We start from the raw sequence: 52,896 nt of genomic DNA on the forward strand, positions 1-52,896 counted from the left end.
TGTCGGGGTCGGCGGGTATGTGGGGCAGGGGGGTGATGCCGTGGTCGGGGTTGCCGTCTTGGTCGCCGTCGCGGTGGCCTCTGCGGCACAGTTCGAATGGGCCGTCGACGGCCATCAATCTGCTCATGTGGGGGTCTGCGTGGTGCAGCCACCAGGTCGACAGGCCGGTTCCGGTGTCGTCGCGGCGCAGTGCCTCGTATGCGCGCCACAGCGCGTACAGGCGCAGGACGGCTTCGTCGTGTTTCCACCATTGGGGGCACCAGCGGCGGTTCGCGGTATCGGGCACGCGCCGATACACGTACACCAGCCGGTTCTCCACGAAGTCCACCACGTCCGCGAACACCGCCTCCGGCGGCTGCACCACCGAATCTATTGCGCCGGGCCGGAACTCGCTGTCGGCGTCGAAGATCGAATCGTCGTCTTCTGTCACCGCGGAATCACGTCTTCTCGGCTGGGCTCGTTCTTCGCGGGCTGGGTGGTGGGGCCGTAGGTGTGGCGGGAGGCGGTGATCTGGTCGGCGTAGGGGCGGCGCATCCAGGGGATGGTTTCGATGACCACGGGTGGTATTCCGGCCGACCAGATTACCGCTCGCCCGGCGGGCATGGCGGTCAGGTCGGCGGCGGTCAGGATGGTTTTGTCGACCAGTGCCAGGGAGCGGCTCGTTGATCCGGTGCTGTGGGTGAGGGTGCCGCGTAATTGTTCTCGGGTGCCGATGCTCTCGGAGCGGTCTTTCAGGAACGAGATATCGTCCACGCCGGAGCCGAGCATGCGGACTCCGGCCGCCGACCACAGGGCATCCATTCCGTCGGCGCCCCAGCATCGGACGCCCTGGGCGTGGGATTGCAGGATGGTCAGCACGATGATCCCGCGAGATCCGAAGTGGCTGTAGCGTTTCGGGAGGTCGCGCCAGCGGACCACGTTCGCTGCCTCGTCCAGGACACAGGTCAGCGGTACCGGCAGGCGGCCCATCGGTGACTGCGTGCCGATGTGTGTGGCGGCTTCCAGGACGGACGCGGTCAGAGCGTTGACCAACGGCCCGCACGAGCCCGCGCCCTCCAAGGACAGCAGATACAGGGTGTCACTCGAGATCGCCAGCGCGGCCGGATCCAGTTGCGGGCGTGTGTCGTTCGCGCCAGTGCTGGTCACCCAGGGGCGGATGGATTCCATGCGCAGGCTGGCGGCCATCTTGCGGCCGGTGGCGAACACTCCGGAGCGGGTGCGGCGGTCCAGCTCGTACTGGGCGCGCAGGCCGGTCGCGATCAACGGCCACGGGGATTCCAGGATTCTCACCGGTTCCAGGTCGTCGGGGTCGGATATCCATTCGTACACGCGGGTGATCGGCGCGTTCGCGACCGCAGCGGCCAAAAACAATGCCGCCAAAAGGGATTCGCCCTCGGGTTCGAAGAACGAGTCTTTCTTCGCGTATTGGCCGTCGTCGCCGTCGGCGAAGTGCGAGGCCAGTTGGGCGGCGTCGACCTCGGTGCGTACCGAGGCGAGGGGGTTCCACCACCAGCGGGGTTCGGTGGTGCCTGCGACGGCTTGCGGGTCGAAAATCCAGCAGTGCCCGCGCTTGTCCCGCACACCGCGGGTGTCGTCCACGACATCGCGTTTGTTCGAGGTCACCAGCGCCGCGCCGGGGGCTTCGCAGATCGCGGGTACTGCCCGTGAGGTGCTTTTGCCCTGGCGCGGACCCCAGATGTCGACGTGCAGGGTCTCGTAATCGGCGTAGAGGTGCTGGCGGTCGGCGACCGCGATCCCCAGCGACAACCCCGGCACCACGTCGTCGGGGACCTGCACATTGAGCATGGCGGCTTTGGCCCGCACCGCGGATTCGGTCAACCGCGCCAGCTGGGGGCCGGTGGCCAGGAATTTCGCCTTGCGGTCGATCCACGGCCGCGCGGGTGTGCGCGATGTCCACCACCGCACAGCCCCCATCCCGATCAGGGCCAGGAGCACGATTTCGCCGATCAGGACCGCCCACACCGTCCACGGCCATCCGTGCGTCAGCACGGTCAGTACTAGTGCGAGGGGATTGATCGGCAGCCGGGTGGTGGAGCGGCCTGCCAGGTGGTAGCCCAGATGGGCGGCGAGGGTGACCAGCACCCCGCCGCCCGCCACGACACTGCCGATGATCAGCAGGCCGAGGGTTTCGCGCTGGCTGAGCGCGGGGTCTTTATCGCCTGTCATGCTGGGGGCCTTTCTGTTCGCGCCGATGCTCGGCGTGGTGGTGGGTGAGGGTTTCGGTGGCGCGCAGGAGTTCGGAGAGCACTTCCAGGGCGGCGGCGGCCTGCCAGGGCATGCCGTGGGTGATCTCGACGGCGAGCATCACGGGCAGAGGCATGCGTGGTCCGAACCAGCGGGTCAGCTGCCACCACACCCGCACCCGCGCCCCGGCGGCGTCGGCCGGCGCGGGGTCGGTGTTCAAGACCTCGGTGACCGCGAGGTGGTCGATCGCGAGGGCGGCGGCCAGGTCCGCCTGCCGCAGACGGGTGCTGTAGTTGTTGTGGTGCCGGTTGGTGTGGTGGTGGTTCATGGGTGGGTCTCCTCGCCGTGGGGCGGCTGGCCGCCGGGTGGTGGTGCCGTGAGTGGCGAGGACCGGACGGGCCGCGGAGATCGGGCGATCGGCCAATCCGGTTGCGGCGGGGCCGGAAAAGTTCCCGGCGAGTCTGGGAGCGTCTTCGGGAAGTTTTCCGGCGTCGGCGCCGAACCCGATAGTGGTGAGTCCGGATTTGCCGAGGACACGGCCCGTGGCCATGCTGGGCCTGCCACTCGCGCCCCGCCACCGGTAGTCGGCCGCACCGGCGAGCAGACCGTCCCCATGAATCACTGCCGCAACCGGTTCCGTGCTCACGATGCGGTTCATCGCGGCGCGATCAGGCTCACCCGCCACCCCGCCGGGGTGTCGCTCGCGGTCACGTACACCGTCACATGGCGATCCGGTTCGGTGGCGGTGGCTGCTGGTGTGGTGATGTGCTGGGTGACCGCGACCACGCGCTGCCGGGTGTCCGGGGTGTCGGTGGGGTGATCGTCCGGGGTGATCACTGCTGTCGCGGTGACGGTCGCGTCCTCGGTGACCCACTGTGCCCACGTCGCGGCGGTCACCTCCGCCAGCCCCGAGCCACTCGCCCCGACCTCCCGCATATAGGTCGGGTCCACAAGGTCAGTGGCACGGGCGAATCCCGCGCCAGCGTCCGGATCTGTGCCCGGCTGCCAGCTGTAGACCCTGGCGAGGGCGGTGGTGATGACCGGGTCCGCTTCGCGGGTGTCGATTCCGTCGACCACCTCCGGGCCACTGCCGGTTCGAACCGGGGCGTGCGCGCCCGGGTGCGCGCACCCGCTCAACACCGCGCCGAGGCAGGCCGCCAGAACGACGCTGCCGAGCCCGACGTTGATCTTTTGCGAATGTCTGAACCGGTGATGTGTGTCGTGCGGAAGATGGTGGGCTGCTTTGCGCTTCGGGGAATGTGTGGTCATCGTAGGGGCCACCAGCTGCCCGCGAAGGGCTCGCCGAACATGGCTGTCATCTCGGCTTCGGCGGCCGGTGACAGGCCACCGGCGGGTTCGTCGATGGCCTCGATGTACACCGCCGCGCGGCCAGGCACCCAGTGCCGCGCCACCGCGGCGTCGGCGGGAGCCAGGACCGCGTAGGTCACCACGTGGCGGGCGTGGTCGCGCAGGATCGCCCACGCCCGCTCCAGGTCCGCGCGTCCGGGCTCGAGCAGTGCCGTGCTGGCGCTGACGTTCAAGAACGCGGGCCAGTCCAGGTGTGAGCGGACCGTGAGCACGAACCCATCCCGCGAATGGGTCTCCGGGACAAAGGCATCGCATTCCAGGGATGTCCCCAGTGCCGTGGTCAAGTCCAGCGGCAACAGCTGGCGCGCGCGCCGCGCGAGATCGGACTGTGTTGTGGGGTAGATGGATTCGAACATTGATTGATGTCCTCTCATTCGGTGTGGGAGTTGTTGATGTGTGATTGCCGTGACGGTCGTGGCAAAGGGGGGCGGGCGTGAATAGCGTTGATGCGGTGAGCTTGTCCCGCCCTGCTATCGCATCGGCAGGGACGTCGGAGGCGCCGGACCGAGCGGGTGTCTCGGGAGCCCATCACGTTCGATGGTCCGTATCCTGTTGTTGGACACCGAATCTGCGGGCCTGCGCGTGGTCTGACGCGAAATCCGACATCGGTTGCACGCGCACTGGTATGCCGCTGTCGGGTGCGTTGAGGATCAGTGGGTGGCCGGTGCTGTCGGTTCCGGCGTACAGGCCGACGTGATGGGAGTCGGTGTCGCCGGGGGAGGTGAAGTAGACCGCGTCCCCGGGTTGCAGCTGATCCAGCGGTACGGGTATCCCGCGCGGGTCGCGTTGCTGGCTTCCGGTGTAGTGGTCCAGCACGATCCGCCCGCCCGAGGCTTGCGCGACGCCATACAGGACCAGGCCGGAGCAGTCGAATCCACCGCCGGTGGGTCCGCTCGCGTTCCCGCCGCCCCACACATACGGCAAGCCACGTTCGGCCATGGCCGCCGCGAGCACGCGAGCACCGAAACCTGAACCCGTGCCACCGGTTTCGGGTTCGCTCGCGCAGGATGTGCCGTCGTCGGCAGCGGGCGCGGTGCCCGCGCCCGCTCCACGGAACGCGCGATACAACGCCTCGGCGACGTCCCGTTTTCCCGCGTAGGCGTCCGGGTACGCCGAGCGTTCCACGGCTTGGGCCAGTGCAGCTGGAGCGCGGGTCTGCCAGCTCGGCACGGTGTCGAGCTGATCGTAGAACCAGCCGATCTGCCGGGCCGGGGTCATCAATCCGGCCATGCCGCCGAGCCGCTCGGACCACACCGAGGCCCGCAGCTGGAACGGCCCCACCGAGTCGTGATCGGTGCCGGTCGCGTCGTGCGGGTACGACAGCGATTCCGGCACACCGGAATTGGCGTAGTTCCGTAGCTCGGATTCAGTGGTAGCGGCCATCAACGCCGCGGTGATCCCGGACTCCGGGATGCCGCGCCGCTCGCCCACGGCCACGATCTCGCGCGCCAGATCCAGCTGGGCCGTGTCGTATCCGGCCAGACTGACCGGCGTCGAACTACCCGGTGTTCCGGTCATTCCTTGCCCCATCGGGGCCGCGACCGCGCACCCGGCGATAGGGTCGCCGGAGATCATGATCACGATCAGCAGCACGACCGTCAGCAGCAGCCCGCCAACCGCGCTCAGGGCCTTCACGACCCCCGCACTCATCGCTGCCCCCGCGAGACGCGATCGATCAGCAGCGCTGTCAGCGCTCGGTTCATCCCGAGCACGGCGCGAACCGTTATCAGCGCGGCGGCCGGTTGTGGGCCCGCGACCGCATGCGCGTGCATCAGGCGGTATCGGCGAGTCATGCGGCCCGCCCTTGCGGTGTGCTCTGGCCGAATTGCCGGAAACGCTCACTTGTGGCGTGAATCCCGAAGGACTGCTCGGCCTGCGTCAGCAGGAGCTGGAATCCGAGTCCAGGTGTGCGGTCTTCGGAGACTTTCAACAGGAACTTGCCGACTCCGGCGGCGGTGGGTCGGGGCATGCCCGCGCGTAGGGGTTCGCCGGTGAGGGCTTGGGGCGCCGACCAGCTGGTTACCATGTCGGTTTCGGCGTCGGTGAGTTTGACGATGCCGTCCAGCAGTGCGATTTCCTCGGCGGGTAGCGCGCCGAGGATTTTCGCGCGGGAGCGTTCGAGGAAGCCGAGGGCGCGGGCTCCGGCGGTGCCGCCGATGTTGTGCAGGTCGCGTACCGAGTGGCTGATCATGATCAGTGCCACGCCGAGGGAGCGTTGCAGGCGGGTCAGCTCGTCGACCCGGGTGACCATGAACTCCCCGAGCCCCAGGACTTGCCACAGCTCGTCCATCACGACCTGGAACACCCTTTGGTGTTCCAGGCCCGCTTCGGCCAGCATGTTCAACGCCTCGACCGATCCGAAGCCGATCGCCCAGCAAGCCAGCATGACCGCCGCCTTGAGCTTCGTGTCACCGCTGGGGATGTGCGAGACATCCACGCAGATCGCCGGTGCATCCAAATCTAATCCGACCGTCGTGGGGCCGTTGAACACCTGCCCGAACGGCCCTCGTGTCAACGCGCGTAGCGAACGCCGCAGGGGGACAACGGCTTCGGCGTACCGTTCGGGTGTCGCGGCGGCGGCATCGAGCATCAGTTCCTCACTGCCGCAGGTGATCACCTCCAGAAGGTCGTCCAGGATCGGCGGAGCATCGGGAGTGAAGCCGCGCCCGCCGCTGGCAGCCGGGGCATACAGCAGACGCAGTGCCGTGGAGATGAGGGTGTCTTCGAAATCGGCGATGCGTTCACCGCGGATCAACTCGACCAGCCCGGCCAGCAGGTTGGTTTGGCGCGCACGCAATTCCGCGTCCACACTGGCGGCGGCCTCGTCCAGTCCGGCTGCCTGGAGCCGGTGCATGGCGTGGCCGAGCAAGCCGGGGTCCAGGGGGTTGAGTTGCCCGTGGCCGTAGCCGACGTCGACGACCTGGCCGCCGCAGGCGGTCACGGTGGCGCGGTAGTCGGGTTTGACGTCGGCCAACACCAGCGGTGTCACGCCTTGGGCGATGCCGCCCAGGACGATCCGGCGTACCAGGGAGGATTTACCGAATCCGTTGAGTCCCAGCACGAACAGGCTCGGCGCGGTCAGGTAGTTGCCTCGCGAGAACCAGTTGAGAGGGTCGAAACACACCGGCGCGCCGGTCGACAGGTGCGAGCCCAGCGGCGTGCCCAGCAACGGCGCCCCCGCCCCGACACACCACGGCCACAAACCGGCGAGTTGCGCGGTGGTACCGCGCCACTCGGGCGGGCGCGCGATGCTGCGCCACCGTCCGCCACCAGCTCCGGCCACCCCCGATCCGGTGACCCGCACACCGTTCGCTCCACCGCTTGGGTGTTCGGTGTGGTTGGCGCGGCGATTGGCGTCGGCCTGTAGCCGCATCCGCGCCCACGACGCGGACGCCAATCCGCCGGTCGCGGCACGCCGTTCGAGCCGTTCGCGCTCGGCGGCCCCGAGCAGGCGAGGCCCCCGCGCGTTCGCGCCGGATGTGCTGCGGCGTTGCTGTCGTGTGCCGGTCATGCGGCCATCACCCTCGGCAGGGTCGCCATCCCCGGGAGCAGCACGCCGATGCCCAGGGAGGCGGCGAAGGCGGCGGCCTGGTAGTAGTACGACCGCCGGATGCGCAGCCGGGCCTGTCGTGACAGGTCCTTGGTCAGCGCGTCGATACGCGGCAGGTCGGTTCCGGCCGCCGTGGTGACCGTGACCAGCACCCCGAACCGCGAGACTCCGTGCCCGCGGGCTTGTTCCTCGCGGGCCTGCTCGGTCGCGCCCACGCGCAGCATCGCGTGCGCGGACACGACACCTTTCCCGGATTGCCCTGCGACCAGGGCGTTCTTGTAGTCGTCGTCCACGATGTGCGCGGCATCGGCCGCCGCGTGGGGCCGCAACACCAGCGCCACGCGTTTACGCGGCACGTCCGGGGTGGGTTGCAGAAGGCGTTCGAGCACGCGTTCACCGACCGTGCCCGACGGCGGGTCGTCCATTTCCCAGGACGTCGAGACCACGCCGTCGTGGTCGAGGCGGCCGGTGTGCTCGAGGTAGGAGATCGGACCGGCATCGTCCCAGCCCAGGCCATGGCTTTCGCCGTTGGTGGCGAGGGTCTCCAGGTCGGCTTCGGCGGCGGGATCGTAACTGCGACGCACGGTCGCGGTGACCTCATCGCTGGTCATCGGACGCGTGCGTACCCCGGTCTCGGCGAGCGCGGCCATGATCCCGGGCAGTCGCCGCCCGACCTCCACGGCCTGCTCGGCGGGATGGCGCCGCCGCTCGGGCGTGGTGGCCCGGAAGGTGATGCCGCACCACGCATCTAACTGCACGGTGTGCGAGGGCAGCGTGGCCGCCAGCTCGGCCATCATCGCCCGCGCCAATTCCGGTGCGTCCGGGCGGGTCAGCTCGGCGACCTCCCCGGCGAGGCGGTGTCCGGTCTCGGGCACGGTACTCAGGACCGGGGTGATCGCGACGATGTCCTCCGCGCCGCCGAGGGAGGCGACGAATCCGCCCCACGCGGCCACCCATTGATCGACGGTGTGCTGATCGACGTTCTCCGAGCCGGCAGGCCACACCCGCAACAACACCGTGTACAGGTGCTGTTTGGGCATGTGCACCAAACCGAATCGGTAACCGCCCGAGTCGATCCCCTCGTACAGCTGCGAAACTGCCAGCAAGCCGGGAAGTTTCGCGGTCCCCAACTTCGAGAACACCCCGGACCGGTACAGGTTCTCTTTGCGTTTCCAGGTGCGCAACCACTGCGCCATGACCATGGCCCTCTCATATCCGGTGCGCCCGTTGACCCGAAAAGCCAACGGAGCCCACATAATCGCCTCACCCGCCGCGACCACGACGGCGGCGGTGAAGCTCACGACAACCGCGGTGATCATCGCGATCACCACGAACACGAACCCGAGAACTGTTGCTTCCCAGGCCAATCCGTACATTCCTTCCGACCGAGGCCGGGACCACCCGCCATAGGTGCGACGCTGCTGCTGCGGGGCGCTCATCGGCGCCCCCGATCACTGGAGGTGGCTCGACCCGCCAGGGCGGCCCGCAGCCAGCGCTCCAGCGCGATGGCCCAGCACGCCGAGGCGGCTCCTTGCTCGATCCACACCGAGGACGCGACCGCGTCGAAATGCGCCAGCTTGGCCCGCTCCCCGGCCCCGTCGCCGGTCGCTCGCGCGTGCCACACACTGGTCGCGGCATCGGCCATATCGGCCAGCACCTCATCGACCGTGCGTAGCCGGTCGCGTTCGGCGTGCGCGGCGGCCAGCTCACGCCCCTGCCGGATTCCGGTGCTCATCGCGGAACCTCCGTCCCGGACGGCCCCGTGTACGGACGCGTCGGCGGGGGCGCGGACCCGGCCGCGGACTGCTCGACGGTGCTGTTGACCGTCTGAATCCCCTTGGCCGCCAACCCCACACCCGCCGCAGCAGCGGCACCGACCGGACCACCCGCCTTCCCGGCCATAGCTACCGCGCCATTCGCGCCGCCGCTCCCCCCGGATGCAGCACGCGGCGCAGCCGAGACCGGGCCGGGGGAGCTGCCGCCGCTGTGGCCGGTGGCCGTGGTCGCGATGCTGCCCGCTCCGGCTTTCGCGCTGGAAGCGCCGCTGCCGCGCACCGAACCGGACATCGAGACTCCGGCGGCCACCGCGGTCGCGGCTCCGGCCGCTGCCGCAGCGCCGGACCCGCCGCCCAGTCCGGCGATCGGGGACACCAGCCGCATCAACGCGGGCAAGGTCAGCCCGGCCGAGCACACCAGCACCAGGCCGACCAGCGCCCGCTGCGCGGACTCCGCATCGACCTTCGCGCCACTACTGGCGCTCAAGGCGGTCTGTCCGATGGTGGTGAACGCGATCAGATACACCAGCGCGGCAAGGGGTTTGTAGAGCAGGAAGGCGACCGACCAGCCGATCAGCCGGTCGTACAGGCTGCGTCCGGAGGTGGTGGCCGAGCTGGCGGCGGCCAGCGGCAGCACCCCGGCCACGACCACCAGCAGGCCCTGGCGCACCACCGCGAGCACGACCTGCGCGAGTGCGCCCAGGATGCCCACGCAGGCCAGCAGCAGCACCAGGCCGGGGGAGAACACCGACAGCCCGGCGGTTTCGGCCAGGGCTTTGGCGGCGGTCTTCGGGTCACCGCCGGTGGCGTCGTCGAGTATCCAGTTCGCCAGCGCGTCCGAGGCGTGGGTGCCCGCGACCAGGACCGCGGTCCACATGGTGGAGGCGAAGATCGTGCGCGCGAGCACCTTGAATGTGTCGTGCGCGGCCTCGGCCATGGCGTGACGGCGTGCTTGGGCCAGCCGGACCCCGCACACGAGCACGCTGGCGGCCAGCAGGTACCACTGCAACTGATAGGTGTACTCGGCGATCTTGGTGAACAGGTCCGGGCTGTCGGTGATCGCTGTGGGCAATCTGGCCCAGAACGACAGCGACAACACGATCGCCTGTGACAACCCGGAGACCAGCGATTGCACCGCCTTGCCAAACGCGGTGCCCCAGGCCGCATCCGCCACCGACGAGGCCGCCTTGCCCGGATGGGTGGCCACGTTCGCGCCCTTACACGCCCCGGCCACCACATTGCCCAAATTCAACGGCGTCCCGGAGATCCCGACACCCGAGAGCGCATCGTGCGCGGAGTTACACATCCGATCGAACCCGTACGAACCCCCGGACGACGGGGCAGTGCTGGCAGGGTCCGCCGCAGCCGGCCCGGCAGCCGCCACACCGACCAGCGCCGCGCACACCGCCACAACCACGGCATGGATAATGTTCCTGTACAGCGGATTTCGTGCCATTCGCCGTGGTAGTGCGGTGATGGCTACCATGCGGTCCACCCCCCGGTCAGGGAGGACTCCACATGCTGGGGTGGTGTCGCGCCGGGTGGGGGTTGCAGCCGCCAGTCCCCGCCGTCCCACACCATCACAATCTGTGTGGCCGTCCACGCCGGTGTCCCGTCCTCGTCTGCGGTGCGGGTGGCGATCTCCAGGACGGCCATATCGTCGGCGTAGCTGTCGACCCGGAACGCGTCCGGTGCCACGAGATACCGAGTGACGTTCTGCGGCAACAGGGTCGGAATCCGTCCCGCTGCCTTGTCGGCGTCGAACGCCGACAGCGCGCCGGGGGCGTTCTCGAGCAGGCGGGTGTGCACGGCGCGGTCGCCGGGGCGGGCGTTGAGCTGATAGGCGGCGTAGACGCCCGCGAGCGCGGCTCCCTGCGGGGTGTGCGACCACCCGGCCGCTACTCCGTCGGTGAGGCGGGTCGGGCCATCGGAGATCGAGAACGGCACCGAGGCTCCCGCCACCTGCTGCCAGCCACCCTGCTGCGGCAGTACCGGCGCGGCCGTCAGCCATCCCGGATCAGCCGGGCTGTGCTGTGGCGCGGTCTGCGGCAACGGCTGCCCGGCCGGGTTGCGGGGCACGTTCACCCGCCGACCGAACACATCGGTGACCGGCACAGCGAAACCCGTTGCCGTGGAATCCCTCCCACCCGCATCGGGGGTCGTACCCGCCACGCCCGATGCGGCTCGGTGCGGGCTGGCGTGCCGTACCGCGACGGCGGCTACGGCACCCACGGCGATCAGCGCGACCACGATCAGCGCGGCGATCAACCCGGCCTGCCCGCCGCGCCGCTTGCTGCCTGCCGTGTCCTGTTCGCTGCCGGTGGGCTCGGTGTCCGCGGCGCTCATCGCGCGCCCTCCAGCCGGACCAGGCCCGTGGTCGGCACGCCGCGGATCGCGGTGACCGTGGGCGTGGTGCTGGCGGGGTCCGGCAGGGACAGCCGCCAGTCCCCGCCGGACCAGATCACTCCGATCGCGGTCGCGGCCAGGCTCTTGTCCGGATACACGCTGTACGCGGTGACCGACGCCTTGTCGGGCTGGTAGCTGGTGATCCGGTACCCGATGATCCGGGGTGCGAGGGCGGGGTTCGCCGGTCCGCTGATTCTCAGCCGTGCCCGCGCGAGCTTCCAGGCATCCGCGCCCGGACTCGAGGCGACCTCGGCCGCCGCGATCGGTCCCCAACTGCTGTTGTCCGCGGTCGAGATCCGCACCGTGTGGTCGAGCGCGGCCAACGCGGCACCCTGCGGGGTCTGGGCGTAGCCGGTGTCGGTCACACCGGTGGACGCCGGGCCGTCGTCACCGGCCGGGATCGCGATCCCGGCGAAGGTGTCCCAGTGCAATCCCGCCGGGACACGCGTCAGATCCGCACCGACGCTCGGATGTGCGCTGTGCGTCCCGCATCCGGCCAGCGCGCCCGCTACCGCGATCCCGGCGGCCAAGGCCAGGGCAGCCCGTGTCCGGGCATGCGAAAGTAAACCCATGGAGGGCCTCCTGTGAAAAATGTTGTGGCGCAGGGATAAATGTGCGCCGGGAGAAGGGTGCTAGAAGGGTGTCAGGATCGCGGTCGCGACGGCGGCGGCGCTGCTGCACACGATGGCGCCGAACAGGCTCGCCACGATGCTGTGCGAGGCGTCGGACCAGACCGGCTCGCCGTGGCGGTGTGCGGCCCATAGACGTCCGGCCGCCGCGATCAGCCAAGCCAGGCAGATCGTCAGCGCGAACCAGGCCGCCCACCCGCACAGCTGGTCCAACGGCCCGGTCACCGACGCGGGCAGGTGCTGGTATCCACCGCCGGTCAGCGCATCCTGGACCAGCGCGGGCAGTGTCAGCGCGGTGAGGATCGGGGTAGCGATGATCGTGATGTTCATGAGGTCAGCACGACAGCGTTCATGATGGACGAGGCGCTGGTGGCGATGATCCCGCCGATCGCGGCGGCGGCCACGATCTTCGGGGACTCGAGGGTCGAGCCGTTCCACTTCTCCCACCCGAACTTCCCGCCCGCGTACACCATGGCCGCGACCCCGGCCAGCATGACGAACCACATCAGGTACCGGACCAGCCGCAAGACTTGCGATGATCCCGGCGGGGCCTCGGGCTGGATGGAATCGACCGCCAAGACCGCGGTATGGCAGAGCGTGTGGATGATCATGCTGCTTCTCCAGAGTGTTGATCGAGGAAAGATCCGGTCACGGCGGCGGCGACCGCGCCGAGTACCTGGTGCCCCAGCTCCCGCACGGCGGCCAGCGGGTCGCTGCCTCGGGTCGGATGAGGGCTTGCCGGTGTCCACACCGGCAGATCCGCGCGTGGGGTCAGCGGCCAGGCCGATTGCCACCGCATGCGCCAGCGCCCCTCGGGGGGGACGAGTTCATCGATCACCCGCCGGTAGCGGCGGATCTCGGGCGGTACCCGGCCGGGACGGTCCGCGCAGGTGATCAACCCCAGCACCTGGCAGCGGCCCGCCTGCCCGCCGTGGTGCTGGCGCAGCAGTTCGTGTGCCCGGCCCAGCCCGTCCACCGTTTCCCGGGCCACCACCGCTACGAAGGGGGATTCGTTGTCGAACGCGCCGGGCCAGCGGCCCTGTGCGTCGGCGGCCAGCGCCAGGACCTGTTCCAGGGTGCTCACGCCCGCACCGCCGTGCGCGCCCAGCAACCACACCAACGGAGCCCGCCCGCCGGTGTGAGGGACCGGGCGGTCCCACACCGGCAACCAGCGCCCGGACTGCGGCGCGGCGATACTGCCATTCATCACGCGGCATCCTGTCTGGGCACACTGTGCAGGCGCGGGCGAGAGGATCCCCGCTGTTGTTCGCCGATGACGCTCGCCCACGCGCCGACCCGGCGCGCCGCGCTCACGAAATCCTCGACCTCGCCAGGAGGCAGGTTGTAGATCAGGTGCGCGCCGCCGGGATACCAGACGTGCACGGATATCGTTGTCGTAGAGGACATTACGGATACTCCAAGAGATGAATTGGGCACAGCTCCGCCACGAGAGGGGTATGCCCGGGTGTCAGGGGGTTCAGGAATCGGCGGCGTGGATACCGGTGATCCGCACGCCGCTGCCGTCTTGGGCGGTGGTGGTGATCAGCTGGGTGAAGCTGTGCACCGCACCGCCCGCCGCGTTCTCGCTGATCGTTACCAGGTAGCGGCCGGGGGTCTGCGGCATGATCACCACGCACGCCGTCGTGCCCGGCGTAATCGTGCTGATTCCGGCGTCGATCGTGTCCGCGGACGGCACGTCCGCGTCCGTGGTCGTCACCGCCCGCGCGGCCGTGCCCGACCGCGCCGTGTAATACGCGTGCTCGAACGCCAAGATCGCATCCGGGCCATCAGCCAGTGACCCGGTACCGTTGCCGCGGACCAGATTCGGGCTGCGAACCGGATCACAGCCCAGCCCACCACCCAACGTGACATCACGCTGGACAGGGGACACGGTGGTGCTGCGTGGCGAGGCCGCCGGGCCGGTGACCGCCGGATGGCTCCACCCCGGCCACCACCAGGCGCACCCGCCGACCGCCGCCGCCAGGGCCAGACTCGCCCCGGCCAGTGCCGCGTGCCGCCGCACCGCCGCCGACAACGACGGCGCGCGCCCGCCACGTCCGATCCGGCCGATACCAGTTGCCGCCGAACCGATCTCCGCGCGCGCAGACCTCTCCTCGGCCTGGTCGTCCGATCCGCTGACAGAGGGCGGCAGCGGCGGGAGCCAATCGCGCCAATGCTCGTTCTCGCCGCTGTTGCGTGTGGACAATATTCTCACCTCCTTCGATAACTGTTCTCGCAGTCGGGATTCCGGGGTGGTGGCGCGCACCGCGCTCTCACACGGGTGCGCCACCACCCCACCGGAGATACCGGTGTCAGGAGCCGGCGCCGACGGCTCCGCCGATCGCTGCGCCGACCAGGCCGCCGACGGCGGCCCCGGCTGCGCCGGTGACCGCGCCACCGGCCAGGGCTCCCAGGCCCGCTCCGGCCACACCGCCGATGATCGCGCCCGCGCCGATCGCGGTACCGACCGTTCCTCCGGCAACAATCGGGATCGCCGCCACCGCGGGAATCGCGGCCACACCACCGGTCGCCAGCGCAGCGCCGACCCCGGCCGCGCCGCCGGTGATCAGCGCGCCACCAACACCGACCGCCGCGCCCGCGACCGCACCGACTCCCGCCCCGACCACGGCTCCGGCCGCGCCACCGGCCACCGCGCCCGGCACCGCCGCCGCGACACCACCGATCGCGGCCCCGGCGACCGCGCCCGCGACCGTCCCGGCCGCGACCCGGTCCGAGCGCCGCCGGGGCACCCCGACCGCGTTCCACCCATCAGCGATATGCGCTTCGGTCACGGCCGCATCGGAATTGATGCGATCAGCGATCGGGTGGGGCAACCAGTGCGGCCGGGGCGCGGCGAGGCTGCCCACCCGCACCGTGTCCGGTGCAGGACGGATCGGCAGCACCGGAGCCACCCGCCGCGGAGCGTGCAACTGCGACGGGGCGACCACCGGGGCGGGAGTGTCCGGATCGGGGTCCGCACGCGTCTCGTACGGCTGCGCCTGCGTCGGGCCTTCCACCCCCGCATCCCCGTCATCACCGTTCATCACCGGAGCCGCAGGGGCGGGCGGTGCCGGGGCCGGGGACGTCACCCCGGCCTGCCCGCCACCGGACTGTCCGGCTGTGACTCCGGCCTGCCCGCCCGTGGCGGCCGTCGCCGGGGCGAGGGAACCACACACGATCGCCGCGCTGACCGGTACTGCGGCTATCGCGAGCAGCCAGGGACGGCTGCGCCTGCCAGGGGTGTGTATTACTGCTGATCTCAACGCTTTTCGTGTCCTCTCGTACTGAACAAATGGGGAGTCCTGGCACACAGCCGTTCAGCTCCCGGCTCACGACCGGGCCTGGTCTCCGTTCCGGGGGCGTATGGGGGTGGGGTTACGCCCCCAGGGCGCCGACTTCCGCGCCCACAGCGGCACCGGACACCGCGCCCGCGCCCGCGCCGATCGCGGACCAGGCCGCCGCCCCGACGCCCGCGCCGATCACGCCGCCGATGATCGCTCCGGGCACCGTGCCCGCACCGAGCGTGGTCACCGCGCCGACCGCGCCACCGATCGCAGCGCCGATCGCCGCGCCCGCGACACCGCCACCCACCGCTCCGCCCACACCGCCCGCGATCGCGCCCGCCGCACCGGCCAGAGCCCCGCCGCCCACCGCGCCGAGCACCATCCGATCAACCCCCCGCGGTACCCCTGCCACATCGAACGCATTCCGGAACGGGCTCGTCGCCGCGTCCGTGAACTCGTTGACCTGCACAGCCGTGGCCCGAGGCATCCATTCCGGTCGCGGACCGCGCAGCAGCCCGCCTACCCCGACCGTGTCCGTTCCCCGGCGCGACACGTCGAACGGCACCGTGCGCGCCACCGGGCGCACCGCGTCTGTACGATCCGGCACCTCAACGATCCGGGCGTCCGACCCAGCGGTGATCGCGGCCGTGTGCATGCCCGCGAGATCCCCGCTGGGCGCTGCGGCCATCGCCGGTGCGGCCACCAGCCACCCCTGACTGGTCCGGGTTTTGTTCGTGTTAACCATCTTTCGACATTTCCTCTCGATTTTTCAACGCCCACATCAGGGCCGTTTCGGTGTGAATACCGCCTCGATCACCAGGGACAGGCGGATGCGTGATGCTGCCGACACGTCGGTCAGGGAGCAGGCGTTCCGGCCGAGGTTGTCGGCGCTGTGGTTGGCCCCGGGACCGGTAAGTTCTCCAGTCCGCTGGTCCCTGCGTCCCACGGGTATTGCGGACTGCCCGACGGGGCCGCGCCACCGCTCGGCGCTGCCGTCGAGGTGCCCGGCCCGGTGCTGCCGCCGCCGGTCGCGGAAGCGCTCGGGCTGGGCTCCGCCGTCGTGGTGGTGGTGCTGGCTGCTGGCAGTGCCGGTGTTGCTGCTGCGTCACGGGCGGCAGCGGCGAACCAGTCCGCCGCGTATCGCGTGCCCGAATGCCCGTTCGCGGTGATCGGGGTCTGCCCGTACGAGTCGTGTTTGGTGATCGCGTCGGAGTACTTCGCCCACACCGCCGTGTTCACCAAATCCCGGTTGTCGCTGATATTGCCGACGACCACCTGAAACGCGCTTTTCACCAAACCGATCGCGGTCTCCGGCGGCATCAGCTGCGGCAACGCCCCGAGCAGCTTCTCCCCGAAAACAGCCAATCCCGCCACAGGATTCGTCAATCCCGCTGTGGCGACCTGCGCGATCGTGTCCGGGGTCAGCAGCGACTCTGCCACTGCCGCAACAGAATTGAACCCGATCGTGGCGACCCTGAGCGCCGCTTGCACCACGTCGCCCGGGTCCAGTGCAGTCCGCGGATCGGAGGCATCCGCCACCCGTTGCGACAGACTCTCACCCGGAGTGATCGACAGATCCGACAGCGAATCACCCTGCACGTCCTGATTGATCGTGGCCGTCGCGGTCTTGATCGTGGTGAACGCCAGCGCCTGCGTGACGCTCCACAACGCCCGCAACGGATCACCGCCGCTGTCGGCCTGACCCGCGATATTCGCGACCGCCTTCAGGATCGGCGCGTGATCCGGGGCAGCGCACGCCAGGTCACCCGACGCACACTCGATGAACACCCGTCCGTTCAGTGCGCCGAAATCATCGACCTGATCACGATCAGGCCCGATCCCTTCACCGCTCGTCGATGCCGGAAGCAGTTGCTCCAACCCGTGTACCGCCGAGCCCGACGTCCCCGGAACCGCGTCCGGCCTGTTCTGCCCGGGACGGCCGGGAAACGGCGGCGAGTCCGGCGCCCGCACCGGGTCACCGAACAACGCGACCCCCGCCACCTGCGCCGCGGGCACCGAACCGGACCCCGTCCCGACCTGCTTGGCCCACATACTCACCACATGCGCGCCCTGGCTGTACCCGGCCACCGCGATCCGCGTCGCCGGACACGCCGCCATGATCCGGCCGACCATCGTGTTCAGCGTGTCCAGCCCGCCCTGCACCGACTGCGCATACGACTGCGAATCCGGATTCGACGGCCCATCCAACCCGCCGAACGACGCCTCATACGGCACGTACGCGCGGGCAACCTTCACATGCGCCGCATCAGCCTCGGCCTGCAAAGGGCCGAAAACCTCCGAGAGCATCCCGGTATCGGTCGACACCGGCGCGTTCGGGGACGACTGGCCGGTGCCCTGCACCCCCAGCGCGTACAGGACCGGACACCCGTCCTTCGTCAAATCCCCCACTGGATCAGCCGCCGCCGTCCCGATACAACCCAGCACCAGCACCGCCGTCACGACCACCGCTCCACCCAAAGGCAAGTAGCGGGCAACCGGTCTACGCCGTGTCCTCATCCGTACTCCTCACAGCCGATCCATGAACCCGTCGCCAGGCTCGCACTGACCGTAAGGCGCTCGAAGAAAACACACAAAGTGCAGATCAGATGCTATATCCAACTAACGGCAAGTATTTGGCACGATTGACTACGACCAAGTAGGACGGAGCCGGATTAACTAGGATTGAGTGATTTACGTCACCTCATCTGGTGTGAATGCTTGGATATGACGCGCGATGCACGGTCATCCAGCGGCTGTACGGCAAACTGATCTCGGCCGTGAATGCTGCCGAGTTTCGTTGCGTGGCAACGATTGGCATATCGCGGCAAGGCGCATAGGTTTCGCTTCCGCCCGTAGAGGCTGTACGTTACCGCTTCCGCCAATACGGGCGCATTTGCCAGGAGATGCAGAATCTATTGAGACACATCGGATCTCGCCGCAGAGTTCCAGCGGGACATCGCGGGATCTTCAAGTCAACCCATGCCGATTCCGCCGTCCACATTGAGTTACCAATGTGCACGCCAAATGATAGCCGCAGGTCACGGGGTGACAGTGCCGTGTGACCTGCGGCTATTTGCCATCTATTTGTCAAGATTCCGACTGACGTGCATCAGGAGGTGTACCGCGCTGGTGGTGGCCTTACCTTCGGGCCGAGTGGACGTGTATCAGTCGCCGTCGCAGTCTTCAGGATGCGCGATTCGTAATCGCTTGTCCCAGGCAAACCCGAGTGCTCCGCTGGCAGCCCCGCCGAATAGCGCGATCAACCCAACAACCCATACCGTTGGCCCGGCCAACGTCGGGCTCACGAAGAGAGTGATCCCAATGATGACAATCCATTGCGGGATAGAGATGACCGCCAACATCTTCACTCGGCGGTACTTCCCCGAGACGATTCGGGCCTGCCAGGACAGCGACGGCCTGCCTGCTCGCACCGTTTGGCCGATGCGGCCCAGCAAACTAGTCGAGTAGCGTAGACCTTTGCACAACCGTGTGATTGGACGTGCCTGCTCGCACTCCTGGATGTGGTAAAGCTCCGGTACCCACTCCTCATCGTGGATGGGCACACGCATATCTTCGGGAAGTTGACGCCGCGCGAGCCGTAGCACCGCAAACGGTACTTGGTCCAACCAACCTTCAACTTCCTTGCCGACCAGGCTCGACACCACCTTGGTCAGCGCCAGGGCGATGAATGCGCCGATCACCCCTAGGATCCCGAGAGCAGCATTCACGCAACGCCCCCTGCGAGCCCGCGCCGGTAGATGGCATGACGCGTGGGTGGGCGCAGTCGAGCGCTGAGCTTCTCGAGCTCGCGGCTCGCCGACACCGCGCCTTCGGGTGTCAGCTTGTAGTACTTCCGTGCGGGTCGGCCCTCCTTGCTCGGGTCAATCTCTTCGTGCTGTCCGACGATCCAGCCGGCGCGCTCGAGGCGGATCAGGATTGGATACAGCGATCCGCTAGAGATCTTGCAGCGTTCCATCAGCTCGAACCCGTACTGGCGCTCGCTGGGGTCTTCTAGGAACTCACGTAGGACGCTAGCGACGGTAGTCGTCATGCGGAACTCAGTCATGACGAAATTCTACATAGCCCTCAGGCGCTATACTACATAGGGTTTGAACTGCATAAATGACTACCCAGTACGTCTGGACGGTACCCGTATCGATCATGGAGACGTCTGACCGATAACGGACCGACAGAGCCGTAGATGATTGATTGCGCTGTTCGTCGGTAGGGCTACGACATCGGCATTGGCGCGGATAGGGCCTTGCGCACGCGCGGGTCGGGATCCGCCGCGAGTGTGGCGCGAATCGGTTCGGGAAGCAGATTTTGTCGGCTGGCCAGACGAGCCCGGACGTTCGGTGCGTCGTCCGCGGCGAGGGCGGCGGCTATCTCGGGTGTGAGGTCGGCGATGGTGGTCGCGGCGGCCCGTATGTGGGCGTCCCGGTCGCACAGCAGGGCATACAGTGCACCGGTCGGTGCTTCCTTGATTTTGGCCAGATCCAGTAGCGCGATGGCCGCCGAGCTGCGTCTGTCGGTGTCGGATCCGGCTAGCCACTTCATTGCGGTGGCGGCGATCTCGGCAATGAGCGTAGCGTCGGGTTCGATTAGATCGGTATCGCTTCGTGCCGCGCAGTACGCCTTTGTGGTGGCGGTAAGAGCGCGGGAAGTGAGATTTTTCTCCTCGAGGCTCATCCGCATCGAACTCAGAGGGCGATCGGAACGCATGATTGTGCGATCAACGGCCGAATGGCGAGGATCGGCCCGGATCGCGTTCAGCCGGTGCGCGATGTCAGCGAGTTGCCCAGGTGCGAGGTGCGGGTAAAGTCGTTGCAGCGCTTGCACTGTGCGTCCGCGGGCGTTTCCTCCTTCGTGGCGATCCTCGGCGATGGTCAGGAGCTTTTCGGCGATGGCGGCGGCCAAGCGACGGGGTTCGGCGCTGGCGTCTGCCAGGACTTGTTCTTCGTCTGGCACTTCGAACTCTGCTGTACCAGCCGCTTCGCCGGATCCGGGGTCATCGGACCGCGCACCGGGACCTGCGATGTAGGCCGCGAAAATGACGCCTCCGGCTGGCCGCGCTACGGCAGGCTCCAGATATCGGGTCGGTATCTCTACCAGGTCCCCTGTTTCGTGGTTCAGCAGCGCAAGCAGCAGCGACACCGTCTCGCCCTCGGTCGTGCGTGTCACCGCGCGGCCCGGCTCGGCCGGGGGCTGCCGCAGCAGTGCAGCGCACGCCTGCCGGGCGACGAGTTGGATAAGCGGGGAAGGTACGGCCCAGGCAACAAGAACGGCCACAGCGCTGCGGCGGCCTCTGTCCGCCTGAGATTTCACCAGTGGTAGCAGCTCAGCGCGGCTGTCGGCCGGAATGACCTCGATACCGTCCCACAACTCGTCCGGTGGCGTGTCGAGGTTCATCATTCTGCCAAGAGCGGCGGCGATGTCCGACCGCCGTGGTACCACCGCATACAGCAGCTCAATGAGCAAGGCTGCCACGTCGGCATTGCCATCACGGTTGTTGTCGAGCCCGGGTTCAGCGATCGCGAGAATAGGATCGACGGCAGACTCCGGAAGACGGAAACCGAAGCGGGCCAGTGCCTTCAATGCCTCCCATTCAGGGCAGGCACCGACGCGGGAGAAGTTCTCCCGAAACGACGATGCCGTCTTGAGCAGTGCTTGCACGAGTCCAGGAACCGAATCATCGGGGCAGGAAGCGGCATGTTCACCGATCACGCAGGCCGCTGCGGCGGCCTGCCGACGGTCTGGCAATGCGAGGTACCGAAGGACATCGACGGGCCCGGTGGTCGCGGCCGTTCGTTGTGCTTCGTCGCTGGCACCCGCGGAAATGTAATGCAACAGAGCGGCTTTCGCCTGGTCTGCGGCAACCAGGATGTCGCCGAAGAGCCGCACTGCTTGGCGATGGAGCTCAAGGTGACCGGCCAGTCGGCATGCACGGATATGGATGCGTGCATCGCCGAACGCACCGGGCAGTCGTCCTTGGTGCGCGTATTCAAGCGCCGCCTGGTACGGATTGAAATTTCCAGCGCGCAGAAGCTGCTCGCGATTGGGGAGCGCCTTCAGTACCTCGGTGACCGACTGATCGATCCGGTGCCGATCGAAGTTGCAGCTTGAGATGCTCGTGATCGCCCCGCGGGCGTCACCGTAATAGCCTTCCTCGCAGGTGGTGAGGATCGAGTTCTCCCACCATTTCACGGCCTTCTCCAGCGCGCCCCGGCTCGCGTAGGCGTAGGCCGCCCGAGAGGTGACCAGTCCGCGGGCATGAAGGAGCCGTCCGGCAAGCGCGGCGTCCAGCAATTCCTGATATGCGCTGTCCACTTCGTCGATTGTCGAAGACAGCTGCAACGATGCGTCGGCGATCGCACAGCCCAGCCGCGCCCGCAGGACCCGGTCTGCCGGGGTCAGGCCACGGGCAAGGTCGACAAGTTCGTTCAACAGGGGCGTGATGGCGGCATCCGACTGGGGCGGGACGATCGTCGATTGCGGCGGGTCGAAATCGAACAGCCCGTCGATGAGTGCATTCTCGAGAGTCATACAGCACAGCTCGGCGATGTCAGGATCTGCGCCGTCGCGGAGCGCGACCAGATCCTCAACGATCGCAGGAGCCGACCCTTGTCTGCTCCAATCACACATGGCCGACAGCAGCCGAGCTTTCGCCGATCGCTGCTGGTCTCCCGTCGCCTCACTCCACACGGTCGTGCTATTGCTGGGGAAATGCGGGTTGCCGAGCCATTCAATCGTGGTGCTACCTGCCCGTAGCGCCTCCAGGGTGAGCTCGGCAAGTACCTCGAACGCCGACGAATGATCCCCGGCAGTCGACAGCGCCTTTGCCTCGAATCCGCGGATTCGGGCGGAGTGGCCCGGGAAACCGCCTCCGTCGAGTGCATCCGCAACGGCCTTGTACAAACGGGCAGCACTCGCGGGGTCCGTATGTGTTGACTCGTGAGCATCAGCCAGCATCGAGGCGACATTCAGGACTTCCGCAGGCGGTTCGACGAATCCGAAAGCGGGTGGTGTCAGCAGTTGCTCCGGAGTCGGATCGAAGCCGCACCACACCTTTGCCCACGACGGCCCGAAGATCGCATAGACGGTCCGGGGATGATCGCGTAGCAGCCGCGAGATCGTCTCCGCTCCCCAAACGTCGATCTCCAGGTCCCCGTCGTACTCACCTTGCAGCGCTGACTGTTCATCGAGATTGCTTGTGTCAGAATCGAACTCGGCCGCGACGACAAGGACGAATCTCTTCGCATCGAACTTCCGGGGCTCAGGATCGCTGCCCGGGCGCCGCGGCGCGCCAGCATATTCCTCGACTGCGTTCCGGATATCCTGCGGCCGTAGCGTCTGAAAGCGTTTCACCTGGTACAGAACGGGCCGCTCCGCCCCGTCCTGCTCCACAATATCCAGGCCATACTGTTTCTGGCCGCGTCGTCCGTAGAAATGGACCGACCGGCTCTGCCGGGTGACAAATTCCGACACGAGCCGCTCCAGTACCTCGGGATCGAGCTCCGCTAACGGCAAAGTCGCAGGATTCTGTATCGGCACCGAAAGCGCAGAGGTCTGAATCGCTCGGAACACCTCATACAGCTGAAGCTGAACGAGATCTCGTCCCTCCGTAGACACGCTACCGTCCACACTCTCGCCGCTGTTCCCCATGTGGCGCCACCGTACACGAGCGCCCGGACCCACTGGAACCGCAAGCGCGGCACCGCTGCTCACCGTGGGTGAACCACCGGCCGGGGCCCGCCAGCAGCATCATTTCGATTTCGATGAGCGATGGAGGTCTGCGGTTCGGTCCTCGCGGCAGGGGCTTGGACTGGGCGATGAACACGACGCCGCAGCACAAGATCTCCGGCAGAGTCCTCGTTCAATCCAGCACTGAGCAAGGACTTGCTGTACTCGGCAGTGCCCGACATTGCCTGACGGAATCTAAGCAATAGGCCACGCAGACTGCGCGCTCAGAACTGTTCGGCCATCGAGCTTAAGTATGGATACGCCACGTCATAGCCCGGTTCTACTGCACCCTAAACCCACCTCGTTACCCCAGTTGACTTGCTGTTATATCATTCGGATACTGTCATCATCTGAAGTTAGAAACTGGTCTTTCCTACATCACGCGTCGCGCGGTTGTGTGCAGCAGCACACGGGGAAGTGGCCGGAGTTGTAGATCAGGTAGGAAATCGGAAGGTCAGGTCGGCGTTGGACGAGATCCGCTTACAGCGCATTCTGCACAGCATTCCCCTGACGGCGCCCTGGACGGTCGCGGAGTTCACGACGTACCTGTCGGCCCGTCTCGGCAAGCGGCTCGTGCTGGACCCGTGGCGCGTGCATGTGCCGTCGGTCTCGCGCTGCGGCGCGTTGTGGGTTACCGAGCGTGAGCTGGTGGTCAAGTACGACCCGGCGCGTTCGCCGCGCGGCCAGCGCCAGGAGATCATGCACGAGATGGGGCACGTGCTGCTCGAGCACCGGGGCGATGACTCCTTCGAGGTCACCGATTCGCTCCTGGCAGAGGGCCTGGACCCACGACGGGTGCGCGAAATCATGCACCGCCGGCATTTCGACTCCACCGCGGAGCAGGAAGCCGAATGGCTTGGCACGCACTTGGCGGGCCTGAGCCGGGGCCGACCGGAGGACCTCAACGGCGCGAGCCACCGAGCAGCCTCGCTGATCGAATTGATGTGGCGATGAGCCCCAGCCCTCTGCTGGTGGCCGAAGCGACCTCGGGTCTACCAGAGCCACTGCTCGCCGCCCTGCTGACATGGATCGCGGTTGCACTGCTGCTGCGCATCACCGTGCTGGTCGAGCGCGTACGCCTCGAATGGGCAGTCGCGGTGCTGATCGGGTCGTACTGGTTCACCGCGCTGCTACGGGACCAGGCGGTCCAATCGGTCCTGACCCGGTGGACAACGCTGGCGGACGTGCGCCTGGCCACCCATGCCGCCGCGCTCGTCGGGGCGGGCGCGATCTTGTGGATCGGCCTGCTCTGGCGCGCTCGGCAACCAGTGCGAGCAGCGATGCTCGCGCTGATCTGGGCGGGTGTGGTGCTGGCCGTCGCGGCGCTGGCCTGGATCTCCGCCCCCGCACGGGCCGCTGACATCGCAGTCGAAGAACTGTCCGGCTGGCGACCCGGGGTCTACCTGACCATTTACTCGCTGCCGACCGCACTGGCGGAAATCCCGGTCCTGATCACCGCCGTGAGCCTGCTATGGCACTGGCGGCAAAGCCGCTCCCGAGCGGCGTTCGGCGCGATCGTCATCATCTGCATCGCGTTCTCCCAGGTCGACGCCTGGACCCGGCTGGTAACCGGGTGGCTGATCACCACCGGCGTGCACCGCCTGACCACCGACCGCGCACACAGCAACGATCTGCTGTTCCTGATCCCGATCGCAATGCTCATGCTGCTAGCGGTGCCCTCGATCATCACCTCACTCGCGATCAGGACCCACCGAGACCCCGCCTCCCGCAATTCCCGGATATTGCGGCCCATGTGGGAGGACATGATGCGCGCACGACCGGAGATGCGTCTCAACGCCCTCACATGGACCACACTGCCGCAGGTCACCGAGCACCGCATGCGCGTAGAGATCGAGGACACCATGATCTCGGCCGCCCCGTATCTGACCGGCCTTGGACCGGCCCCCATCCCCGCACAGGTATGCGACGCCCTCCGCGCCGCCCTGACCGGCGGCGCAGTCGAGCACGACGATCAGAACGCCGCCGCCCCGCCCTGGATCGGCGATGAGACCTTCGTCCTCGATATCGCCCAGGAATGGAACCGAACCCGCACCGACAACGGTCAACCGTCGGCTCTCGAAGAAGCTGATTCGCCCGGCCATCCCCGAAAGGCAACCCTATGACGACAACGACCACACCCGCAGTCGCGCAGAGTATTCCGCATCCGCCCAGGCGGATTCCGATCCTGGGCGACGTGCTCGGCATTGACAGCCGCCGCCCGAATCAGAAGACGCTGTGGCAGTTCACCCAGCTCGGCCCGCTGTACCGGCGCACGTTCATCGGCGGGGTACACCTGACGTTCGCGGGCTCATCGGCCTTGATGCGCGAGGTTATCGACGAGAAGACCTGGCAGCGGCACTTCGCCCGACCCTACGAGAAGCTCCGCGCTGTCGGCGGCAATGGCCTGTTCACCGCGCCCAACGACTCCGACGAATGGAAACGCGGCCACGACATCCTCATTCAGGGATTCGTGCCTGCGGCGATGGCGGACTACCACGACACCATGCTGAACGTCGTGGACCTGACGTCCCAGTGGCTCGGACAGACCCGGACCGTCACTGACACCGCAGCCATGATGGGCGACACAGCCCTCGAGGTCATCGGACAGGCTGGGTTCGGACACTCGGTCGGCGCGTTCACCGAACACGATGCGGCGCACCGGGCACCGTTCGCCGACGCACTGACGCGCGTATTCTCCTACGCCCAAGAATCGGCAATCCCTGTGGTGGGCAAGCTGATCGGCGGTAAGCGTGCTCGCCAGCACACCAAAGACATCGAACTCATGAAATCAACCGTGCTGGATGTCATCGAATCCCGACGGCGCACCGGCCAGCGATACCCGGACCTGCTGGACCGGATGATGCACCCCCAGAGCGGCACACCACTACCGGACGACAACCTTGTCGATCAAGTTCTCACGCTGTTCATCGCCGGACACGAGACCACAGGCAATCTGCTCGCCTTCACCGCGCACTTCCTGGCACGCAATCCGGAGCTGGCAGCGAGGGTCCGCGCCGAAGCCGGCGCGGTGACCACAGACGGGCGCATCGCGTACGAGGACGTCGCCACGTTGAAGGTCACCGAGGCAGTGATCTCCGAAACACTGCGCCTGTGGCCCACCGCACCCGGTTTTTTCCGGGCCGCGCGAGAAGACACCACGCTCGGCGGCTACCCCATCGCCGCGGGGGAGTGGGTGTTCGTGCTGCTCCTGGCGGTACATCGCGACCCCGCCGTCTGGGGTCGCGATGCCGAGGAGTTCCGGCCGGACCGGTGGCTCCAGGAAGGGTTCCGGGCCGCTCCCTGGATGTACCGGCCCTTCGGCACCGGCCCGCGCTCGTGTATCGGTCAGGCATTCGCCTTGCACGAGGCAAAGCTCATCATCGCCTCGCTGGTACGCGACTACGAGCTGGCCAGCACCGCAGAACTGGACGTTGAAGAGAACCTGACACTGCGACCATCCAACCTCGAAGTCACCTTCCACCGCATCCCCTGACACACCCCCCCCGGCGATCCCAACCGGGGCTGCACGGCTCTGTCTGTCAGCTTCGGTGACAGCGAACCTGAGTTGCTTCCAGAAAGACAGGCAAGATCGAAGAAAGGTCGACCATGGACGAAATCCCGAGCGCAACTGTCGGACCCGACGCCATTATCACTGTCATCTGGAAGGGGCCTCAGATCGACCAGACGCTCAGGATCCCGCGGCCGAACGGGCATCCTCCGCTTGAATTCCGGCCGTATCAAAGGGCTAGAACTCTCATCGTCGAGCCAGGTCAAGCGCCTGATCAGTACAAGCGGTTCAAGGACTACTTGGTCCGATACGAGGGGCAAGAGGTCTCGGTGATTGAGTTGATGCGCAGATTCAGGGAATACTGGGCCGTGACCGTCTGGCCCGATGATTAGAGGATGTAGCGCGTTGATCGAGGGGCTCGATCGGGGGCGATAAATTCTCGATCCAGTTCCATTCCAGCACAGTCGATTACACCTGAACAGATGCCGCAGCTGCGTTACCCGGTGCGCGTCGGCAGCGCACGCAGATCGCTGATCAGCTCTCTCATTTTGTCCCGAGTCATCGCGCGCGCGGCGACGTGCCGGATCCCTCGGTCTCGGGCCAAGGTCCACAGCTGTAGTCGCAGGTCAATGTCGACATCCTCGTCGCCGTTGGCCAGCAGGTAACCGACATCCGTTACGCCGCACAGCGCGCACAGTGCAGTTGCCAAGTCGCGGGGGATTTCGATTGTCGATCCGTCACGCAGGGCCGAGATCTCGGCGGGTGTGATGGTGCGTCTGAGCTGGGTGGTGAGTTCGGTGGCGATCTCCTCGTCAACGAGTGCAGGTTCACCCCAACGGTGCGCGAATTCGATCATGCGGCCGATCTTTTCGGCCAACGGCAATGGCATGGCTTCCCTCACTCACTCGTTCGATGCGACGCTGCGAACATGCGCTGCACCCGCACCCATCGCTGCGCGAAGCGTTCTTCCTGCTCGGAATCGGACTCGGGGAGTCGGCCCAGCAACCAGCGCAAATACATCAGCTCCTCCTGGTCTTGGACCGTCGGCGCTTCAGGGGTACGCCGCATGTAATGACCAAGCAGCATTTCGATGGTTGCCGAACTCAGCGTGCCCTCATACCTCTGGCGCTCGATGTCCGCGATAGTCCAGGCCCGCAAGATACGGTCCGCAACCGTGTCCATCTCGGTCACCAGCGTTGCCAGCCGCTCGTCTCCGGCGGCGGCCTCGGTAACCGCCTCGGCCAGCTTGACCGTCTTCTGAATCAGGTCGGGGGGAAACGGAACGTACAACACAGTGGGTACTGGCTGCGCGGAGGTAGTGGCTTTGACTGGAGGGCGGCGACTGGTGAACGCCTTCTCGGCCGAACCGTCCTCCCACTGCAACACCTTGTCCAGCCTGGTGAAGGTGCTCTTGTGGATTCGTCCGGCCAGCCCGTTTTCGATCTTGCTCACCGTTAGTGGGTTCAACCCGACGGCTGAGTGAATCGCTTGCTTGGTCAAGTCCAGCTCATCACGCCGTGCGTGTGCCACCTGGCCCAAGTACTCGGGGTGTGTAGTCATCGCCTCGACTCTGTGCAGGGGAACGCATGCGGAACGGCCGCTACGTCCACGTTCTGGCTGATAGTACCTGATACTTCTACGCATCTTCTACCAGCTCATCCGTTAGTGATCTTGCTCATGTCCAGTGTGGCAAGCCAATTCTATCTGTAGTTTCTACCTATAGTAAGCAGTGAATCTATTGAAACTAAGTGTAAAACTATGTACAGTTCCCGTCGTGGGACGTCGCGCGCGTCATACGAGGCACGACACGACTCGCGGAGTGGGTTCGACAGGCGCGACACGGGGTTCGGCCTGGGGCGCGTCCAAGGCTTTGACGCCTGACACCGGGTCGTGCTCGACCGGGCAACTCTCTACGGAGTGCGAGATGAGGAAGTGGATTATGGAACGTTCAGGGGAAGTGTGGCTGACCAGCCAGGAACTGGCGGACCGTCTCAAGATCAAAGTCTGCACACTCGACAAATGGGCCTGCAATGGGATCGGTCCCCACTTCATCAAGGCTGGCAGAGTGCGCCGCTACCCCGTCGGCGACGTCCTCGTTATCGACCCTGTCGAGGAAGCTTGGTTGACCAGCGAGGAGTTGGCGAACCGTCTCAAGATCAAAGTTGTCACGCTTAACAAATGGGCCTGCGCCGGATTCGGCCCCCGCTTCATCAAAAGCAACAGGATCCGTCGATACCCCCTCAGCGACATCGCCGAATGGGAACAGGCCCTTCTCGCCGAAGCGCTACTCCGTCGCCAAAGCCCATGGGACGACCTGTTGCCGCAGCAGCTTTCGGATCTACAGTCCGTCGCGGACCGACTGGCTGAGGCGTTGATGAATATCGCAAACCCCTCCTTGCGCGGGTCGGTGGCCTCATGATCGCCCCCAACTTCACACCGTGCGAGCGAGGTCAATAGGGGCATTGGCGATAAACGATGATTCGAGATAATGAGAGGTCTGCTGAAATGTCAAATGGGAGAGGTCTTCTCACCCGAGAACAGGCCGCCGAGTATCTACAAGTGCCCAGCAAGACGCTTGCGCGCTGGGCGACAGAAAGGGTTGGACCCCGGTACCTGAGGGTTGGCAAGCATGCCCGTTATCGATTGGTGGACCTGGACACATGGCTGGACGCGCATTATGCCGACGAAGAGGATGCCGCATAGTTCTTGGCTAAATGAGGACTTCCTCAAATCCGCCGGATTTGAGGAAGTCCTCATTTACGTAAACCCGAAAGTGATTGCCATCACCGGAATTTGCTGATCATGGACCCACTCGAACTGATATTCTCGGATCGGCCGTTCGGCCAGCCTAGATAGGACTACCTTGTCGAATCCCTCCCTGGAACCAGGAACAACTGGCCGACTCCAGATCCGGAAGTTGCCTGACGGACGCGTCGAAGCGCGCCTATGGTGCCGCAACACTTTGGGCAACTACTACAAGCCTAAACGGAAGGGCAAGAATGACCGCGAGGCCGAGCGGCTCGTGCGCAAGGCTGCCTCCGACTGGATGGGTACAAAACGGGGGAGCGATACGGTCAAGCCGACAACCCGGCTGTCCAAGCTCGCGGACATCTGGCTGGCGGAGGAGAGACTGCGCGGCAAGCTCGCGAAGAGCAGCCTCGATCTCTACGAACGGCAGCTGGATCACAGTAAAGACAAGCGAACCCGTTCTGACGCAATCAAGATCAAGCCGACCATCGGTAAACTCACTGTGCGGGAATCAGATACGGCCCGCATGAACGAATATATGGTCAAGCTGATGGAGGCGGGCCACACCTCCAAAGCCGCTCAGCACTGGGCCATCCTGTCCGGGATGTTCGATGTTGCCCGTCGGCATGGTGCCATCGACATCAACCCGATGGACGGCACGCTGAAACCCGATCGCAAGGACGAGGAACCTGAAGCGCTCGAACACGATGTGTTCGATGCGTTCATGAAACAGGTGGCCGCCTGGTGCCGCGGTGAGGCGGTTCCGGGTACTCCAGGCTGGCGCTCCGGTCCGAAACGTGACGAACGTATCTACTGGGTGGTCCAGCTGTTCCTGGAAACGGGGGTGCGCCCTGGCGAGTTGCTGGGCTTCCGGATCGCCGATGCCGAGCTTGATCACGAAGTACCGGGGATCTGGGTCCGGGGCAAGCTGGTGGATATGGGCAAAGGTAAGGGGTGGCGCTGGCAGCAGGGGACCAAGACCGGTTCGAAGGGGGTCCGGCGACTGGGCTTGGCTCCCAAGGGGGTGGAGGCTGTCCGGAAGCTTCTGGCATACAAGATCAAGAGCGATGACGATCTGATCATCCCTTCACCCCGGGGCAAAGGCTGGAACCCGAACAACTTCAACGAAGTATGGCGTGCGGTGCGGGGTGACAACTTCAAGGACATCACCCCAACGCAGATCCGGCACAGGGTCGGCACCGACGTTCGCCAGGCGCTGGGCATCAAGGAAGCGGCGGCCCAGCTCGGCAACTCCGAGGTCGTCGCAGCGAAGCACTACGCGGCCCGCAATCGTGTCGTAGACAACAGGGAGGCCCTGTCGCGTCGTAGCGCGTAGCTACCCGTCCTGACCTGTTGGTTCGCGTCCATGATGGACCCATCATGGACCTTTTTGGCCAGCAAACGAACAGTGCCTCTGACCTGGGGAACTTTAACTCCCTGGTCAGAGGCACTCTTTGAGGCTCCCCCATCTGGACTCGAACCAGAAACCTGCCGATTAACAGTCGGCTGCTCTGCCAATTGAGCTATAGGGGATTGCTCCGGCTCATCCTTCCGGGCGGGCCGTGGAGAAACTTTAGCGTATCGGTGTGTGCCTACCCAAATCGCGGCTTGACCTGGGATTTACCGATGGGGTTCGGCGGTGGGGTGGGCCGCCCAGGACGGGAGTCCGGGATATCTGTACTGGTGTTATCCACTTCACAATTGGCCGGTTCGCTATTCGGGATTCGACTTCGAAGACGCAGGTGATCGATCGTCCTCGGTTATACGGCGGCTGGCGGGTTACCGGCGAACCCATGCCTGGGCGGTATCGGCGAGATTCCACCACGCGACAGACCGGGGGTCTTCGGATTCCAGTGTCCAATCGGCCGACAGGGCGTCGAAGAACGCGTCGTCGGCGGTCTTGCCGCCCTTCGGCTCGCCGATGTAGATCAGGCGGTCGCCTTCGAATTCGGCCAGAGCGGTGGAGGCCATGGGATCTTCCCAGCCCGGTGGCCAGCACAGGAACAGGACATCGTCCGCCGAGGTGGTGTACGCGGTGTGGTCGTCGACGGGGTGCCACACGTCGCGCCGGCCGGCGGCGCTGGGAAACGAGAGGTTCGTGGTGGCGTCGGGGGGCTGGGAGTCGTACGCCTCGATCCGCACGCCGGCGCGGGCCAGCTGCGCGGCCCAGTAGCCGCGTCCCGCGCCGATCTCGACCACGCGGTGACCGGCGCAGCGGTCGGCGATCCAGGCGATGGTGTCGGGGGCCGGGACGGCATAGGCGAATGTGGTTTGCAGGATGGTCTGCGCGAAGCCGAGCCGGGCGCTGCCTCGGGACCGGCCGCCGTCTACCCGGCGGCGGCCCTGCACGGCCGAAACCGAGGGCGCGACGATATCCCAGTACGGATTGGCCGACTCGTCGCTGGTCAGGTAGTGCACGAAGCGCAGGTCGAACGCCGCGTCGGCGCGGTCGTCGCCGGTCCCGGGCAGTATCGGGGCGGCGTCCAGGTACTCGGCCACCGACGGGTACTCGGCCTTCAGACGCTGCGCGTCGTCGAGCAACGCGGCGAGTTGCTCCCGCCGCCCGGCCGTGAGAATGAGATCAACCACGCATTCGATTGTCGCGCAGCGTGATCTGTGGAATCACCGAAACGGCGAGGGTCAGCTCTGCGGTGAGTAGGGCTGTTGCCCAGGGGTGCCTGGCTGTGCCGGGTAGCCGGGGTACTGCGGCCCGTAGCCGGGCTGTTGGAAAGCGCCTGCTTGACCCGGGTAATTCTGGTTCTGCGGGTATTCCTGGTTCTGGGGGTAGCCGGGTGCGGCGGGATATCCGGGCTGGTTCTGCGGATATCCCGGGTTCATCGGCGGCGCTGCGAATGCGTTGTAGCCCTGTTGGTTCGGATAACCGGGCGCCTGCACCGGATCGTAGGGGCCGGGCTGGTAGCCCACTGAGTTGATATTGATGGTTCCGGACTGTCGCCTGGACCGCAGATAGACCCGCACTCCGATGGCCGCGGCGAGAACGACCAGCACACCGATCAGGCCGAAGGCGTAGGAGGCGGCGTGGATCAGGACCCGAATCAGCAGAAACAGGACCACGAAGCCGAGGAAGGCCCCGATGCGGACGAGGACGCTGCGGTTGTTGGATCTCATGGAATCCCCCGAGTGACGGTGTGTTTCGGTAAACGTACCCAAACCACGGCCGGAGGTAAATCGGTATTCTCACTACCGGGCGGCCTGCGCTGCGCGGCCGATCCCGTCATACTGGTAACAGTTCGGCCACCATTGGGGTTGGGTAGGGCTGAGGCGGTGCGGATCGGGAACTCTTGACCCACTCGACCAGCATTTTCACCGCGCGAGGGGGACAACAGGAGGTCCGATAATGAACAAGCTCACCTGCGGCGACTGCTGGCGCCGCGATCACTTGACCTTCACCCAACGTCTGGACCCGGCCTACAACCGCCGCAGTCCACGGTATCTGTGCTCGGACCATCGCGAGCAACGCGAGGAGATGGGCCTGTATGCCGGTGACCCTCGACAGGGGGATCGCGCGGCCTGAACCCGGCCGGTACGCGTGCGCGCCGCGCACGATTATGAGGTTGCTGAGAACACGGCAATCCCCATGGCAGCCACCGTATGTCGTGACTAGAGTCGCGAATTGCGCTGTCCGAGATGCGGACAGGGGAAGGTTGTCATGGGTCTGTTCGATCTGTTCGATCACGATGGCGCGCGGGACGCCCACGACCGGGTGTACCAGGGTGAGCCGCACGAGGCCAGTTGGACCCATGAACTGGTCGCGGGCGCCGCGGGTTTCGCGGCGATGCGGATGTTCGAGAAGCATGAGGAGCGGGAGGGAAAGGTCGAGCACCACGAGATGGCCAAGGAGTTGCTCGCCGGTTTCGCCGCGGCCGAGGGCGACAAGCTGTTCGAGACCAAGGGATTGAACTGGCTCGATCGCGAGCGCTTCGACAACCATGCACGCGAGCAGGCGTACTCGCTGTACGACCAGCGCTGACGCTGCCCCCAGCGAACGTATTCCGCAGGCCCGGGGCGCGAGTCCCGGGCCTGCGGCATGCTGTGATCCGATCATCCGGGACTGGCGCGGCGTGGCGCGCGGATGGTTCGATCGACTCATGACCGACAGCAGCGAGGCCCCAGGTACACCCCGGATCGTGAGCGCGAATCGTGAGATCGCGGCGGGCGCCGCCGAGATCTTCGAGTTGATCGCCGATCCCGCGCAGCAGCCGCGCTGGGACGGCAACGCCAACCTGGCCCAGGCCGCCGACGGCCAGCGGGTCCACAGCATCGGCGAGGCGTTCCTGATGGAGAACACCTCGGGCGGTATCCGCGAGAACCATGTGGTGGAGTTCGAAGAGGGACGGCGCATCGCCTGGCTGCCCGCACCGCAGGAGCAGAAGCCGCCGGGGCACCTGTGGCGCTGGGAACTCGAACCTGTGGCCGACGATCGCACGCGGGTGACCCACACCTACGACTGGACCGACCTGAACGACGAATCCCGCATGCAGCGGGCACGGGAGACCACCGCCGACAAACTCCGCGCCTCGCTCGACCGGCTGGCCGAACTCGCGGAAACGCGCTGAACGCCAACGTATGGCGGGTGAGTCGAGTAACAGAGGCCGAGCACTCCACAGGTGAATCCGAACTCGCGCAACGTGTCCGGATTCACACAGGGAGTGCTCGGTCCTCGAGCCCGCGTGTCAGCCTATGGCGGCATTCATGATCGTGCCCGCGCTGGTGGCTATGATTCCGCCGATCATGGCTCCCGCCACCATCTTCGGCGACTGGGACACGCCGCCACCGGCCCACTTCTCCCACGCGAAATGGCCACCGGCGTAGACGATCGCGAGGATGCCGGACAGGATCACGAACCAGGTGAAATATCGCACCAGCGTTAACAGCTTGTCCGCCACGGGCGGCGTTTGGGGTGTGGGGTTGCCGAGCTGCGCGAGGACGGCGTCGTGCGCGAGGACGGCGTCGTGCAGGGCCACGAGAATCATGGCGAACTCTTTTCGCTGTTCGTAATCTTGCTGAGCATCTGTCACGAGAATGGTAGTCGCAGAGGATGATTGACTGCTAGTTAACCGAATTACCTGACATGACAACGATGTTGCTCCTGGACCGGTTGGTTCGGTCCGTCGGTCGCCGGAATCCCTGGGCAGCGGCGTATTGCCGGGTGGTGTTTGGTTGACTGGGGGCATGGGCGAGCGGTTTGTGAAGATCTGCGGGTTGCGGACCGAGCGGGACGTGGAGACGGCCGTGGCGGCCGGGGCCGATGCCATCGGATTCGTGTTGGCGGCGAACAGCCCGCGAACGGTGGACGCGCAGACCGCCCACGGGCTCGCCGAGCTGGTGCCCGAACATGTGCTGACGGTGGGGGTCTTCCGCGGCCAGTCGGTGGCGCGAGTGCTCGAACTGACCGAGCGCAGCGGTATCCGCGCTGTTCAGCTGCACGGCGACGAGGGCCCCGATTACTACCGCGGGCTGCGGAGCCCGGGCCGCACCCTCATCCGCGCCGTCGCAGCCGGTCGGACCCCGCCCCACCTCGGTGAATACGGCGAGGACCTGCTGTTGCTGGACGCACCGGAACCGGGCTCGGGCAAACCCTGGAACTGGGCATCGCCCGATTTCGTCACCCCGCGGGGCCGCTGGCTACTCGCCGGCGGCCTGCACCCGGGCAATGTCCGCGCGGCACTCGAGGCGACCGGCGCCTGGGGCGTGGACGTGTCCAGCGGAGTCGAGAGCGAGCGGGGCGTCAAATCCCCCGACTTGATCCGCGCCTTCCTCGCCGCGGCGCGAGGCGGCAGGCCTACGGAATAGCCGGCGAGCCGCCGGGAGCGACCGGAAGTCCGGCCGCCTTCCATGCGCGGAAGCCGCCGATCAGGTCGGTGGCGTGGTGCAGGCCCAGGTCGTGGGCATCGGCGGCGGCCAGGCTCGAGGCGTAGCCCTCGTTGCAGACCAGTACCACCGGGGTGTCGGCGGTGAGGCCGGGCAGGCGGTGCTCGCCGGTCGGGTCCAAGCGCCATTCCAGCACGATGCGCTCCACGATCACCGCGCCGGGAATCTCACCCTCGGCCAGCCGGTTCGCGTGTGGACGAAGGTCGACGACAAGGGCGCCCTCGTGCTGCAGTGTTGCCGCCCGTTCGGGTTCGACCCGCTGCAATCGTGCCCTGGCCCGGGTGAGCATCTCCTCGGCGCTGATGAGTCCACGGTCCTTTCCGGTCTCGGGTGCGCGATTCGCGGGCGCGGGGTTTCCCAGGTCCGGGCGCACGGTTCGGGGCGTACTGTACTCGCGGGCCGACGCGGCCGGTTGTGGGAACCGGCCGCGTCGGGCGGCTTACGCCTAGTGGTCCACGCCCGTGAAATCGGCGAGTGTGCGGTACTCGCGCACCGGCCGCAGGGGCGGGGAGTACGCGTGTACCGAGGCCGCCGGCGCGGCGCCCATGTTGTGGAGTTGGTGGGCACGGCCGGGGCCGAATGCGACGGTGTCCCCGGCTCGCCACTGCGCCGCGCGGACCGGGCCGTCGGAGTGCCGGTACTGTTCGTTCAGCTCGCCGAGGGTCACGGTGAAGGCCCCCGACGCCCCACCGTGATCGTGCGGCTCCGTGCCCTGTCCGGGGGCCCACGACAGCAGCCACAGCTCGACGCCCATCGTCAGCGCGAGGCGGGCCCACCAGCGCTGCCCGGCCTCGAACCGCACGATATCGCTCAATCGCGTCGCTAATTCGGACGCCACCACGTCAGTGAGGTCGTGTAGCTCGGCCGGGGACCACAGCATGCGATCCTCGCGCACGGCCTGGTGTAATAACGGCACATCGACGCCCGGATGAATGTCCTTGGCGTGCTTGAGCTTCACCGGTAGCGACGTCGTCAAATCCTGCCTCCCATGGTCGTGCGGGCAACCAGGGGCGGGTCCCCGGTGCACCGGCCGAGCAGAATTATGCGCCGATAACCCTGCCATGCCATCGGCCAAGATCAGCGTGAATAAAACCAGGGCGCGTCGCCCCAGCCCTGGGAACCATCCCGCCCTCGCACGGTGATCATCATGGGGCGGCCGACTCCGTCCGGCGCGTGACCAGCGCGATGAGTGCCCCGACGAAGCACAGTGCGCAGATGATCGACCACAGCACCATGAAGGCGTGTTCGCTGGGCTGCCCGGTGTGGTGCGGCCCGGCGTGGGGGAGCAGGTAGCTGCTCAGGATCGAGGCCGCCACCGCGGAACCCAGTGCGCCGCCGATGGTTCGGAAGTTCATACACAGGCCCATCGCGATGCCCAGGCGGGCTGCGGGCGCGGCCTCGGCGACCATGATCGGGACGCCGGCCAGGGCCACGCCGCCGCCGAATCCGGCGATCAGATAGAAGATCACGAACAGCCCCAGCGCGGTATGCCACCCGAGGACCAGCAGGTAGCCCAGGCCGACCAGGACGAACCCGATGGCCGTCGCGATACGGTAGCCGCCGACCAGTGCGGCGAATCGTCCGGCCACGATCGTGCCGGCCACCGCGGCTACCACGAGCGGGATACTCAGCGCCGCGATGCCGATCGCCTGCAGGCCGAATCCGTACCCGGTGACGTGCCGGTCCGCGGACAGGAATGTGGAGCCCGCCGCCTGGTTGCCGAAGTAGAACACGCCATAGATGAACGAGCACAACAGAATCGGCAGCATGCGACGGCTCAGCACCACGCGGGGGTCGACCAGCGGATCGGCGATCCGTCGCTCCATCAGCACCCACCCGGCCAGCACCGCGAGCGCGGCGATCAGCGGAATCAGCACCCTGGCCGAGCCCCAACTATGGTGTTCCCCTTGGGATATGGCGAACAGCAACAGCGCCATCGCCAGCGCCAGGCCCGCCGCGCCGAGCCAATCGACCCGACCGGTCTCCTGCGGACGGGACTCCGGAAACAACGGGATGTACGACAGCGGTACGCACAGCACTGCCAGCGCGGCGGGGACCGCCAGCACCCAGTGCACCGATTCCAGCGGTTTTGCCAACCCGCCCACGAGGATCGCGCCCACCAGAATGCCCGCGGGCAGGGTGCCCGAGGCCCAGGCGACCACGCTGCGGGCCCGTCCGGGCGGAAGCAGATCCCAGCACAGCGCGATGATCAGCGCGACGATGGCCGGTTCCGCTCCCTGTAGCACACGCCCGAGCAGCATCAACGGCAGATTCGGCGCCACCGCGATCAGTACCGATCCGACCGCGACGAATGCGATGGCCACCCGCAGCAGGCGGCGGTGCCCGTACAGATCCCCGAGCTTCCCGAATACCGGAACGCTGATGGCGGCGGCGAGCAGTTCCACCGACACGATCCAATTCAGGTCCGCCGCACCGATATTCAGCGCGGTGCGGATATTCGGCAGCAGCGGCGTGATCTCACCCTGCATGATCCCGTTGACGAACTCGAAGACCAGCAGCAGCACGATGACGCCCGTTGCCGGGAGGACGGATGTTCGCGAGCCGTCTTCACGGGCGGGCACGACAGACATGTGACCATGGTGCCGGTCATCGGTCACTATGGCATTCGGGGGATTACGGGCGGCGGGCGATCCAGACGAGGCGTTCGTCGCGGATGGCGAGGTTTGCCAGGGCGGTGGGGTCGGTGGCCAGGAGTGCGTCGAGGGCGGTGCGGTCGGCGGGGGCCAGGCGGTCGGCCAGACCTTCGCGCATACGGCTCAGGGTGGCGACGGCGAGGCGGACGGCGGCGTCGGACAGCGGGGGATCGACCGCGATGGTGAAGCGGTGTTCGGCCCGGATCTCGAAGCCCGCCTTGGTGATCAGGGTCGCCCAATCGGAGCCGAGGTGGGGCACGTGCGCGGCGGTCTCGTCGCCCAGGGCGGTGTGCATGCGGTCCTCGACCTCGCCGAGTTCGCCGGACAGGAAGCGGGGCATGTCGGTCAGCTCCGCCAGTGCGAACAGCCCGCCGGGGCGCAGGGCGTCGTGGATATCGCGCAGCACGCGCTGCGGGTCGGCGGTGTGGTGCAGGGAGTTGGAGGCCCATACGAGGTCGAGGTTGTGCAGGTCGGGCCAGCCCTCGTCCAGGTCGGTCCGCCGGGTGTGCACGCGTTCGGCGACGCCGCGGGCCTCGGCCTTCGCCGACAGGTGTTCGAGCATGGTCGCGGACATGTCCAGGGCCGTCACCTCGGCATCGGGGAAGCGCTGCGTGAGGGCCAGGGTGCCGGTGCCGGTCCCGCTGCCCATATCCGCGATCCGGCGGATCGGGCCGTCGGCATGGAGCTGGATCAGGGCGGTGACCTGGGGAAGGTGGTCGGGCAACGCCTCGGCGTCGAGGTCGAGGAGTTCGGCCAGGGCTGATTCGTCGTCGCCGAGGGCGCCGTGGTGGTGGGCGCTGTCCTGATGGGTGCTGTGCTGATGGTGGTCGCCGTGGCTCATGGGTCCGACGCTACCCGCCCTTGCTCAGAAAGCATATAATCTTGCCTATGACGCAAGACGGAGATCTCGACGGCGTGGTCCGCAAGCGGATCAGGGGCCTGCGGTTGGCGCGCGGGTGGTCCCTGGACGATCTGGCGGCCCGCTGCTATCTGAGCCCGTCCACGCTCAGCCGCATCGAGACCGGTCACCGCCGCATCGCCCTGGACCAGCTCGCGCCCATCGCCCGCGCGCTGGGCACCACACTCGATCAGCTGGTCGAATCGGTCACCGACGAGGATGTGGTGATCCGTCCGCAGCGCGATACCTCGCGCGGGGTCACTACCTGGTTGCTCACCCGCGATTCGGGCCCGCGTGGCGTCACCGTGGCCAAGATGCGGATGACCAGACCGCCAGGCGGTGAGCAGCGGGTGCATCCGGGGAGGGACTGGTTCACGGTCTTGTCGGGCGTGGTCGAATTATGGTTGGGTGATCGACGAATTCGCGTCGAGACCGGGCAGGCTGCCGAGTTCTCGTGCATGATTCCGCACGCCTTCGGCGCCCTGGAGGCCCCGGCCGAGATGCTGTGTATATTCGATCATGAGGGTCAGCGCACGCATTTACATCCGGATCGAGTCGATGATTAGCCGCTCGACATCCGGGTAACCAAGAGTTGGCTGACCCTCGGATTTTGCGCACCGAAATCCCCGTGCGGCCCAGCCGCACCACCGGCATCGCTTATCGATTACTCGCAGCACCGTAGCTGAGGAGGTCATATCGTGAGTAGCTCGCCCTTTTCGCACGTGCGCGCCGAGGTGCGGGGATGACCGCTGCCGCGTCGCAGACATTCGCCGCGGGGCCTCCGATCGAGATGGGTGGACAGCCGACGATCACGCTGGTCGAGGCGAAGACCTTCTGCCTGTCCGATCCGCTGGGTGATATTCAGCCGGGTTCCGCGCAGGGGCTGTTCTATCGCGATGCGCGGGTGATCTCGCGGTGGGAGCTGCGGGTGGAGGGGCAGCACATGGAACGGCTCAGCGCGTCGACCCCGGAGGCATTCACGGCGCGGTTCGTGCTGCGTGTGCCGCCGCGGCAGGGCGTGGCCGACAGCACCCTGCTGGTGGTGCGCGACCGGGTGCTCGGCGAGGGGCTGAGCGAGACGATCACGGTCCACAACCTCGGCCACGAGGACACCGCGCTGGGGCTGACGTTGCACGCGGAGGCCGATTTCGCCGACCTGTTCGCGGTCAAGTCCGGGCTCGGTCATGGTGGCGGCGGCGAGGTCACCGCGAGCGGAGCGGAACTGCGCTTCACCGACCACGCCGATCCTGGTCGCGGCATAATCGTCAGTGCCACAGGCGATCCCGTGGCCCTGCGCGGCGCGCTGAGCTGGCGGATAGTGGTACCCGCGCACGATCACTGGTCCACTCAGGTGCGCGCCCAGCCGGTCGCCGGGCATCGGCGCGCGTCGGCGGTCCGCGATGATCGCGATCCCGGTGGCCGGATGACGGCGTGGCGTGCTACCGCGACCTCTCTGACCTGTACCGATCCCGGAATGACGCATATCCTGCGGAATACCGAGAACGATCTGGGCGCATTGCGCATCGATGAGGGCGATGGCAGGTCCGCGTACGTCGCCGCCGGCGCGCCCTGGTTCATGACGCTGTTCGGCCGCGACAGCCTGCTCACCTCGTGGATGGCACTGCCGCTGGATTCCACGCTGGGTCTGGGCACGCTGCGGCAATTGGCGAAACTCCAAGGCAAGACGGTGAATCCGATCACCGAGGAGGAGCCGGGACGGATCATGCACGAGATGCGCCGCGGCACCGCAGGTGAGCTCGGCGGCTGCGTGCACTATGGATCCGTCGACGCCACACCGCTTTTCGTCATGCTGCTGGCCGAATGCCGGCGCTGGGGCGCCGACGAGTCCGCGGTGCGCGCGCTCGTTCCGGCCGCCGACGCCGCGCTGGACTGGATCGACCACTTCGGCGACGGTGACAGAGACGGTTTCGTGGAGTACCGCCGCAAAACCGATCGGGGACCGCTCAATCAGGGCTGGAAGGACAGTACGGAGGCGATCACCGACGCGCTCGGGCGAGTCGCCGAGCCGCCCATCGCGCTGTGCGAGGTACAGGGCTACGTTTATGCCGCGTGGCTCGCGCGCGCAGAGCTGGCCGTGGCATGCGGCGATCTGCACACCGCCGACCGGGCGACGCGCAAGGCGCGTCAGCTGAAACAGCGCTTCGACCAAGCCTTTTGGCTGCCCGACCAGGGCCGGTACGCGCTCGCGCTGGATCACCGCAAACGCCCCGTGGACGGGTTGACGAGCAATATCGGCCACTGCCTGTGGACCGGCATCGTGCCGGACGAGCGCGCCGCACAGGTGATCGAACATCTCGCGGATCCGCAGTTGGACAGCGGATTCGGGTTGCGCACCCAGTCCTCGCGGATGGTCGGTTACAACCCGATGAGTTATCACAACGGGTCGGTCTGGCCGCACGACACCGCTCTGGCGGTGGCCGGGCTGATGCGGTATCAGCATGTGCCGGGCGCTCGTGAGTTGGCCGAACGCCTGGCCGAGGGGCTGATCGACGCGGCGCTGCATTTTCAGGGGCGACTGCCGGAGTTGTTCTGTGGCTTTCCCCGTGAGCGTTTCGGCTCGCCGGTGCCCTATCTCACCGCGTGTTCCCCGTCGGCGTGGGCCAGTGCCGCGCCGCTGATGCTGATCCGGTCGTTCCTGGACCTGTCCCCGGACGTCCCCAGCCGGATGCTGCACCTGGACCCGCACCTACCCCAGCGCTGGGGTCGATTGCGGCTGAACGACCTGCGCTTGGGGCCGATCACCGTCACCGTAGAGGCCGAGGGTGACACGATGCGGGTCGAGGGCCTGCCCGCGAACTGGACGTTGAACGGGGAGCCTTCCGATGCCGCGGAATTGGATCCCGCGCGCATGAGCATCGCCATCGATCGGCGAGAGCCGGTGGATGCGCTGAGCGTCGGGTCCGATGGCAGCCACGGTACGAAGGGTGACTGAGCAACGCGCGTGGTGATCGAGCGGCAGGGTGCGGATATGCACTCGGGGCCCGTGATCCGCGGATCACGGACCCCGCCAGTGTGGACGTCGGGGTATCAGTCGACGGCTGGGATCGGCTCCGGGATGGATACGCCGAGAGTTTCCGCGGCTGTCCGCAATTCGTTCCAGACCTTCGGCGCCACCGGGATGCCCTGAGCGGCACGGGATTCGGGGGTGACGGCGCTGGATTCGCCAGGGCGGTGGATGTCGATGTCGGGGTGATGGCCAGCACCATGCCGAGCGGCTCACGCTGGCATCCGGCGTGGGTGCCGGGCCGGGCGTCGTGCAGCAGCGTGCCGTAGCCGTCGCGGGCGATGCCACGGTAGTAATCCAGGAAGTTCGCGGCCTCGCCGCCCTCGCCTCGCGCCTCGGCCAGGGTCTTGCCGTTCTCACCGACTACCACAGGAACGATGTCCTCGGCGCGTTCACGCAGCAGCGCGGCCGGAGTTACGCCGTAATCGCCCGATACGAGTGCGCGCCGGCCGATGCCGAGATAATCCGCGCGGCGCTACTGGCCATGCGTGAGCATACCCACGAACGCTATGTGGACAAGTCGGCTTTCGAGGCGCACAAAAGCTCGGAGCATTTCGTGGAACATATTGTCGAAACGGTATTTCCGTGCCTCACCGGCCGAACGGTGATGTTCGCCGGGGAACTGTAGGTCTACACCGTCCGCACGGCCACGGTGACGCCATCGGCGGCGGCGGTGGGTAGGTAATCGTCACTGGTGCGCAGATAGTCGAGCAGTTCCGGGCTGCGATCGGAATTGTCGACGACGATGAGCGCGGTGGGCGACAGATTCGGCTCGACCAGCTTCACGATCTCGAGATACATCTCCTTGGCGCCGTCCAGGAACAGGATGTCGACCTGGTCGGGCAGGTCGCGGGCGAGTGTTTCGCGCGCGTCGCCGTCGCGGATCTCCACCAGGTCGCCCAGGCCGGCCTCGGCGAGCGATGCGCGTGCGGCGGCGGCCTTGGTCGGCTCGTATTCGCTGCCGATCACCCGGCCGCCGCCGTTGTCGCGCAGGCCCGCGGCCAGGCACAGCGTGGAGACTCCGAAGGACGTACCGAATTCGACGATCGCGCGGGCTCGGCTGGTGCGGGTGAGGATGTACAGCAGCCTGCTGGTGTCGGGGCGTACCGCCATGTACAGATCCTTTGCGGCGGCGAAGAATTCGCGGGAGTTGTTGACGTCGGGCCGCTGCTCGGGGGCCGTGGCGTCCATGCGCTCGGAGAACTCGCGGTGGCTGCGCTCGGCATTCTCGTACAGCCGTGCCAGTACGTCGGCGGCCGGGGAGCTGGTGAACGTGTTCGTCATATCGGATCCTTGTCGTCCAGGTCGGCTGGGGACACGCGTGCCACCGGCCAACGATAGGCAGTCGCGGTACCGCGCGCCAGCGGCCGACGTGCGCGCGGCGAGCGCGGTGCGGAGCCGGGTGGATTCTCGGCAGTTCGTCTATGGAATGATGAGAGAATCTCGATGACGAAAGAATCTCGATGGCAAGAGAATTTCGTCGGCTGGAATTCGGGGTAGTGAGAAGTCGTCTCTCTGACGGCGAAAAATGGCCCGCATCCGACGCGATACGTCGCAAAGGTCCGCTTTGCATATGACCTGCATCACAGAAGGGTGTTCTGAGCAGCGCCTTCAATGTAGGTAATATTGGAGGCGGATAACTCTGATGGCAGATACGTCGCGGCATATCTTTTCGGCCCGGCTTTCGGAGTGAACAATCCGAAAGGAGTCGCATGAGCGAAATCATCTGGCCGGAACGATTTACCCCCGGCAGGACCGACTACTTCGTGTCCAACGAAATCATCGCGTCGGGCCTGAGTGCGGAGCGGGTATGGCCGTACCTGGCGAATGTCGCCGCGTGGCCGACCTACTACGACCGCGTCACCGACCTTGGTTTCCCCGACGACTGCCGCCAACTGCTACCGGGTCTGCGCTTCCGCTTCGGCATGTTCGGCTGGCCGCCGATGGAGGTGCAGGTGGCCGAGTACGAGATGCCGGTCTCCGGGCTGCCCGGCCGTCTGGCCTGGCGGGCGTGGCAGGACGGATGCCCCGAGGAGGCGCTGGATGTCTACCATGCCTGGCTGTTGGAGGACCTGCCCGGCGGACGGGTGCGCATCCTCACCCAGGTCTCTCAGATCGGCATCCCCGCAGCGGGATTCGCCCGCATGCGGCCCGATCCGCTGCTCCTGGGCAACCAGGAATGGCTGGACAATCTGGTCCGTATCGCAGCCGCGGAGATGGCGTGCGCCTGAGCTGGAGTTCGTTACCCGGCACATGCGGGCGATCGTCTCGACATGGATCAGCTTGTGGCGCTGGCTGTCCGGCATGATGCCGCACCGGCCCGCGATATCGGAGAAGCCGCGGCTGGGGCTCACCGCGATGTCGTCGATATCCTTCATGCCCGCGGCGACATCCATGCGGCTCATGATCTCGTCGACGTCCTCTAGCTCCGGTACTTCGGGGTCCACCACGCCCAGTGACACATCTTGGTCGGCGGGCACCGCGCGCAGCAGGTCCCCCCTCGGCGTCGAGGTGCCCGCGCAGTAGGGCAGGACCCACCGGTCCACCGGCAGTTCGGCGAAGGCCGTTCTGCGGCGGCCTTGTCGACAATCTTGACGGCCCGATGCGTCGGATTTAGGCCGATGCGAACGTCTTTCGGCCGGGAATCCAGGCCCACCGCCCGGCCGTCGATCGCGATCGCCTGCTCCAGGGGCAGCGCATCCGCGCCCGGGCGAACAGCCGCCTCGCCGGTGAGCGGGGCGTTCGTGGTCGCGGCCGTCCCGAGCAGCGCTCGGTGTGCTGACCATCCGTGTCCGCCGCTGTGGCACGCCTGCGACCTGCGTTGATGAGACGTCTGGCGAATTGTTGGCATAATCCTTGACAATTAGTTGTCATGCCTATCGCCAGGACGGTGTCAGTGTCGGAGAGCGCAGTGTCGCAGAGCAGTGGGCTCGAACGCGGAACGCAGGGAAAAGCCATCGCGGTGGAACGGCTGCGCCAGGCCATCGCACAGGGTGAGGTCGCGCCCGGGCAGCGGCTGGTCGAGGCCGAACTGGTCGAGCAGTTCGAGGTGACGCGCGGCAGCGTACGGGCCGCGATCGACGAGCTGGTGGCCGAGGGTCTGATCGAGCGCATCCACAATCGCGGGGCACGGGTGCGCACGGTGTCGACCGAGCAGGCGGTGGAGATTCTCGAATGCCGCAAGGTGCTCGAGGGGCTGATCGCGGCCAAGGCCGCCACGCGGGTGACCCCGGCCGATATCGAGCGGCTGCACGCGCATACCGAGCAGCTCACGGCGTCGGTCCGGGACGGCGAGCCGATGAAGTATTCGACCCTCAACCACGAGCTGCACGCGATGCTGCGGGAGATCGCCGGTCAGCAGACCGCCGCCGACCTGATCGGGCGGCTCAACGCGCAGATCGTGCGGCATCAGTTCCAGCTGTCCCTGCGGCCGGGCCGCCCGCAGGTCTCCCTGGGCGAGCATCTGGCCATCGCGGAAGCGGTGATCGCGGGCGACGCGGAGGGCGCCGAGCAGGCCATGCGCGATCATCTCGACAGTGTCATCGCGGCGCTGACCGGCAGAGTGTAGACCACGCTCGAGACATTGCCCCGACTCTGATTTATAGATGCTGATCAGGGTATATTCACTTTGTCAGCAGGATTGTTGACATTTCTGTCGCCAGCGACATACCGTCGATGACGGGCGTGTCGTCGAACACGTCCGCCAAGCCGTCGGCACGGGCGGCGGAGTGACCGTGACAAGTGAGGTGAGGACGGCTATGCCTGAGAACGTGACCGGCAGACGCTCATGAGCGCGCCGCTGCGGGTGGCGGTTCTCGGATTGGGCGAGGCCGGTGCGGAATTCGCCCGTGATCTGGTCGCGGCGGGCGCGGATGTGCGCGGGTACGACCCGAAAGCGGCCGCGCCCCAGGGCGTTCAGGTGCGGGTCAGCGATGCCGACGCCGTTCGTGACGCCGAGCTGGTGTTCAGCCTGACCACCGCGCACGAGGCCGAGTCGGCGCTGCGCGACGCCCTGCCCGCGTTGATGCCCGGCACGGTGTGGGCCGAGGCCAACACCGCGACACCGGCATCGAAGGTGCGGCTGGCCGACGAGGCAGCGGCGGCGGGCGTGGAGCTGGTCGATGTGGCGATCATGGCTCCGGTGCCGGGTAGGGGAATTCGCGTGCCCATGCAGGTATCCGGTCCGCCCGCAGCACGTTTCGCCGCCATGATGCGGCGGGTCGGGATTCGGGTAGAACAGACGCCCGGGCCCGTCGGCGTCGCCAGCTCGCGCAAGCTACTGCGCAGCGTCGTGTACAAGGGCGTCGCCGCCGCGGTGGTGGAGGCCCTTGCCGGTGCGGAGGCGGCGGGATGTGCGGACTGGTTCCGCGAGCATATCGCCGGGGAATTCGTGAGTTTCGACGCGGATACGCTCGAGCGGCTGATCACCGGCACCTACGCGCACGCGGCCCGGCGCACCGAGGAGATGGACGCCGCGGCCCGGCAACTGGCCGATCTCGGAGTGACGCCGCGAATCGCCTCCGCGACACGAGACGCGTTGCGCGCCATTGCTCTGGAAACCGCATCCGGTGGGGGAACGCAGCACGTGGGGACCGAATCTCTAGGAGAGCACCGATGAAGAATGTTGTTGTCACCGACTGTCCGCGTGCGGCGCTCGAGGATGCGACCACCCTCGGCGAGTACGGCGCCGCCACGGTGCACGAGGCGCAGGGGCGCACCGGATTTCTCGGCCCGCGACTGCGGCCGGCTTGGCCGGGCGCGCGAATCGGCGGCACCGCGGTCACCGTCCTGTGCTGGCCCGGCGACAATCTGATGATCCACGTCGCGGTCGAGCAGTGCCGCGAGGGGGATGTCCTTGTGGTGGCGACCAATTCGCCGTCCAGTGACGGACTGTTCGGTGAGCTGTTCGCCACCGCACTGCAGCGCCGCGGCGTGCGCGGGGTCGTGTTGGCCTGTGGCGTAAGGGATGTCGCGGACCTGCGGGAGATGGGCTTCCCGGCTTGGTCGACCGCGGTCAGCGCGCAGGGTTCGGTGAAGGCGACCGCGGGCGCGGTCAACGTGCCGATCGTCGTCGAGGGACAGGTGATCCGTCCCGGCGATGTGATCGTGGCCGACGACGACGGTGTTGTGTGTGTTCCGCGGGTGAATGCGCCCGAGGTACGGGAACTTTCGGCGGCGCGGGTGGCCAAGGAGGAAGCGGCCCGGCAGGCGTTCCGCGAGGGCGAGCTGGGGCTGGACCGTTACGGGATGCGGCAGCGGCTCGACGAATTCGGCATCACCTACGTGACGCACGAGGACTTCGCCGCCAAGGGGGAGCAGCAGTGACAGAGCCTGATGGTGAGCGCGCGGGCGGTACGGCCGTCGATGAGGGGACGACCGTACCGTCCGGCGTGACCCGATCGCCGGAAGATTTTGTCGCGAACGGTATTCCGGGCGTGTGGATGCGCGGCGGAACGTCCAAGGGCGGGTACTTTCTGGCGCGGGACCTGCCCGCCGACCCGGCCGCGCGCGACGATCTGCTGCTGCGGATCATGGGTACGCCCGACCCGCGGCAGATCGATGGGCTCGGCGGTGCGACGTCGTTGACCAGCAAGGTCGCGGTGGTCTCGCGCTCGGCGCGGGCCGGTGTGGACGTGGACTACCTGTTCCTGCAACTGGGCGTCGATGCCCCGACCGTGTCGGACCGGCAGAACTGCGGCAATATCCTGGCCGGGGTCGGTCAGTTCGCCGTGGAGTCGGGGCTTGTCGGCGCCGAGGAGAATAGCGAAAGCTGTTCTGTGCGAATCTATATGGTCAATTCCGGCGCGATCGCGACGGCCACCTTCCCGATGCGCGACGGTCGCCCGGTCTATGACGGGAATACTCGCGTCGACGGCGTGCCGGGTACGGCCGCGCCGGTGGTGTTGACGTTCGAGGACACCGCCGGATCGGCCACGGCGGGCCTGTATCCGACCGGCCACGTCCGGGATACCGTCGACGGCATCGAGGTCACCTGCGTCGACAACGGGATGCCGGTCGTGGTCGCCGAGGCATCGAGCCTCGGCCTGTCCGGCTACGAATCGCATGCCGACCTGGCCTCCGACGCCGGGCTGCTCGAGCGCGTGGATCACCTGCGCCGCAAGGCCGCTCAGCTGATGGGCATGGGCGATGTCGCCGAGTCGTCGGTGCCCAAGACGGTTCTGCTCGCACCCGCCCGCGATGGTGGCGGGGTGTGTACTCGCTCGTTCATTCCGGTGCAGCCGCACACCGCGATCGGCGTGTTCGCCGCGATCAGTGCGGTGACCGCGATGATGACGCCGGGCGCGGTGGGCAGCGACCTGGCCGCGGACTGGCCCGAGGGCGCACAACGGGTGGACGTGGAACATCCGGGCGGGCACCTACTGGTCGATATCGACATCGACGCCGCTACCACCCCCTTGCCGCGTGTGCGCAGCGCGGGAGTGGTCCGAACCGCCCGAAAATTGTTCGCGGGCACCGTATTTCCGCGCGCTTGACGATGCTTCTTCAGGAGGAACCCTATGGCCCCCGGTCACGACATCGCTCATCTCGGGCATGTGCAACTGCTCACCCCCACACTCGACCAGAGTGTGGCCTTCTTCACCGATTTTCTCGGCCTCCGGGTCGTCGGTTCCGACGGTGACGACGTCTACCTGCACTCCTGGGACGACTACCAGCACCACACCCTCACCCTGCGCGCCCACCGGCACGGCGGCATCGCCCGCGTCCATCTGCGCGCGTCCAGCCCGGAGGCGCTGAACCGGCGTGTGACGGCGATCGAGGCGGCCGGGCGCGGCATCGGCTGGGTCGACGGTGAACCGGGATTCGGCCAGACCTACCTGTTCACCGATCCGGACGGCCATGAATTCGGGCTGTACTACGAGGCCGAATGGTACGACTGCGGCGAGGACGACCGCCCGTCGCTGAAGAATCAGGCCGGGGCCTACCCCAGCGGCGGCGTCCCGGCGCGGCGGCTGGACCACGTCAACTTCCTGGGCCAGACGCCGGTCGACAACCGAATCTTCCTCGAGGACACCCTCGGCGCTATGTGCACCGAGCAGATCGTGCTCAATGACGGTACGGTCGCCGGCACCTGGACGACATTCACCAACAAGAGCTACGACGTGGTCTACACCAAGGACAACCTGGGCCTGTCGGGGCGACTGCACCACATCGCGTTCGCCGCCGACAGCCGCGCGGACATTCTGCGCGCCTGCGATGTCGCCCTGGATCAGGGCGTGTTCATCGAGACCGGTCCGCACAAGCACGCCATCCAGCAGACGTTCTTCCTGTACGTCTACGAACCCGGCGGCAACCGGATCGAACTGTGCAACCCCGGTGCGCGCCTGATCCTCGCGCCGGACTGGAAGCGCGTGGACTGGACCGAGGCCGAGCGCGCCAAGGGGCAGGCGTGGGGTCTGAAGACCATCGAGTCGTTCCACACCCACGGCACGCCGACCGCCGAGGATTTGGCGGCTGTGGCCGAGCACTGACTCGGTATTTTCCGCGGCTGTCCCTCGAGCGGATGGGGAGCCGAATCACGCCGAGTGCCGGATGACGGCGGGCGTGTTGTTTGGAGCAGGGGCTCGGCGGGTGTGTCGCGTCGAGCCGCTGCTGCCTCTCACTTGGGCGAACGATCCGTCCGTCCATTCCGAATCTGAATGTTAACAATTTTGGCTGAAATATTGTCAACGATATTGGTTCGCATGTAGCGTCGATCGCTGTGATGCACATCTCCGGACGAAAGGGACACAGTTGTCCTCGCTCGAATTGAGTGGCGGCACCCCCGCCCCCTCCCAACGGCTGTGGCTGCGCGTCGTGGCCGTGTGCTGGTTCCTCGTCCTGCTCGACGGGCTCGACCTGTTCGTCTACGGCGCGACTCTGCCGGGTGTGTTCCAGGACAAGAGCTTCGGCCTGACGCCGGCCATGGCCGGAGATATCGGCAGTGCGAACACCTTCGGCATGCTGCTGGGCGCGCTCGGGGTCGGCCTGATCACCGATCGGATCGGCCGGCGCAAGATCGTGCTCGGCGGCGTCATCGTGTTCACCATCTCGGCCGCGGTCTGCGGCATGACGCCCAACGTCGCCGTCTTCGGCATCGCGCGGTTCACCGCGGGTGTCGGGCTGGGGGTGTTGCTGCCCACGGCGATCTCCATGGTCATGGAGTTCGCGCCGGCCTGGCGCAAGAACATCGCGGCGACCCTGGTCATGACCGCCCACCAGGCCGGTGGCGCGATCGCCGGTGCGGTAGCCCTGAACATCGTGGATTCGCTGGGCTGGCGCTCGGTGTACTGGTTCGGCGCGGCGCCCATCATCATCGCCGTGCCCGCGATCATGTTCCTGCTGCCCGAGTCGATCACCTATCTGCTGGCGTCGGGCAAGACCGAGAAGGCGCAGGCGATCGTCGACAAGTTCGATGTGCCGCTGGCGGCGTACGCGCCCGAGCCCGGTGCACAGGTTCGGCGCGGCAGGGTATCCGAATTGTTCACGCGTGCAACAGCTTCGGTGACCATTCTGTTCTGGCTCGCCTCCTTCGGCGGCCTGCTGCTGGTGTACGGGGTGAATACCTGGCTGCCGGAGATGATGAAGAATCACGGCTACTCACTCGGTTCGTCCATCAGCTTCCTGCTGGTGATCAACGTCGGCGGCATCGTCGGGCTGCTGGTCGCCGGGCGCGCGGCCGATATGTTCGGGCCCAAGCGGGTCGCGGTGATCTGGTTCCTGGCCACCACCATCGGAATCGGGCTGCTGGCGGTGCATATGCCGCTGTGGCTGACCTACGTGGACGTGTTCCTGACCGGCGCCTTCCTGTTCAGCGCGCAAGTGCTCATCTATGCGGCGCAGGGGACGTACTACGTGCCGAGTATGCGGGCGACCGCGCTGGGCTGGGTCTCGGGCATGGGGCGGTTCGGCGCGGTCTTCGGACCGTGGCTGGGCGGTGTGCTCACCGGCCACCACCTGTCGGGCTGGGGCTTCGGGGTCTTCGCGCTGGCGGCGTTGATCTCGGCGGTGCTGGTCTCGCTGGTGCGGGGCAATCCGGTGGGAGCTTCCGAGACCCGCGCCTCTGCGGTTACCGCAGCTACTGGTGTGCAACCGACATAATCGGGGTATCTATTCGATATTCGCTCGCTGATCGATCGCGGCGGACCAGGTACGGTCCGCCGCGATCGCCGTCCGTCCCGGATTGCTCGGAAAGGTAGGTCATGCAGTGTAATCGGACATTGCGTTCGCTATCGAAGACCCTTCCGGTGCTGGCGGTGCTGCTGCTCGCGGCGACCGGATGCTCGTCGCAGAACGGTAATGGCTCAGGCGGTTCCACGGCCTCGGCCACCCCGGTCGCGACATTCCCTGCGGGACAGAATCTACCGGTTACCCTGCCCAGGTTCGACTGCGCCGAGCTGTCCGGGCGTGACTTCGGAGCGATCGTCGACGCGCCAGCCAGCATCTCCTCGGCAACCCGCATCGCGGCCAGTGGTAGCAACGCGTTCGAATACTGCGACGTGAAGGGGTACGTGGGCGGGCAGATCCGATTCGAGCTGCATCTGCCGACCACCACCTATCGCGGTCGCTACCTGCAGCAGGGCTGCGGCGGATATTGCGGCATGGTCGATCTGACGATGGGTCCGCCCGCCGGTAGCGGCTGCGCGCCGGTGACCGACGGCTCGCTGGTCGTGGGCACCGACGATCAGGGACACGGTGATACCGGCGGGGCCGAGGTGTGGGCGACGGACCCGCAACTGAAGGTGGACTTCGGGTATCGGTCCGAGCACGTGTTCGCGCTGGCCGCCAAGGCGATCGTTACCGCGTATTACGGTGCGGCGCCCAAGTATTCGTACTACGACGGCTGTTCGGACGGCGGTCGTGAGGCGCTGATGGAGGCGCAGCGATACCCCGGTGACTTCGACGGGGTGCTGGCCGGTGCGCCCGCGTTCAATCAGACCGCGCTCAACGGGTTCGAAGAGGCGTACCTGTCGACCGTCGATTTCCGTCCGGACGGGTCGGTCATCCTGCCCGCCGCCAAGGTGGATGTGCTGCACACCGCGGTGCTCGAGGAGTGCGCGGATCCGGGGTTGAACGACGGGACGATCCAGGACCCGCGAGACTGCGAATTCGATCCCGCGAGCATCGGTTGTGCTGCGGGAAAGGATAATCCGGACTGTTTGACGTCCGAGCAGGTCGATGTGGTGCGCAAGATCTATACCGGAGTCGTCGCACCGGACGGCACCCACCTGTACACCGGAGGCGAGCCGATCGGTTCGGAGGGGCAGTGGGTCGGGCTGATCGTTCCGCACGACGGTAAAGGGCGGGACTCGACCTTCATGTACAAGATCGGGGCCGGATTCCTGCGCTGGGTGGGTCGATGGCAGGCCGATCCGAAGGCGACGGTCGACTCCTCGGTGTTCACCGTGGCGAATCTGCGGAAGTTTCAGGACGACGTGGGCGGACTGTACGACGCGACCGATCCGGATCTGCACTCCTTCGCCGCGCGCGGCGGAAAGCTGATCCACTGGCACGGGTGGTCCGACGGCTATATCCCGACCGTCGGCTCGATCACCTACCGGCAGGCGCTGATCGACACGATGGGACAGGCCGCGGCGGACAAGTTCTATCGGCTGTATCTGTTCCCGGGTGTGTTCCACTGCGGAAACGGGTACGGCCCCAGTACATTCGATCTGCTCACGCCGTTGATGGAGTGGACCGAGCACGGGAAGTCACCCGGTGCGGTGATCGCGTCGAAGTATGCGAACGCCGGCGGGAGCAACGCCATGACCGGGGCTACGGCCGCTGTCGGAGGGACTCCGGAGTACTCGCGGCCGGTGTATCCGTATCCCCGGCAGGTCGCGTACGCGGGCACCGGGAATCCGAATGTCGCGGGCAGTTACTCCGTTCGAGATCCGGCTCCGCGCGACGATCATTACAAGTGGGGTGGCAACGCCTTCGCGTCCGGGTATCAGCAGTGGTGCGTCGGCGACGGCCGCACGTTGAGCTGTGCCCGCCACAAGCCGTGAGGTGACTCAGCTCACTCTGGATGCTGCCGGTTCCCCCCGTACCGGGAGGCGACTCCCATATTCGGCACAGGTTCGCTGCTTAGTGGTCCCGCCCGCAAGTTCTTCGGGGGTCAGTGCCCGAGGTAGAGGTTGCAGGCGCAGTCGAGGGCTTCTTGGGGACTACCCGCGGTGAATCCTGTGGGCAGGATCTGGTTTTCGTACTTGCCGC

At 66.8% G+C, this 52,896-nt stretch carries 56 protein-coding genes, 1 tRNA gene and 1 pseudogene; 22 read left to right on the top strand and 36 right to left on the bottom strand.

The features are described from left to right. The 24 genes from JZ791_RS23290 to JZ791_RS23405 all read right to left on the bottom strand — a co-directional run. Positions 1-430 (bottom strand): DUF4913 domain-containing protein (locus JZ791_RS23290; RefSeq protein ID WP_216897328.1); only part of this gene is annotated, 430 nt, incomplete at its 3' end. Continuing rightward, on the bottom strand, positions 427-2,187 hold the full coding sequence (locus JZ791_RS23295; protein WP_216897329.1) for a type IV secretory system conjugative DNA transfer family protein: 1,761 nt from the start codon (positions 2,185-2,187) through the stop codon (positions 427-429). The genes JZ791_RS23295 and JZ791_RS23290, both read right to left, overlap by 4 nt. Next, positions 2,174-2,851 carry a hypothetical protein gene (locus tag JZ791_RS23300; protein WP_216897330.1) on the bottom strand — a complete coding sequence of 226 codons (678 nt, stop codon included), beginning with the start codon at positions 2,849-2,851 and terminating at the stop codon, positions 2,174-2,176. The genes JZ791_RS23295 and JZ791_RS23300 overlap by 14 nt, the downstream gene beginning before the upstream one ends. 8 nt (positions 2,852-2,859) lie before the next feature. Beyond that, positions 2,860-3,474 carry a hypothetical protein gene (locus JZ791_RS23305; protein WP_216897331.1) on the bottom strand — a complete coding sequence of 205 codons (615 nt, stop codon included), beginning with the start codon at positions 3,472-3,474 and terminating at the stop codon, positions 2,860-2,862. Further along, positions 3,471-3,929, bottom strand: a complete 459-nt coding sequence (locus JZ791_RS23310; RefSeq protein ID WP_216897332.1) for a hypothetical protein — start codon at positions 3,927-3,929, stop codon at positions 3,471-3,473. Before JZ791_RS23310 ends, JZ791_RS23305 begins: the two co-directional genes overlap by 4 nt. 172 nt (positions 3,930-4,101) lie before the next feature. After that, on the bottom strand, positions 4,102-5,223 hold the full coding sequence (locus JZ791_RS23315; RefSeq protein ID WP_216897333.1) for a C40 family peptidase: 1,122 nt from the start codon (positions 5,221-5,223) through the stop codon (positions 4,102-4,104). Beyond that, positions 5,220-5,366: a hypothetical protein gene (locus JZ791_RS23320; RefSeq protein WP_216897334.1), complete on the bottom strand. Its 147-nt coding sequence runs from the start codon at positions 5,364-5,366 to the stop codon at positions 5,220-5,222. Before JZ791_RS23320 ends, JZ791_RS23315 begins: the two co-directional genes overlap by 4 nt. Then, entirely contained in the window at positions 5,363-7,084 is a 1,722-nt protein-coding gene (locus tag JZ791_RS23325) for a putative type IV secretion/conjugal transfer ATPase (RefSeq protein ID WP_254206181.1), read from the bottom strand. Before JZ791_RS23325 ends, JZ791_RS23320 begins: the two co-directional genes overlap by 4 nt. Continuing rightward, the gene (locus JZ791_RS23330) at positions 7,081-8,562 is read right to left on the bottom strand and encodes an SCO6880 family protein (RefSeq protein WP_216897335.1); all 1,482 of its coding nucleotides are present in this window, start codon (positions 8,560-8,562) and stop codon (positions 7,081-7,083) included. The genes JZ791_RS23325 and JZ791_RS23330 overlap by 4 nt, the downstream gene beginning before the upstream one ends. Beyond that, positions 8,559-8,858, bottom strand: a complete 300-nt coding sequence (locus JZ791_RS23335; RefSeq protein WP_216897336.1) for a DIP1984 family protein — start codon at positions 8,856-8,858, stop codon at positions 8,559-8,561. Before JZ791_RS23335 ends, JZ791_RS23330 begins: the two co-directional genes overlap by 4 nt. Further along, entirely contained in the window at positions 8,855-10,315 is a 1,461-nt protein-coding gene (locus JZ791_RS23340) for a TrbL/VirB6 family protein (protein WP_216897337.1), read from the bottom strand. Before JZ791_RS23340 ends, JZ791_RS23335 begins: the two co-directional genes overlap by 4 nt. 62 nt (positions 10,316-10,377) lie before the next feature. After that, the gene (locus JZ791_RS23345) at positions 10,378-11,244 is read right to left on the bottom strand and encodes a DUF8175 domain-containg protein (RefSeq protein WP_216897338.1); all 867 of its coding nucleotides are present in this window, start codon (positions 11,242-11,244) and stop codon (positions 10,378-10,380) included. Next, positions 11,241-11,876: a DUF8175 domain-containg protein gene (locus tag JZ791_RS23350; protein ID WP_216897339.1), complete on the bottom strand. Its 636-nt coding sequence runs from the start codon at positions 11,874-11,876 to the stop codon at positions 11,241-11,243. The genes JZ791_RS23345 and JZ791_RS23350 overlap by 4 nt, the downstream gene beginning before the upstream one ends. A gap of 60 nt (positions 11,877-11,936) precedes the next feature. Continuing rightward, entirely contained in the window at positions 11,937-12,263 is a 327-nt protein-coding gene (locus JZ791_RS23355; RefSeq protein ID WP_254206182.1) for a hypothetical protein, read from the bottom strand. Continuing rightward, a complete protein-coding gene (locus JZ791_RS23360) occupies positions 12,260-12,544 on the bottom strand; it encodes a hypothetical protein (RefSeq protein ID WP_216897340.1) in 285 nt (94 codons plus the stop codon). Before JZ791_RS23360 ends, JZ791_RS23355 begins: the two co-directional genes overlap by 4 nt. Further along, entirely contained in the window at positions 12,541-13,140 is a 600-nt protein-coding gene (locus JZ791_RS23365) for a hypothetical protein (RefSeq protein ID WP_216897341.1), read from the bottom strand. Before JZ791_RS23365 ends, JZ791_RS23360 begins: the two co-directional genes overlap by 4 nt. Further along, positions 13,140-13,340, bottom strand: a complete 201-nt coding sequence (locus JZ791_RS23370) for a hypothetical protein (RefSeq protein WP_216897342.1) — start codon at positions 13,338-13,340, stop codon at positions 13,140-13,142. The genes JZ791_RS23365 and JZ791_RS23370 overlap by 1 nt, the downstream gene beginning before the upstream one ends. 70 nt (positions 13,341-13,410) lie before the next feature. Continuing rightward, complete coding sequence (locus tag JZ791_RS23375) at positions 13,411-14,139, bottom strand: DUF8176 domain-containing protein (protein WP_216897343.1); 729 nt, start codon at positions 14,137-14,139, stop codon at positions 13,411-13,413. Between the two features lie 106 nt (positions 14,140-14,245). Beyond that, positions 14,246-15,196, bottom strand: a complete 951-nt coding sequence (locus tag JZ791_RS23380; RefSeq protein WP_216897344.1) for a hypothetical protein — start codon at positions 15,194-15,196, stop codon at positions 14,246-14,248. A gap of 112 nt (positions 15,197-15,308) precedes the next feature. Further along, positions 15,309-15,962, bottom strand: a complete 654-nt coding sequence (locus tag JZ791_RS23385) for a hypothetical protein (protein WP_216897345.1) — start codon at positions 15,960-15,962, stop codon at positions 15,309-15,311. Between the two features lie 110 nt (positions 15,963-16,072). Next, on the bottom strand, positions 16,073-17,734 hold the full coding sequence (locus tag JZ791_RS23390; RefSeq protein ID WP_216897346.1) for a cutinase family protein: 1,662 nt from the start codon (positions 17,732-17,734) through the stop codon (positions 16,073-16,075). A gap of 647 nt (positions 17,735-18,381) precedes the next feature. Beyond that, positions 18,382-18,918, bottom strand: a complete 537-nt coding sequence (locus JZ791_RS23395) for a hypothetical protein (protein ID WP_216897347.1) — start codon at positions 18,916-18,918, stop codon at positions 18,382-18,384. A 23-nt stretch (positions 18,919-18,941) separates the two neighbouring features. Next, positions 18,942-19,283 (bottom strand): PadR family transcriptional regulator, encoded by a 342-nt coding sequence (locus JZ791_RS23400; protein WP_216897348.1) that lies wholly within the window; start codon positions 19,281-19,283, stop codon positions 18,942-18,944. Positions 19,284-19,447: 164 nt separating this feature from the next. After that, positions 19,448-22,879 (bottom strand): hypothetical protein, encoded by a 3,432-nt coding sequence (locus JZ791_RS23405; protein ID WP_216897349.1) that lies wholly within the window; start codon positions 22,877-22,879, stop codon positions 19,448-19,450. A gap of 543 nt (positions 22,880-23,422) precedes the next feature. On the opposite strand from JZ791_RS23405, the gene JZ791_RS23410 reads away from it, so the two are divergent. The 4 genes from JZ791_RS23410 to JZ791_RS23425 all read left to right on the top strand — a co-directional run bounded on the left by JZ791_RS23410 (position 23,423) and on the right by JZ791_RS23425 (position 26,857). Beyond that, a complete protein-coding gene (locus JZ791_RS23410; protein WP_216897350.1) occupies positions 23,423-23,911 on the top strand; it encodes an ImmA/IrrE family metallo-endopeptidase in 489 nt (162 codons plus the stop codon). Beyond that, on the top strand, positions 23,908-25,080 hold the full coding sequence (locus JZ791_RS23415) for a DUF6545 domain-containing protein (protein ID WP_216897351.1): 1,173 nt from the start codon (positions 23,908-23,910) through the stop codon (positions 25,078-25,080). Before JZ791_RS23410 ends, JZ791_RS23415 begins: the two co-directional genes overlap by 4 nt. Beyond that, positions 25,077-26,450: a cytochrome P450 gene (locus tag JZ791_RS23420; RefSeq protein ID WP_216897352.1), complete on the top strand. Its 1,374-nt coding sequence runs from the start codon at positions 25,077-25,079 to the stop codon at positions 26,448-26,450. The genes JZ791_RS23415 and JZ791_RS23420 overlap by 4 nt, the downstream gene beginning before the upstream one ends. Before the next feature lie 113 nt (positions 26,451-26,563). Next, entirely contained in the window at positions 26,564-26,857 is a 294-nt protein-coding gene (locus JZ791_RS23425; protein WP_216897353.1) for a hypothetical protein, read from the top strand. Between the two features lie 104 nt (positions 26,858-26,961). Here JZ791_RS23425 and JZ791_RS23430 read toward each other — a convergent pair whose 3' ends face one another. Both JZ791_RS23430 and JZ791_RS23435 read right to left on the bottom strand, forming a co-directional pair. Next, positions 26,962-27,354, bottom strand: a complete 393-nt coding sequence (locus JZ791_RS23430) for a hypothetical protein (RefSeq protein ID WP_216897354.1) — start codon at positions 27,352-27,354, stop codon at positions 26,962-26,964. Positions 27,355-27,362: 8 nt separating this feature from the next. Continuing rightward, entirely contained in the window at positions 27,363-27,917 is a 555-nt protein-coding gene (locus tag JZ791_RS23435; RefSeq protein ID WP_216897355.1) for a hypothetical protein, read from the bottom strand. A 472-nt stretch (positions 27,918-28,389) separates the two neighbouring features. Here JZ791_RS23435 and JZ791_RS45200 point away from each other — a divergent pair, with 472 nt between their 5' ends. The 3 genes from JZ791_RS45200 (at position 28,390) to JZ791_RS23450 (ending at position 30,549) form a co-directional block, all read left to right on the top strand. Next, entirely contained in the window at positions 28,390-28,884 is a 495-nt protein-coding gene (locus tag JZ791_RS45200; RefSeq protein WP_254206183.1) for a helix-turn-helix domain-containing protein, read from the top strand. A gap of 86 nt (positions 28,885-28,970) precedes the next feature. Continuing rightward, entirely contained in the window at positions 28,971-29,168 is a 198-nt protein-coding gene (locus JZ791_RS23445; RefSeq protein ID WP_216897379.1) for a helix-turn-helix domain-containing protein, read from the top strand. 259 nt (positions 29,169-29,427) lie between these two features. Further along, entirely contained in the window at positions 29,428-30,549 is a 1,122-nt protein-coding gene (locus JZ791_RS23450) for a site-specific integrase (protein WP_216897356.1), read from the top strand. 124 nt (positions 30,550-30,673) lie between these two features. Here JZ791_RS23450 and JZ791_RS23455 read toward each other — a convergent pair. The 3 genes from JZ791_RS23455 to JZ791_RS23465 form a co-directional block, all read right to left on the bottom strand. After that, positions 30,674-30,746, bottom strand: a tRNA-Asn gene (locus JZ791_RS23455). 246 nt (positions 30,747-30,992) lie between these two features. Further along, positions 30,993-31,802 carry a hypothetical protein gene (locus tag JZ791_RS23460; protein WP_216897357.1) on the bottom strand — a complete coding sequence of 270 codons (810 nt, stop codon included), beginning with the start codon at positions 31,800-31,802 and terminating at the stop codon, positions 30,993-30,995. A 51-nt stretch (positions 31,803-31,853) separates the two neighbouring features. After that, positions 31,854-32,342: a hypothetical protein gene (locus JZ791_RS23465; protein ID WP_216897358.1), complete on the bottom strand. Its 489-nt coding sequence runs from the start codon at positions 32,340-32,342 to the stop codon at positions 31,854-31,856. Between the two features lie 229 nt (positions 32,343-32,571). On the opposite strand from JZ791_RS23465, the gene JZ791_RS23470 reads away from it, so the two are divergent. The 3 genes from JZ791_RS23470 to JZ791_RS23480 all read left to right on the top strand — a co-directional run bounded on the left by JZ791_RS23470 (position 32,572) and on the right by JZ791_RS23480 (position 33,790). After that, positions 32,572-32,748 carry a hypothetical protein gene (locus JZ791_RS23470; protein ID WP_216897359.1) on the top strand — a complete coding sequence of 59 codons (177 nt, stop codon included), beginning with the start codon at positions 32,572-32,574 and terminating at the stop codon, positions 32,746-32,748. 135 nt (positions 32,749-32,883) lie between these two features. Further along, complete coding sequence (locus JZ791_RS23475; protein ID WP_216897360.1) at positions 32,884-33,204, top strand: DUF3759 domain-containing protein; 321 nt, start codon at positions 32,884-32,886, stop codon at positions 33,202-33,204. Positions 33,205-33,322: 118 nt separating this feature from the next. Continuing rightward, on the top strand, positions 33,323-33,790 hold the full coding sequence (locus tag JZ791_RS23480) for an SRPBCC family protein (protein ID WP_216897361.1): 468 nt from the start codon (positions 33,323-33,325) through the stop codon (positions 33,788-33,790). A 117-nt stretch (positions 33,791-33,907) separates the two neighbouring features. On the opposite strand, the gene JZ791_RS23485 is transcribed toward JZ791_RS23480, so the two are convergent. Next, entirely contained in the window at positions 33,908-34,207 is a 300-nt protein-coding gene (locus JZ791_RS23485) for a hypothetical protein (RefSeq protein ID WP_216897380.1), read from the bottom strand. 199 nt (positions 34,208-34,406) lie between these two features. Between JZ791_RS23485 and JZ791_RS23490 the strand changes: the two genes are divergently transcribed. After that, positions 34,407-35,027: a phosphoribosylanthranilate isomerase gene (locus JZ791_RS23490; RefSeq protein WP_216897362.1), complete on the top strand. Its 621-nt coding sequence runs from the start codon at positions 34,407-34,409 to the stop codon at positions 35,025-35,027. Here the strand turns inward: JZ791_RS23490 and JZ791_RS23495 are convergent. The 4 genes from JZ791_RS23495 to JZ791_RS23510 all read right to left on the bottom strand — a co-directional run bounded on the left by JZ791_RS23495 (position 35,017) and on the right by JZ791_RS23510 (position 38,600). Beyond that, the gene (locus JZ791_RS23495) at positions 35,017-35,478 is read right to left on the bottom strand and encodes a rhodanese-like domain-containing protein (protein WP_308163052.1); all 462 of its coding nucleotides are present in this window, start codon (positions 35,476-35,478) and stop codon (positions 35,017-35,019) included. The genes JZ791_RS23490 and JZ791_RS23495 overlap by 11 nt on opposite strands. Before the next feature lie 72 nt (positions 35,479-35,550). Further along, a complete protein-coding gene (locus JZ791_RS23500) occupies positions 35,551-36,081 on the bottom strand; it encodes a cysteine dioxygenase (RefSeq protein WP_216897363.1) in 531 nt (176 codons plus the stop codon). A 169-nt stretch (positions 36,082-36,250) separates the two neighbouring features. Further along, a complete protein-coding gene (locus JZ791_RS23505; RefSeq protein ID WP_216897364.1) occupies positions 36,251-37,696 on the bottom strand; it encodes an MFS transporter in 1,446 nt (481 codons plus the stop codon). Positions 37,697-37,739: 43 nt separating this feature from the next. Then, the gene (locus tag JZ791_RS23510) at positions 37,740-38,600 is read right to left on the bottom strand and encodes a class I SAM-dependent methyltransferase (RefSeq protein ID WP_216897365.1); all 861 of its coding nucleotides are present in this window, start codon (positions 38,598-38,600) and stop codon (positions 37,740-37,742) included. 47 nt (positions 38,601-38,647) lie between these two features. Here JZ791_RS23510 and JZ791_RS23515 point away from each other — a divergent pair, with 47 nt between their 5' ends. After that, the gene (locus JZ791_RS23515; RefSeq protein ID WP_216897366.1) at positions 38,648-39,223 is read left to right on the top strand and encodes a helix-turn-helix domain-containing protein; all 576 of its coding nucleotides are present in this window, start codon (positions 38,648-38,650) and stop codon (positions 39,221-39,223) included. A gap of 176 nt (positions 39,224-39,399) precedes the next feature. Continuing rightward, positions 39,400-41,610 carry an amylo-alpha-1,6-glucosidase gene (locus JZ791_RS23520; protein WP_216897367.1) on the top strand — a complete coding sequence of 737 codons (2,211 nt, stop codon included), beginning with the start codon at positions 39,400-39,402 and terminating at the stop codon, positions 41,608-41,610. 313 nt (positions 41,611-41,923) lie between these two features. Here JZ791_RS23520 and JZ791_RS45205 read toward each other — a convergent pair. Beyond that, positions 41,924-42,052 (bottom strand): annotated as a pseudogene (locus JZ791_RS45205) (hypothetical protein); the annotation flags it as partial. Between the two features lie 260 nt (positions 42,053-42,312). Then, entirely contained in the window at positions 42,313-42,966 is a 654-nt protein-coding gene (locus tag JZ791_RS23530; protein WP_216897368.1) for an O-methyltransferase, read from the bottom strand. A gap of 428 nt (positions 42,967-43,394) precedes the next feature. Between JZ791_RS23530 and JZ791_RS23535 the strand changes: the two genes are divergently transcribed. The 9 genes from JZ791_RS23535 (at position 43,395) to JZ791_RS23575 (ending at position 52,688) form a co-directional block, all read left to right on the top strand. Then, a complete protein-coding gene (locus JZ791_RS23535) occupies positions 43,395-43,913 on the top strand; it encodes an SRPBCC family protein (RefSeq protein WP_216897369.1) in 519 nt (172 codons plus the stop codon). Positions 43,914-43,955: 42 nt separating this feature from the next. Then, positions 43,956-44,108: a hypothetical protein gene (locus JZ791_RS23540; protein WP_216897370.1), complete on the top strand. Its 153-nt coding sequence runs from the start codon at positions 43,956-43,958 to the stop codon at positions 44,106-44,108. A 485-nt stretch (positions 44,109-44,593) separates the two neighbouring features. After that, the gene (locus JZ791_RS23545; protein ID WP_308163053.1) at positions 44,594-45,250 is read left to right on the top strand and encodes a GntR family transcriptional regulator; all 657 of its coding nucleotides are present in this window, start codon (positions 44,594-44,596) and stop codon (positions 45,248-45,250) included. Positions 45,251-45,469: 219 nt separating this feature from the next. Further along, positions 45,470-46,300, top strand: a complete 831-nt coding sequence (locus tag JZ791_RS23550; protein ID WP_216897372.1) for an NAD(P)-dependent oxidoreductase — start codon at positions 45,470-45,472, stop codon at positions 46,298-46,300. Further along, the gene (locus JZ791_RS23555) at positions 46,297-47,007 is read left to right on the top strand and encodes a 4-carboxy-4-hydroxy-2-oxoadipate aldolase/oxaloacetate decarboxylase (protein WP_216897373.1); all 711 of its coding nucleotides are present in this window, start codon (positions 46,297-46,299) and stop codon (positions 47,005-47,007) included. Before JZ791_RS23550 ends, JZ791_RS23555 begins: the two co-directional genes overlap by 4 nt. Beyond that, complete coding sequence (locus tag JZ791_RS23560; RefSeq protein WP_308163054.1) at positions 47,004-48,176, top strand: 4-oxalomesaconate tautomerase; 1,173 nt, start codon at positions 47,004-47,006, stop codon at positions 48,174-48,176. The genes JZ791_RS23555 and JZ791_RS23560 overlap by 4 nt, the downstream gene beginning before the upstream one ends. Positions 48,177-48,200: 24 nt before the next feature. Next, positions 48,201-49,172, top strand: a complete 972-nt coding sequence (locus tag JZ791_RS23565) for a VOC family protein (protein WP_216897374.1) — start codon at positions 48,201-48,203, stop codon at positions 49,170-49,172. Positions 49,173-49,434: 262 nt separating this feature from the next. After that, positions 49,435-50,781 carry an MFS transporter gene (locus JZ791_RS23570; protein WP_254206184.1) on the top strand — a complete coding sequence of 449 codons (1,347 nt, stop codon included), beginning with the start codon at positions 49,435-49,437 and terminating at the stop codon, positions 50,779-50,781. 119 nt (positions 50,782-50,900) lie between these two features. Beyond that, positions 50,901-52,688 (top strand): tannase/feruloyl esterase family alpha/beta hydrolase, encoded by a 1,788-nt coding sequence (locus JZ791_RS23575; RefSeq protein ID WP_254206185.1) that lies wholly within the window; start codon positions 50,901-50,903, stop codon positions 52,686-52,688. Positions 52,689-52,896: the final 208 nt, after the last annotated feature.

The organism is Nocardia alni (assembly GCF_019038435.1).
GTDB lineage: Bacteria > Actinomycetota > Actinomycetes > Mycobacteriales > Mycobacteriaceae > Nocardia > Nocardia alni.

Excerpts from the sequence above, each read along its gene's own strand:
- JZ791_RS23295 (WP_216897329.1), bottom strand. The coding sequence starts at position 2,187 with ATGACAGGCGATAAAGACCCCGCGCTCAGCCAGCGCGAAACCCTCGGC.
- JZ791_RS23305 (WP_216897331.1), bottom strand. The coding sequence starts at position 3,474 with ATGACCACACATTCCCCGAAGCGCAAAGCAGCCCACCATCTTCCGCAC.
- JZ791_RS23310 (WP_216897332.1), bottom strand. The coding sequence starts at position 3,929 with ATGTTCGAATCCATCTACCCCACAACACAGTCCGATCTCGCGCGGCGC.
- JZ791_RS23315 (WP_216897333.1), bottom strand. The coding sequence starts at position 5,223 with ATGAGTGCGGGGGTCGTGAAGGCCCTGAGCGCGGTTGGCGGGCTGCTG.
- JZ791_RS23320 (WP_216897334.1), bottom strand. The coding sequence starts at position 5,366 with ATGACTCGCCGATACCGCCTGATGCACGCGCATGCGGTCGCGGGCCCA.
- JZ791_RS23325 (WP_254206181.1), bottom strand. The coding sequence starts at position 7,084 with ATGACCGGCACACGACAGCAACGCCGCAGCACATCCGGCGCGAACGCG.
- JZ791_RS23330 (WP_216897335.1), bottom strand. The coding sequence starts at position 8,562 with ATGAGCGCCCCGCAGCAGCAGCGTCGCACCTATGGCGGGTGGTCCCGG.
- JZ791_RS23335 (WP_216897336.1), bottom strand. The coding sequence starts at position 8,858 with ATGAGCACCGGAATCCGGCAGGGGCGTGAGCTGGCCGCCGCGCACGCC.
- JZ791_RS23345 (WP_216897338.1), bottom strand. The coding sequence starts at position 11,244 with ATGAGCGCCGCGGACACCGAGCCCACCGGCAGCGAACAGGACACGGCA.
- JZ791_RS23350 (WP_216897339.1), bottom strand. The coding sequence starts at position 11,876 with ATGGGTTTACTTTCGCATGCCCGGACACGGGCTGCCCTGGCCTTGGCC.
- JZ791_RS23355 (WP_254206182.1), bottom strand. The coding sequence starts at position 12,263 with ATGAACATCACGATCATCGCTACCCCGATCCTCACCGCGCTGACACTG.
- JZ791_RS23360 (WP_216897340.1), bottom strand. The coding sequence starts at position 12,544 with ATGATCATCCACACGCTCTGCCATACCGCGGTCTTGGCGGTCGATTCC.
- JZ791_RS23365 (WP_216897341.1), bottom strand. The coding sequence starts at position 13,140 with ATGAATGGCAGTATCGCCGCGCCGCAGTCCGGGCGCTGGTTGCCGGTG.
- JZ791_RS23370 (WP_216897342.1), bottom strand. The coding sequence starts at position 13,340 with ATGTCCTCTACGACAACGATATCCGTGCACGTCTGGTATCCCGGCGGC.
- JZ791_RS23385 (WP_216897345.1), bottom strand. The coding sequence starts at position 15,962 with ATGGTTAACACGAACAAAACCCGGACCAGTCAGGGGTGGCTGGTGGCC.
- JZ791_RS23390 (WP_216897346.1), bottom strand. The coding sequence starts at position 17,734 with ATGAGGACACGGCGTAGACCGGTTGCCCGCTACTTGCCTTTGGGTGGA.
- JZ791_RS23400 (WP_216897348.1), bottom strand. The coding sequence starts at position 19,283 with ATGACTGAGTTCCGCATGACGACTACCGTCGCTAGCGTCCTACGTGAG.
- JZ791_RS23405 (WP_216897349.1), bottom strand. The coding sequence starts at position 22,879 with ATGGGGAACAGCGGCGAGAGTGTGGACGGTAGCGTGTCTACGGAGGGA.
- JZ791_RS23415 (WP_216897351.1), top strand. The coding sequence starts at position 23,908 with ATGAGCCCCAGCCCTCTGCTGGTGGCCGAAGCGACCTCGGGTCTACCA.
- JZ791_RS23420 (WP_216897352.1), top strand. The coding sequence starts at position 25,077 with ATGACGACAACGACCACACCCGCAGTCGCGCAGAGTATTCCGCATCCG.
- JZ791_RS23425 (WP_216897353.1), top strand. The coding sequence starts at position 26,564 with ATGGACGAAATCCCGAGCGCAACTGTCGGACCCGACGCCATTATCACT.
- JZ791_RS23430 (WP_216897354.1), bottom strand. The coding sequence starts at position 27,354 with ATGCCATTGCCGTTGGCCGAAAAGATCGGCCGCATGATCGAATTCGCG.
- JZ791_RS45200 (WP_254206183.1), top strand. The coding sequence starts at position 28,390 with ATGAGGAAGTGGATTATGGAACGTTCAGGGGAAGTGTGGCTGACCAGC.
- JZ791_RS23445 (WP_216897379.1), top strand. The coding sequence starts at position 28,971 with ATGTCAAATGGGAGAGGTCTTCTCACCCGAGAACAGGCCGCCGAGTAT.
- JZ791_RS23465 (WP_216897358.1), bottom strand. The coding sequence starts at position 32,342 with ATGAGATCCAACAACCGCAGCGTCCTCGTCCGCATCGGGGCCTTCCTC.
- JZ791_RS23470 (WP_216897359.1), top strand. The coding sequence starts at position 32,572 with ATGAACAAGCTCACCTGCGGCGACTGCTGGCGCCGCGATCACTTGACC.
- JZ791_RS23475 (WP_216897360.1), top strand. The coding sequence starts at position 32,884 with ATGGGTCTGTTCGATCTGTTCGATCACGATGGCGCGCGGGACGCCCAC.
- JZ791_RS23480 (WP_216897361.1), top strand. The coding sequence starts at position 33,323 with ATGACCGACAGCAGCGAGGCCCCAGGTACACCCCGGATCGTGAGCGCG.
- JZ791_RS23485 (WP_216897380.1), bottom strand. The coding sequence starts at position 34,207 with ATGATTCTCGTGGCCCTGCACGACGCCGTCCTCGCGCACGACGCCGTC.
- JZ791_RS23490 (WP_216897362.1), top strand. The coding sequence starts at position 34,407 with ATGGGCGAGCGGTTTGTGAAGATCTGCGGGTTGCGGACCGAGCGGGAC.
- JZ791_RS23505 (WP_216897364.1), bottom strand. The coding sequence starts at position 37,696 with ATGTCTGTCGTGCCCGCCCGTGAAGACGGCTCGCGAACATCCGTCCTC.
- JZ791_RS23510 (WP_216897365.1), bottom strand. The coding sequence starts at position 38,600 with ATGAGCCACGGCGACCACCATCAGCACAGCACCCATCAGGACAGCGCC.
- JZ791_RS23515 (WP_216897366.1), top strand. The coding sequence starts at position 38,648 with ATGACGCAAGACGGAGATCTCGACGGCGTGGTCCGCAAGCGGATCAGG.
- JZ791_RS23520 (WP_216897367.1), top strand. The coding sequence starts at position 39,400 with ATGACCGCTGCCGCGTCGCAGACATTCGCCGCGGGGCCTCCGATCGAG.
- JZ791_RS23530 (WP_216897368.1), bottom strand. The coding sequence starts at position 42,966 with ATGACGAACACGTTCACCAGCTCCCCGGCCGCCGACGTACTGGCACGG.
- JZ791_RS23535 (WP_216897369.1), top strand. The coding sequence starts at position 43,395 with ATGAGCGAAATCATCTGGCCGGAACGATTTACCCCCGGCAGGACCGAC.
- JZ791_RS23540 (WP_216897370.1), top strand. The coding sequence starts at position 43,956 with ATGGATCAGCTTGTGGCGCTGGCTGTCCGGCATGATGCCGCACCGGCC.
- JZ791_RS23550 (WP_216897372.1), top strand. The coding sequence starts at position 45,470 with ATGAGCGCGCCGCTGCGGGTGGCGGTTCTCGGATTGGGCGAGGCCGGT.
- JZ791_RS23555 (WP_216897373.1), top strand. The coding sequence starts at position 46,297 with ATGAAGAATGTTGTTGTCACCGACTGTCCGCGTGCGGCGCTCGAGGAT.
- JZ791_RS23565 (WP_216897374.1), top strand. The coding sequence starts at position 48,201 with ATGGCCCCCGGTCACGACATCGCTCATCTCGGGCATGTGCAACTGCTC.